Genomic DNA, 52800 nt, shown 5'->3' with positions numbered 1-52800 from the left:
TAACAGATGGGAATGCCGTATTTCACCGTGCCCATCAATCACGCAGAGAGCTCCTGCCTCATTTAACAGCTTACGCAGCTTTGCTCCAGTCCAGCCTTCAGTTCGAGACAGAATCTGGGAGATATCATCCTCAGACACACTCTCCGAAATTTTATATTCTTCTCGAAGTGATTCGAAAATCTGTCTTCGTTGCTCAGAGTCAGGTTCTGGAAAATGAACCTCCCAATCAAACCGGCCTGAGCGGCGCAAAGCTGCGTCTATTTCGTTAATCTGGTTCGTGGCGGCGATGACGAACACATTTTTGCGCGCTCTGTCAAATCCATCGATAATTGATAACAATTGAGCAACAATCCTCTGGCTGAAGTCTCTCGTTTCACTGCCTCCACGATCCCCAGCAATACTATCAATTTCGTCAAAGAAAATAATAGAGGGACTCTCATCTACTGCATCGTCGAAAATATCACGTATCAGCTTCTCTGTGTCTCCAACACCTTTACTCACAATTTCAGGTCCCCGAATTCGGTAGAACTGCGCTTCGAGGGAGTCAGAGAGAATTTGAGCGAAGTGGGTCTTTCCTGTTCCAGGCGGGCCATAGAATAGAGCACCCATCCGAGGTTCTGTACCTACTTCACGAAGCGCTTCGGCGTCCTCTAAGAATAGCTCGACTCGTTCACGGAACTGATTTTGCTGTATCGTCATACCGCCAAAATCACTGAATGAGAGAATATCGTCGTCGTCTTTATCTTCGGGTTTATCTTCTCTGAATGATTTAATCAGAGAATCATTATCTCTCTCAAATAAGGAGAGGGAAGGATCTACATCCGGAAATACGTCTGATACTATTCCTGTGTCACTAATCTCAACAGTAACTCCTCTCTCCACCGAGATATTATTTGGATTCCAAATACTTTGAGTGGTACCATTAATTTCAACAAGTACAGAGTCTTCCAAGTCCTTTTTCACAGTCGCAAATTCGTTTCGTGTTGATGGGACCGAGTTAGCCATCCCCTCAAAATGCAAACTTTCAGAGTCTATTTTCACTGAATCGCCTTCAGTTAACGCAGTGCTTGACGATATTTGAAAAATACTCCCGTTAGGTACCTTCACACTGTATTGCCCATCTCCTAAATTCTCCCAGACAGTGGCGTGGACAAGAGCACTCATTGAATATTTATATTGACTCACACTTCTGGCACATCAATATTGTCATCCAGACACAGAGCCAGCTTGAGAAGCGTGCTCAAGAAGCCTGTGAGGAAGGTCACGACGAAGCCTGTGACGAACTCCGAGATCTTGGCTGGTCCAACGAGGAGATCCAGCAGCTGGAGCGCTACTCGAGGGACGCCGAAGACTTCGCCCGATCGATGAACGACGAACGCAAATCTGTGGATAAGTCCTGCCACGGGCGACTCACCGAGGTTAGCGATCGCGGATATCCAAACCAAGATGGTCAATCAATCAGCGCGTCAAGTTGACTAATCAGTTAGAACATTGGAGCCGAGGACGCGTGGCAAGGTCCGGTCGATAGCAACGTTCGTGGATTAGGTCGAGTACGCTTTAACAATGTTGTTGAGCTTATATTATAATTCCTCGCGGTTCCCCACCGCCATCTTTATTTTGTAATCATAGCAAAATATAGTATAGTGAGTAGCACGTTCAATTCCGATTTCACTCCTAAACAACGAGATATCATCCACGCTGCTACCGCTGATGAAAGCCGGTCAAGCCAACGTATTGCAGAGATTGTGGGGTGTTCTGCGAGTTACGCTCGTCGAATCCTCAATGATTACGCCGAAATCATAGATCGGGTAGGTGCAATCTCGGATATGTCGTATCTACCATGTTTCTCACGGCCGTATTCGATCGTTTTCGGCGCCGATGAGCTTGAGGAGTTTGCATTGTCGCCGACAGATGTGATTGAGCTGACCGGCGAGTTTGAGGGAAATACCGGAACCACGTACGCTACTGTGGAACAATTTGAGCAATCGCTCTGGAAAGACGAGCTTCGAGCGCGTACCCACGGAGCCTACCACACAGCTGGCCAGTTACGCTCAGAGTACGGGTTCCTTCCCGATGAGTTTCGAGTACTTGACGACGGTCGCGCTAACCCATCGTCTGATGCCCAGTTTCACGAGTTCGTTCAACAGATCCAGCAGTCGCTTGACAAGCCCGAAGAGCCGCAAGCATTGATTGGTGTTGGCGTTCTAGAGATCATTAACGGACAGCGAGAACCGAATAATTTGGTCTCTATCGGAGAGTTCAATCTCGAACCAGAGTATTTCTGTAAGTATCTCTGTGATGAGACACCGAACTGGACAACGATCAGTCGTATCAATGAATCGATTCGATCTCCTGAGGAAGCCTTCTTTACCTACTACAATGAGGACCTGTCGGAAGAACAGATCAGCCGATTTCGCGAACAGATTCTTTCACAGCGTTATTTCAAATCAACGTGGAACTACGCGCTTCCGGGCGCCCCCTCACTTGTAGGACCGACAAGTACCGACAACAAAAATGACGACCTGATTCAAATTGAATCGGATGCACTAGAGCTAATCCCTGGTGTCCAAGTTCCTGTTCGCTTCGTTTCTGACGGGGAGATCGTATCTGAAGGACTGGACACGACAACGATTCATACTGCAATTCAAGAGGCCAACCCGCAGTTCAACTTCGAATCGACACGTGGCGGTGTGGACACTGACCTCCCGCTTAGAGTGGACGATGAGAACGTCTTCTTCCTTTTCGATCAAGTTACACTCGTGCTTCATCCGAGGGAGGACCGAATCGTCTGGAGTCGCCCCGAGGGCATTGAGGCCTTAGATACTCTTGTCTCAGCGGTCAATGAGATGATTGCAGCACAGCTTGATTTCGATGATGTGGTTACTGGTGAGACCCAGTTCCCACAACAGGAACGGATCGAGCAGCGTGACTGGGTTCTCGATACTAATTCCTTATATCACGATCATACTGCGGATCAACCAACGACCATCCTCCACACGGTCCTCTCACACGCATTCTTCCGGGACTCCACTATTCACATTCCATGGGCAGTTTTGTTTGAGTTTAACAAGCACGCAGATAGGGGAGAAGGAACCAATCCGAAGAACAGGCAGGGGTTCGAGAATGTAAAAATGCTCAAGCGTCTCCAGTGGTTAGATTTTCTTTCCGTCGAAATTCAAACTATTCCCCCGGAATTACCTCCAGACCTGTCGATCGGTGATATCGCTGATCTCTATGTGTTGAGTCACGCAGAGTCGCAGGGAGCGTTTTTAATCACGGGCGATCACACCCTCGGGGATCTTGGCGAACTAGTCGACGTCCCAGTAGTGAACATTGAGCAACTCAAGACACTCACCGGCCCAACCGGGGGTACCGAGCCTGAAGAAGGGGTCCTCCCGGAGATCGGTTTGACCCTTCACGAGCAAGATGAAATCGTCGATGCTATCGGCGAGTTAATTGACCCGGATGCCACAGTTCCGATTCCCGACAGTAGTCGGACAGCAAGCGACGATCCTGAGTCTATTCTCAGCGGATGGGTCAGTAGCGGTGATGTTGTCGCGTATACTCATGAAGAAACAGAAACCACTCGTTATGCAAAGCGACGTGAGCTCTCGGTCGTCGGCACCATCCCTGCGCTAAGAAGACTCTCTGAATATATCGAAGATAACAGACTCACCGACGCGGGTCGGGAGAAACTGATGGAGAACGAGTCATGCCCAATCAATGATGGTGAATTCCCCCAAATTCAAGTAACGGTTCCACAGGAATATGTTACCCATCATGCGACGAACGAGAGGGAACCAAGAGAGTTCAGCAGGACCTTGCTCACACTCAAGCAGTGCTACAACATTGACTACCGAACTATGTCCGCGTTGGCTGCAGACACGAATCTAGGGCCGGATATTCCGTCGCTGCCATTTAACCAAGAGGAAGAATCGGATGAACAGTTAATATCCCGCTGGGACTACTTTGCTGTCACGCTCGTATCGGCTTTTGAAGAGGGGTATCTACTTACTGAGGGCGCCGAGGGGGAATTGTGGAAATTCAACCAGCTATTGGGTATCGATGCTATGCGGCTGTAGAATCGCTTCACTCGTCGAACTCAACGACCACAGTGTTACCGTCGCCGTCTTCGTAGGTGAGAACAGCACCGCTTAGCTGGCCCAAGTTGAGCGAATCCGAGTCCGTGGTGCTGTTGGTTGCACTCATCTCAATCTAGCGTTGGACCGGCACGGATAAAAAGTATTGCCCATTTACTATCTTGACTCACTGTTGGGAGCTACTAGATGGGGCAATATAATAGCCATTCTAGAAACTCGTGTAACGAACCATTTATCCTTAGCACATTGAGACCGCACGTCGGCCTGAATGGCCTGTGGATAAACGGCGTATCTATCGTGGAGCTCGGCGAAATTGGACGACTCTCGTCCTAAGAACAACGCCCCTCTTTTCAACGAGGTGAGACCGGAGTACCAGACGCAAAACTCACAACAACGACCGACAAGAGAAACGGTCAATAGTCGCCGAGCAGTGGGAGGGGATCTGTCACCCCAGAATTCGATTGGTGGGATTAGCACGAGGTTGATGTACTGACTCGATGAACAGGCCGTAACGATGTCGGAGAATCTGTTTCCAGTCAAGCCAGATACAAACGAATACCAGGCACTTAGTTTCCTCATCGTGCGTCGGAAGCAAAGATTCACCCCTAGAATGATTGCAGAGCACACCGATATTTGTGAGTCGAATGTGTCGGAAACCGTGGAGAGACTCTTCGAAAACGATCTCGTCGAGCGGTCAGAAGGAGCCTACTACGTTGATCCGAGGGCCGATAAGCTCAAGCAACGACTCGAATCGCTTGACGCGGTTGTCCAGCTATTTGATTCCGTGCCGACAGACGACGCCTACGGTGAGGAAGGGTGGGAAGATGAAGTTCCAAGTATCGAGACAAACGATTGAGGATTGGTAGGATCACTCCAAACTAGGGGTGGTGTGGCTACTCAATCGTTACCAGTTCTGGAGTCGACACGCTCCTACGAAGGTAGATTTCGGTCGCCGGGTCGCACTCTGGAGTCAGAGCTACCGGATCAGTTGGTAATTCGCTGGGATCAGTTTCAGCGATTTCGATTGAGAATATCTCGTCATATACTGTTACCAATTTCAGTCGCTGGATCTCTGAGAGATCTGCCTCGAACTCGTCAGCCACGAGGGGGCGGTCATCACCGAGATGATTGTATTGGCCCTTCCGGAGCCGTTCAAGTGCATCCGTGTCCGGTTCATCGGTCCTGTCGGTCATATGGTCCGACAGAAGACCACCGAGCAATTCTTGGTTCATAAAGTGCCGTATGAGTCCGATAGAATCGCTATATAAAGCGATCTGGTGACTGAATCACCTACCAAAGAATCGGCTCATCTATTCCGTTGGTAGATCGATCAGTCCATACTGTCCACCTCTATTACAAACGGGCCAGTCGAGATTCTTGGCTCGCGCGCGCACGTCACTGGGGGACACCCACCCTCTCCCCCTGCAAATACGAAGCTGCATATCATCGACGAGGGCCTAAAGATCCGGTCGGACGACAATGATCCTTATCAGCGGGCTGTCCTACAGCTACTCGGCGTATTCGCGGAGCTTGAGGCCAATATGGCCCAGCAGCGGACCCGAGAGGGGATCGCAGCCCGACAGGCCAACGACGAGTATCACCACGGGCCCGCGCCGCTCGGATTTAGCAAGGACGACGGCCGGCTCGTAGAGGGGAATAACTACGATCGTGTTTGTACGGTACTCGAGATGGTGGGCAAGGGCGAAATGCCTAAGCGTCAAGCAGCAGGAAAGTTAGACACAAGCCGGAGAATCATCGGAAGAGCGCTCGAACGCGGGGAATTATACGGATTATGAGCCTATTTGACTCTGCTATCCTGTTACATCTGCTCTATCTCGTCGGCGTGATGACAGAGCTATATCGCCTATATTGACCGTTACTCTTCCTTGATCCAGAAACGACCGGAACCGGTCTCCTCGAGATCGTCCGCGAACTCTTGCAGTGACTTCACCGCGTCATCTAGCGGCGCGTCCGGATTTAGTTCGGCTTTCAGACGCTCTTTGTCTCCATCCATTCCCTTTACTACGACTTCTTCCTCTTCGTCGATATCGATAATCAGTCCGTCCAAGCTAGTAGTTGTCTCAACTGGCATACGTGGTTAGACGTGGACCCAGTTTACTTATTGTCGTCATCGACGGTACTACGACCAGCCTGATCTTGACGCCGAACTTCGGCGACGAATCACCGACTTCGACGGCACCGATATCTGCGAACACGAGGACCCGACCGACATCGACAGCGAGGTTGAAGACGAATGACCTATGCAAACGAACAGGTGGGAACCCTACGGCCCCACTACCTCAATCCCTCATTTATAACCCACAGACAGCGTAGGGCTCCGTATCAAGAACACCTACACCCCCGTCTGGGAGGAATCGTACGACGTGGGAACGGCAGGCGACGTTTCGACCGACACGATTGAGCAGTATATCGAGCGCACGGAACACGTTTAGCGGAGCGTACGGCCTTCACCCTCGGGGTCAATCCCCAAGGCACTCGGCCTGCTCAGCCTGTAGAGATGCTAATTCATCGACCGACTCAACCGAAATCCGAGGTATCCGGTCAGCGCGAGTAATATTACTCCGGGGAGGGTCGTTGCGAAGTTGCCGTACCCCGTGAACCCGGTAATGAAGAGGAATCCACCGATACCACCGAGTATGAACAGGGCATCTTGAAACTGTTGAGTGTGGAGGGTACTGCTCAACGGGCTTCCCATAGCAGAAGCGGCGATTGGTGAAACGATAAATCTGTTGCCAGGCCTGTTGTTTCCGACGACTGAATTCAGGACGCGTTTTTGAGCTCCGCGAGCGCGAACACGATGGCAATCGCCCCGAATAGCACGCCAATCGAACCCAAAGTCTGGTTTCGTGGAACGACGGTCGTCTGTGAAACGACAAGCAACGCCATCAATATCACGTGGAGGGCGAGTAAACGGTCGGTCCGGTCGGACATACGATGACTCTACAGCCATCCAACATGAACTATTCGATAGGACAATTCTCTGTACCTACCAACGCTATTCGCCAGTCGACGGTACCGTAAGCGACGGCGTGTGATGTCCAGACGCCCGGATACTAACTGCCAAGACGGCAGCTGTCAAGCGCGGTCGGTGCGGCGAGCGAACTCGTCTAAATCGTAGGCGTTGTCGTCTTTCGGAAACACGGCAACGGCAGTCTTGACCTCCTCCCGCGCCTGAAGACGCGGGAATCCCACCACGGGATTTCAGGCCGGGCGTGGCCCTACGGTTTCAAGACGCATACTCCCCAAGCGTCTCTTGCGTGGTAGCATCGGCTTGGGTGTCTTGTGGGGCGGTCAAACGCCCCCCATCCGCAGCCGAGTCATCGCCATCCGTGTGTTCTCGTGGGTGGCTCTCTCCACTGCGGTAGCGATCTGCAATATTTATCGCGCCGTTCACGTCGGCTTGGTACTCGCCCATCCAGCAAGCGTCGTTCGTACACTTGAACGTCGCCTGTCGCGGGCGGTATCCTACCTCACCGCAAGCGTGGCACTCCTTCGATGTGTTGCGCGGGTTCACCGTCTCGACGGGGATACCCTTCTCGACGGCCTTGTAGCGTATTTGGGCGTGGAGTTTGGCGAACCCCCAGCCGTGGAGACGCCGGTTCATGAAGTCGCCGTAGTCCATCGACTCCCGTATGTACGTCAGGTCTTCCAGAACAAGAACGGGGTTCTCGACGGACTCGGCGTACTCCACGACTTCGCAGGTGACGCGGTGGAACACGTCGTCTATCTGGGCCCACACGTCATCCCCGATGGACTCTGCGATACGCTCGCTACCGCGCGTCTGGAGTCGGCTCTTGGCGGTGAAGTAGGTCTTGCGGAGCCGACGAACGGTCTTGCCCTCGTTAGCCCACAGTTCGGGCGCGGTCGGAGACCCGTGGTCGTCACGGTGACACACCGTGACGAGACTGGCTTCCCCGATGTCCACACCAATCGGCGTCCGTTCCTCGGCGGACGCCTCAGATTGTTCCTCCACGTTGCGGGTAGCGGTGACGTGCAGATACCACGTTCCGTCCCGCTCGAACAGCCGACTCTCACCCATCTCGGCGTCGCCCGCGTTCAGTGCTTCCAGCCAGTCCCGTTGGTCGGGATTCGGTTGCGCTGGCATCCAGAGATGGTAATCCTCGTGGTGCGGGATTTTGACGTACCACTCGATAGCGTTCTCGGGCTTGTGGTCGAGGCGGAGTCCCTCGTTGGTGAACTTCACCGGGTGGTCGTCGTGAAGTTCGCCCGCGTTGTACGTCGTCGTGAGTTGAGGGACGTACTGCTTGAGCGCATTCTTCGCGTACCCGCTCAGGTCGTAGTTGACCACCACGTCGTTTGCTTCGGTCTGCGTGGTACATCGGGCGTCGAAGGCGTCTTGGAGAGCGTGCTGGTACGCTTCTCGCGTCTCTCGGAGTTTCCTCCGCTTGTGGGCGTTCGGCTCGACCAGTTTGAGTTCCAGCGTTTTCGTGAGTTCGGTCACGAATCGTCCTCCTTGTGTTGCTGGATGTAGTTCTGGACAGTCTCACTCGAAACGTGCCCGGCGGTCCCTGCGTAGTATCCTCGCGCCCATCCGATTTTCTCGTCGTCGTGGTCGGCGTATCGGTGGTTGTACTTGCGCGAGGAGATACCCTTGAACCAGTTGGCGAGTAGCGCCGGTTCGTTCTTGGGCGGGCTACTAACGAATAGGTGAACGTGGTCGAGCTGTACGGTGAGGTCGAGAATTTCGACGCCTTTGTCGTCGGCTATTTCGTGGAGGATGGACCGGACACGGCTGGCGACCTCGCCTTCAAGTACCGATTGACGGTACTTCGGCACCCACACTATGTGGTAGTTGAGGTCGTAGGTCGCGTGCCGTGTGGTCTTCATCCGTGTTGCACACTATGGTTCACCGGCGTCTTAATATGACCGATAGAACGGTTGGAAATCCAGCCGTGGCGTCGTCGATGGGCGTGTAGGCTATTGTCCGCTTGACCTCCGCCTAAAGACGGGGGTATGCGCTCGTATCTTTATCAGCCCATCACTGATTTCATACACGACTCGATAGCCGCTGTTTCCAACACGCTCCCGGTAAAAGTTGTACTCAGCAGAGCCAGTGAGATACGTAAGATGCTCTTGGGGCACTCGCCCCCACTGGATCTTGTCTTCCCAGTCGTTGATTTTCTGGAGAATCCGCTCTGCGTGGTCAGGGTTGTGAGCTTGTATGGAAGCGAGGTCGTCCTCGATGACGGCGGGGAGAATGCGAAGTGCGTCTGGAGCCTCCGGCACGCCTTTTAGTCCAGGTCGATGCCAAGACGGTCGGCGGCTTCCTCAGTCGTGAGTAGATCGTCCTCATCAGTCTCGTCGAGGCGTTCGCCTCGCTCAGGGAGCACTGCCGCTTCATCCGGAAGCATATCACCCTCATCGGGCTCGTGAACGCTACCTTCGTCGTTGGTAGCCATTACATCGTGGTATGCCGGCCGGCACAATAAGCCCTTGGTCGCCGGGGTGACCTCCTCGTCGCGGTAAACGGCGAGGCTTCCCACGGTACCGCACCGCTGAGTTGGGATATTTGCTGGTTTGCGACCTATCGACAAGACAGGCCGATGGCAGGGCCACACCGCCGTTACTCCTATCCACGAGGGACTCGGAGTTATCTTCTGACCGAGACACCACAGCCCTTCGAGAGGGTGTCTCAAACGTTTTGGCCTCGGAGTCCCGATATTGTGCATTTGAGTGGGCGGTGTGACCGCCTCGGTGTATGTCACTCTATGATACGATTCTACGTAGATATCCGTAATGCTGCTGAACAAGGTTTGTGTCGGCGTTGGTGGATTCACGCCCGCCGTAAACGACGGGGATTCTCTCCTTGTAGAAGATAGGGCAAAGAACCAGCGTAGATCCCTCACAGCGGTAGCAGCACGGAAGCCCACCCCTTCTAGGGGTGGGAGGAAGCGCGTCCGCCACACGACACAGTCCACAGCCACAAAATCATCAAGCCTGAGAGTGCTCGATTCGAGTGATGTTCGTTCCGCTACTCAGCCGGTCGTGACGACCGTTGCGGATTCGACTAAGACAGTCTCTCCGTCGTTTATCAATCGAATCGTGAGCTCGTGCATTCCACTCGAAACTGTGAGATCTGTCGAGAGATGCTCGGATGTCGAATCATCGCGTGCTAATCCATGTTCATACACGAGAAAGTCAGTTCGGGTTGTCCCGTCGATGGTAATTTCGGCTGAGTCGTAGCCGATCGGGATGTAGCCAGTGTTCTGCACGTCGAAGTTCACGGCACTCATCTGTGCAGTATCGTCGTCGTAGCTCGAAGCAAACGTCGCTGAAATCGAGGTGATTCGTCCATCAAACACCGTTGCGGCTGTCGTGGAGTCTGACGTGCCGCCGCCGGTGAGCGTCAGTTTCACGTCCTTGGTACCGCGGGTTGTTGGCGTGAAGAGCGCGTCTGTGGTGTCCTCACCACCGATAGTGTACTGTTTCGTCGAAGACGCGGGCAGCGAGAACGACGACGTCGTCACGGAAGTCCCAGTAAGCGATACGTGCGCCTCCGCGTCGATTGCGACGTGCTCCGCATTCGTCGCGTTAAATTCAACGGCCGCCAGCTGGCCTTTTTCCCACACTGGCGTCATCGACTCGATCGAAATCTCTGCGGGAGGAATATCCCGTGTAACGTCTCGGGTTATCCGGTGCGTCGAGGCGTTGGCAGCGACGACAAAGGAGGTTGTTTCACCGAAATTAGCAGCGTAGATTGGACTAGCTGTCGTGGTTTCAAACGATTTCGTCCATCCGGCAGGGATCTGCTTAGTACCCACAGGCGCCAGTTGTTCTCCGGCACGCTGAATGGTCACGTTGGCGGTCGTTGGGAGGTCGCCGTCGTTCTGGACGGAGACTGTAACCTGCTCTAACCGACTCCCATTCCACGTCTCATTCACCGCCGTAAACGTGAGATTCGCCCCCTGGAACGTTCTCTGGAACGCACCTGTAAGCGGCCCGTGAGTAGTCTGTACCTCAACAGAGCCGTTTACAGTCCCAGCGTCCGTTATTGTCAGCGGCTCACTATCGATCGTTGAGACGTTGAATTGCCGTGACTCGTTCGCTGGAACCGGCTGTGAGAACGACTGTGTAACTGCCGTTCCACGAACCGAAACTGTTGCATTCCGAATATACGTTGGTAAGTCACCGTTGTTCTGGACGGTCACGACGACGGATTCCAGGGTATTCCCGGACCAATTTGGGCTGACAGCCGTGACCTTCGGGTCAGCACCCGCAAAGGACGTGGTCCGTGACGCGATCGTTTTGTCCCCCTGGCGGAGAACGAGCTCATACTCGCCAGGCTGTAGCCCCCCAAGAGACAGCGTACTGCGTTCGCTATCCGGTGAGAGACGCTGCTCCATGAGAACGGTTCCATTCGAGGCTTCAAACACGGCAGTTGTGTTAGCAGTCACCGAGTAGTTGAACGCCACAGCCACACCATCGCCCTCGGCAGATGCAACCTGTACGTCCGATACTGACTGACTACTCCCCCCGCCAAACCCGAGACAGCCCGCCAGCGCCACGGTCACGACAACCGCGATAACCGCGACTACAGCGACCTGCCAGTCCTCGCAACGAACTCGCTGCACGAACCCACTCCACGAACCCATAACACCACCTTACTCCCGGGATGTATTATGATTGCGGGGGGTGCGACTGTCGGAGGCCCGAGACTCAGCGTTCATCGACGTGAGCGCGCCACCGCACCCACCACAGCGATACTCGCCAGGGTTTTTCACGAGCTTCGACTTCCGATAACGCGCCATCTCGCTCCCACAGGACTCACACACAACCCACCAATTCGGATCGGCAAACCGTTCACAAGTCACCGACGTTTGGAGTTCGGTCGCTAGCTCGCGGAACGCGTCCCCGTGGCTGGCGTCGCCAGCTTCGTTCAATAGATGGACGTGAATCAGTTCGTGGCGAATGACGTCCGCAGTGGCACCCCAGCCGTGTTCCTGGAAGTACTCCCAGGTCAGTGAGACGGTTTCGGGATGCTCGCCGTAGTATTTGACAGCGCCGGCGCGGCGCTTCGCGCGCTTGCTGACCTCCCACTCCAGCGCGCTCACGGTCACCGCAAGGTCGTAGGCGTCGACGACGTCCCGGGCATACACTTTCGCGACCGCGAGAAACTCCGGGACGGAGACATCTCGGTCGACCGCGTAGAAGTCCGTCTCCAGCGTCGGCGTCCCGGACGTCATCGTGGTTGGGCGTGAGTTACGGCCCTGGCATAGTAGCGTTATGGGTCGACGGCCACCGTCAAAAGCCACATCCTCGAACCGCGCCAGTGTTCACCGCTGGCTGGTCGACGAGAACACTATCGCTGGAACATCGAATTCGAACGGGCGAATTCGGGAACAGAACGGTATACTCTGAAACTCAGTCGGCTTCGATTTCCTCGACGTCGAATAGCTCGTTGCAACTGTTGCACTCGTACACGTTGGTCGTGCCGCGGGAGTCGCTGTTGTCGGCCGAGACGACGAGTTCGCCGCCGCAGTCGGGACACTCTGGCATACGTGGCCGTTTGGAGGGGTGGATGTCGAGGCTTGTGGCCGAACGACAGCTAATCGGTCAGAAGGCGGTCTTGGACTTCGCCGACGCCGACGACGGCCGTGCACGCGACAAATGCAGTCGTGCCAAGTTTGCCGCCAGCGCCGCCGAACACGGGCGACGTAAGCAGGAAGACGACGGCCGCGAGTGCGCCCGCGAGGGCGACGACGCGATTGCTGTGGAGGCGTCGCGGCGCCGACATACCGACGAACGACGCGCAGAACGCAACCGTGGCGAGCGGCGCGTTGGTCACGAGCGAGAGTGCGGGACGGAGCATGACCGCAAACACGCCGACGAGCGCGGACGCGACGACCGTGCTGTGGCCGCGTTTGGCGTGGAGGTGGAACGCCACGACGGCTGCCATGGCGGCGACAGGCGCGGCTACGAGAAGCGTGCTGGTGGGGAGTGTGGTCCCTGAGGGGAAGGAGGCGGGCATCGTGGCGGCGGCAGCGAGACAGCCCGCGAACGCGAGCGTGCCGAGTTTCCCACCGACGCCGTCGAAGACGCCGTCGGCGGCGACGAGGCCGACGCCCGCAGCGAATCCGGCCGTCGCGACGCCGACGGACGTGGGGAAGAGCGCGGGCGACGCCATGCCGACGAACGACCCGCAGTAGACGGCGACGGCGACGGATGGCGCGGCGAGCCCAGCAACGAGTCCGACGCCTGCGGAGGCGAGCACGGGGCCAAGGTCGGCGTGCACGCTGAGCGCGTACGTCGCGACGCTACCGAGCCCAGTAGCGGCGACGGTGACGCCGGCATCGCGGATGTGGATCGGGTCGGCGCCTAGTACGGCGTTGAGGGCGTTGCGTTCTGCGAGGATGGCAGTACCGGCGGCGAGCACGATGGCTGTTTGTGCTGCTGTCGCGCCACCGGTGATGGTCCGTGTCGTGGCTGCTTCCGCGAGGAGGATGGCGGGTGCGAGCGCCAGTGCGGTGAATCCGGTACGGCGGAGGGTTCCGGGCACACCGCTGTGTATCCACAGTTGGTGGTTGGGGGTTTCGATTCGGAAATTGTCGGTAGGTGCTGTCGCCACCCCGCTGTCATTTTTGGAACGCAATCCACAACCGATATACCTCCGTGGGGCCGAGTGTCGGTAACCGTGACGAACACGCAGGTTACTCTCGTCCAACTCGACAACTACGGCCCGTGGACCGTAACGCCGTCGCCGCGACGCGAAGTCGACCTCCAGACGATGCAGTCCCGCCTCTACGCCGACCTCTCGCAGGCGTTCGGGATGCGGGACGGCTACATCTTCTTCACGCGCTTCGACAACATGATCGCGGTGAGCAACGGGCTCGACCTCGAAGACCACGCCCGGATTCAGGAGTCCATCCGGAACCGCTACCCGGTCACCGTCAGCCTCTCCATCGGCACCGGCGCGTCACCCGCCGACGCACTCGTCGAGGCGACCGCCGCCCTCCAAGAACAGGGCAGCGCGCAGGACGCCGACCGCCGCGAAGCACTCCTCGGCCAGCCCATCGACGAAGAGACGCGCACCGACGACGACATCCAGATCGCGCACTTCGATGTCGTCGACGCCACCGGCACATACACTGACGAACTCGACGCATACTCGTCGTTCGTCCACATCGAGCAGGGGTACGCCGCGCTCATGCAGCACATGCACGACGCCCACGACTCCCTCTCGTTCTTCGTCGGGGGCGACAACATCATCGCGGTCTGCCCGGACCTTACGCCCGCGGACTACGAGGAGGCCATCGAGCACGTCCACGACACCGCCGGCGTCGACGTCCGCGTCGGCGTCGGTCACGGCGTCTCCCCGCACGACGCCGGCATGGGCGCCAAGCACGCGCTCGAAGACGCCCGCGAACACGAGACCGACGTCGAAGTCGTCCCCGAGCCCTGACCGGACCGGCCGTTTTTTGCTCGTCGCGCCCAAATCACGCGTGATGGTCGACGGCGAGCGACTCCCCGGTGCGCCAGCACGCGAGGAGCGCATCGTCTTGCACGTCGACATGGATTGTTTCTACGCGAGTTGCGAGCGCCGCCGCGAACCCGAGTTGCGTGGCGAACCTGTCGTCGTCGGCATGGGCTACGAGCCAGGTGAGACCGTCGGCGCTGTCGCGACCGCGAGCTACGAGGCCCGCGAGTACGGCGTCGAGAGCGCGCAAGCCATCGGTGCCGCCCTCGACAACCTCCCGCGGAAGGCCGACGAGCCCGACAATCCGGACGCGGGCTACTACCGGCCCGTAGACCTCGACTTCTATCAGGACGTCGGCAGTTCGGTCAAGGAAATCCTCTACGAACTCGGCGATACGGTCCGCGAGGTGAGTATCGACGAGGCGTACCTCGACGTCACCGACCGGACCGCGTGGGACGTCGCCGACGGGTTCGCGCGCCACGTCAAACAGCGCATCCACCGCGAGGTCGGCGTCCCCGCGAGCGTCGGCGTCGCGCCCGACATGAGCACCGCGAAACTCGCCAGCGACTACGACAAGCCCGACGGCCTCGTGGTCGTCGAACCCGACGAGGTTCGGGAGTTCCTCGCGCCCATCGACGTCGCGGACGTCCACGGCATCGGCCCGGTTCGCGCGCGGGAACTCCGTGAGATGGGCATCGAGACTGCGGGCGACCTCGCGAGCGCGGACCCCTACGAACTCACCGACCGGTTCGGCGACCGCGGCCGGGACCTCTATCGGCGCGCCCGTGGCGAGGACAACCGGCCCGTCGAGCCGCGCGGGAAGCCCAAGAGCCTCTCTCGGGAGTCCGCGTTCGACGGTGCGACCGACGACTTCGAGCGCGTGCGCGAACAGGTGGCGACGCTCGCGGAGGCGGTCGCGGACCGCGCCACCCGGAAGGACGCCTTCTACCGCACCATCGGTGTGAAGGTGGTGACGCCGCCGTTCGACGTCCACACGCGCGCCGAGTCCCTCCCCGGGCCCGTAGACGACGCCGGCCTCGTGGACGACGTCACGCAGGACCTCCTCGGCGAGTTCGCGGGCGAGTCCGTGCGGAAGGTGGGCGTCCGCGTCTCGAATCTGGATTTCTCCGAGCGCGAGCAAGCCAGCCTCGACGGCTTCGAGAGCGACGGCGACGCGGACGACGGTCGCACCGAGCGCGGGCGTGGCGACTCGACGGGAGGACGCGAGCGCGGCGGCACTCAGCGAGACGGCCAGATTTCACTGGACGACTTCGAGTGAGCACGAAGCGACGTTTCCTCCGTCCTTTACGGGATTCTACAACGAGATAATCATTACTTGAAATCTCAATAAAAACTTTTTTGGGTCGCTGGAATTGCGTGATAAACCGTAACAGATGGCAATCGAATTCGCACACAGTCCACTGCTCACGTTCGCGGTTGGCCTGGCCGTGGTCGTGATGCTACTAGTCGTACTGGACCTCCCGGCGTTCGTCGGGCTCACCATCGCGGCGTTCACCGTCGGCCTCGTCAACGCCGTCTTCGTCCCCGACTTCGCAATGGCGGACGCAGCATCCAGAACCGCGACGGCCTTCGGTAACGGCATGGCAGGAATCGGTATCCCCATCCTGATGGCCGCAATCATCGGGAAATCAATGCTAGAGAGCGGGGCTGCCCAGCGCATCGTCCGCGGGTTCCAATCCCTCGTCGGCGAAGGGAACTCCGACATCGCGCTGTGGGGCAGCAGTTCCGTCCTCGCAATCCCGGTGTTCTTCGACAGCGTGTTCTACCTGATGGCGCCGCTGGCCCGGTCGATGCGCGCCCGCGTCGGGAAGAACTACGCGCTGTACATCGTCGTGGTCGGTGCCGGTGCGGCGACGACGCACGTGTTCGTCCCGCCGACGCCCGGCCCGCTCGCAGTCGCCAGCGAAATCGGCGTCGACCTCGGCATCACGATTGCCGTCGGCGTCGCCACCGCGATTCCCGCGGCCATCGTCGGCGGTCTCGTCTACGGCCGCTGGATCAACGCCCGCCTCGACATCCCGCTGCGGGACGCGATGGGCACCACCACCGAGGAGCTGGAGGAGCGCGCCCAGCGCGAGACCTCGAACCTCCCCGGCGTCCTCGAAGCACTCCTGCCCATCTTCCTCGCGGTCGCACTCGTCGCCTCCGCGACCGGCGTCGACACCTTCCAGGAGTGGTACCCGGCGCTGGAATCCATCCAGCCGCTCGTCGCGTTCATCGGCGACAAGAACGTCGCGCTCACCATCGCCGCGATGGCAGCCGCCGTCACCTACCTCCGCTGGACCGGCCTCTCGCGGTCGGTCTGGGAGGACGAACTCACGGAAGCGCTGAAGAGCGGTGGCAACATCGCCGCTATCACCGCGATGGGTGGCGCGTTCGGCGCGCTGCTCGCCGCCTCCGGCATCGGCCCGTACATCGCCGACGTCCTCCAGAACTTCGGCATCGGCCTGCTCGTCACCGCGTGGCTCATCGCCGCCGTCGTCCGCATCGCACAGGGCTCTGCGACGTCCGCGATGCTGACTGCCGCCGGCATCATGGCGCCGCTGGTCGGCCAGCTCGACGTTAGCGCGGCGTACCTCGTGATGGTCATCGGCGCGGGCGGGAACATCTGCTCGTGGTACAACGACTCGGGCTTCTGGCTCGTGAAGGAAATCGGCGGCCTCACGCAAGCGGAGACGCTGAAGACGTGGACCGCGCTGACGACGGTCATCTCCGTCACCGGGCTGGTGACGGTGCTCATCATGTCGTCGGTGCTGCCGCTCGCGTAAGCGAACGGCCGCACTCGTCGCATCGCCCCGAAAACAAATCACAACCCACAACGAGAACACACTCATGGACCGCGCACTCGCAGTCATCGACCCGACCGACGCAGCGAAAGACCTCCTGCACGAGGCAGGCACGCTCGCGGCGGGCGTCGACGCCGACCTCGTGGTGATTCACGTCACCACCGAGGACGAGTACGGCGGGCGCCGCGAAGCGATGGAAGCGATTCCGAACGGCTCAGCGAGCTACTCGCCCGGCGAAGCCGAAGAAGGGGCCGCGCAGTTCGCGCAGGACCTCGCCGACGAGATTCTCGCGGACCTCGACGTCGAGTACGAGACCACCGGCTACCTCGGCAAGAAAGCGAGCAAGACCCTCGATGCCGCCGCAGAGTACGGCTGCGACCACATCTTCCTCGCGGGCCGCAAGCGCTCGCCGACGGGGAAGGCCATCTTCGGGGACGCGACGCAGAAAGTCATCCTCGACTACGACGACCCCGTCACCGTCCTCACCGCGTAACCCGATACCTCGCTTTTTTCGACGCCTTAGTCGCTGCTGGACACTAGTGTGCCGAGGAGCGCGAGTGCGAGTCCGAGAAAAATACCGAAGTAGAACAGTACGGTGAGCTCGGTGCCACGGTTGTATCGAAGGACGTCGTGGATGAGGACGAATCCACTGGCGAGGATCACGGCGATGCCGAACAACAGGAGGTCGCGGGCAGCCATACCGGGCAGTCGGCTGTCGCCGCCTTCAGCGTTATGTTGGCGTCACTCGAGTGGTTCGACGAGGTCTTCGAGGGCGGCACGCGGGTCGTCGGCCTTGGCGACGCCGCTGGCGAGCAGCACGCCGCTGGCACCCAACTCACGGGCGGCTTCAAGGTCGTCGCCCGTGCTGATACCGGCACCACAGTAGACGTCGACGCTCGGGTCGACGGCTTCCGCGGCCGCGACCGCGTCCTCAACAATATCCGGGTCGGCCTGCGAGACGGGCGTTCCGGTGCCGATGAGTTCGGGCGGTTCGACGGCGACGGCGTCGGGGCCGAGCGCGGCGGCGGCCGCGACCTGCTCGGGGTTGTTCGCGCAGACGACGGTGTCGAGATCGACGCGCTCGGCGGCGTCGAGGCTGCCGTCGATGTCCGCGAGCTTGCGGCGGTGCTCGGAGTGATTGAGGAGCGTGCCGACAGCGCCGTTGTCAGCGACGGATTCGGCGAGCACGCTGCCCGTGTGGCTGCCGTGCTCGACGGGGCTGACGTGCTGGGCGTACGTCGTCGCGCCCGTCTCCGCGACCCGCGCGAGGTCCGCGGGCTGCGGGGCGACGGCGATGGTCGTGTCTGTCGATTCGGCGACGTCGGCGGCGGCCTCCGCGACCGCGACCGGGTCGCAAGGGTACGCCTTCAGGTTGACGAGTACGAACACGTCAGCATCGGCGTTCTCCCGCGCGAAAAAACTGTAGGTTTAGCTGTCGTCGCTCTTCCGGCGAACCTTGTCGCCGAGCGTCAGCCCCGCGCTGTCGCTGTCCGAGGACCAGTCCTCGTCGGTGTCGCCGCCGGATTCGGTCAGCGAGATGCCGAGCTTGTTCTCGAGCTTCTCGCGGACGTCGTCGCTGGGGAGGCTGTCGCCGCGTTCGAGCTTCCGGATGACGCTGGCCTTCTCGTTGAGGTCGTCGGCCAGTTCCTCCTGGCTGAGCCCCTCGGTCTCGCGGGCCTTCCGGATGCGTTCGTCATAGTCGCTGACGAGCTCCTCCATCTCGTCGAACATGTCGCGGCGGCGGCGACCGCCCGAGGACCCGCCGCTGGACGAGGACGTAGAGCCGCCGGAGGACTGACTAGATGAAGACGTCGAATACTTGGTGCTGGTGGTGCTGGAGGACTCCGTTTCGACTGTCGTCCCGAAGTCCGAACAGTCGTCGCAGACGTCGATTTCCGCCCCCTCGATTTTGACGGTCTTCGGGGACGAGACCTCCTTGCCACACATCTCGCACTGAGCCATACTAACAGGTAGCCGCGGACGACGCTTAAATGGCACGCCGCGGGGACCTCAAGAGAGTTGGCGCCACGCGGAGACGAACCGCTGAATCGCGGTGAGGTGGCCGACGACGGCGAACAGCGCGAGCAGCCACGCAACCAGCGAAAACCCGCCGGCAGCGGGAATGAACACGGAGAGCCCACCGGTGATGCCGACGAGCGCGAGGCGGTCCGCGCGCCCGAGCAAGCCGCCGTAGACGCGGTCGAGGCCGACGGCCTGCGCTTGCGTCCCGAGGTACGACGTGAGCAACACACCTGTGACGGCGGCGAGACCGAGGTCGTAGCGGCCAATACCGGCGGCGAGGCCGGCGACGATGACCACATCGGCGTACCGGTCGAGCACGTGGTCGAGGAGGTCGCCAGCCACGGAGTCGGTGCCGAGTTCTCGGGCGAGCGCGCCGTCAAGCAGGTCGAGCCAGCCGTTCACGACGACGCAGAGCGCGCCGACCGCGTACATCAACGGCGACGCGACGTAGAACGCGGCGGCGGCCGCAACCGCGAACAGGAACGCAACGACGCTGACCGCGTTCGGGGTCGCGCCGACCTTGACCGCAGCGCGTACCCACGGCCGCATCAGTCGCGTCGCGAGGTCGCGGTACGTGTCGAGGGTCATAGGTACTCGGTAAAGTCCACCTCGCCCGCGGAGGGGTCGCGTTCGCCCGCGAGCACGGCCTCGATGTCGTCGGCGACCGCCTCCGGGTCGCGGCCGGTGGTGTCGATTTCGTAGACGTTGGGCTTCCCGTGGTCGCGGACGGCCTCCGAGAGGATGACGTCCAGCGCCTCGCTCTCGGCGTTCTCCTGGGCCTTCTCGGCGGGTTCGCCGCGCTCGATGAGGCGGCGCTCCAGTTCGCCGGGCGCGCACCGCAGCACGACTACGCGGTCGGCGTCCAATAGGTGCGATAGGTGCGACTCCACGAGTACGTCCTCGCGCCCCTCCAGCCAGTCGCGGACGGCGTCGAGGTCCGCGACCTTGCTGTCCCGCGCCTCGTCGACCTCCGTGTAGAGCCCCTCCTCCTGGATGACGTCGTTGAGGTGGACGATGTCGAGGTCGGTGTCGAGGTGCTCAGTGGCGGTCGTCTTCCCGGTGCCCGGCGTTCCGGTGACGGCGACTCTCATTCGGCGAGCACCTCGTTGAGCACGGCGACCGCGCGCTCGGTCTCCTCCCGGGTGCCGCAGGTGATGCGGACGTGCTCGGGGAGCCCGAAACTCGAACAGTCCCGAATCAGGACGCCCTCGCGCTTCGCGGCGTCCGCGACCGCGGTGGCGTCGCCGACGTTCGCGAGCACGAAGTTCCCGTGGCTCTCGTAGGTCCGCGCGTCGAGTTCGTCGTAGATGTACTGGCGGGACCACTCGACGCTGTCGAGGGTCTGTTCGACGTGCTCGTCGTCGGCCAGCGCGGCGGTGCCAGCACGACAGGCGATGGCGCTCGCCGCGAACGGCGTCTGCACACGGGCGTACGCGTCCGCCCATTCCGGCGGGGTGAGCGCGTAGCCGAGCCGGAGGCCTGCCAGCCCGAACGCCTTCGAGAACGTCCGTAGTACGGCGACGTCGTCGCGCTCGTCGAGCAGCGAGACGGCGGAGGGTGCGTCCGTGAATTCACCGTACGCCTCGTCCACGACGACGAGCGTGTCCTCGTCGGTCTTATCCGCGACCTCTTCGACCGCGTCCAGCGTGAACCGATGGCCCGTGGGGTTGTGCGGGCTCGTCAGGTAGACGACGCGCTCGCCGTCGTACGCGTCAAGCACGCTCTCGGGGGTGAGCGCGAACCCGTCCTCGGTGCGGACGTCGTACTCGGCGACCTCGCCGTGGTGGAAGCGCGCGCTCATCCCGTAGTACGTGAACCCGGGCGTCGGCACGAGCACGCGGTCGCCGGGCGCGAGCGTCGCCCGCGCGAGGTAGTCGAGCGCGCCGTCGCCGCCGTTCGCCAGCCACACCTGTTCGTCGGCGACGTCCCACCGGTCGGCGAGCGCGGCCGTGAGGTCGGCGTGGACGGCCTTCGGGTAGCGGTGGACCTCCGAAGCGGTCTCGCGGATTTCGGCTTCGGCCTTCGGACTCGGGCCGTGGGGGTTCTCGTTCGAGGAGAGCTTCACGAACTCCGCGGGGTCGCGTCCCAACTCTCGTGCGACCTCCTCGATACCCCGACCGGCCCGGTACTCCACGTGGTCGGAGAGGTCCCGTAGTTCCATGCCCGAATCGAGTGGCGGGCGCGTCTTAAACGTGCCTTCACGGAGTTGTCCGCCGCAACCCCGGCGTTTTACGACGCCACACCCACAACTGGCGGCCATGACAGTCATCGAGACAGTCGTGTACGCGTTGCACCTGTTGTTCGCCGGCCTCTGGACCGGGAGCGTGCTGTTCGCGACGGCGACGCTGCCCGGCATCGCCGGCAGCCTCCCCGCGAGCGCCCGCGACTCGTTCGTCGGCACGCTCCGGAACGTCTCCCGCGCCAGCGCCGCCGTCCTCTTCCTCTCGGGCGGCTACATGCTCACGCTCGCCGGCTACACGGAGAGCGGCGTGCTCACGGGTACCGGCCAGGGCCACCTCGTGTTGACGATGCTCGTGCTGTGGTTCGCGCTCGCCGGCCTCACCGAAGTCGCCGCCGGCAAAATCGAAGACGGCGAAGACGCCACCTCCATCCTCTACGGCGCGTCCACGGTCGCCATCCTCCTGCTGCTCGACGCCGGCGCGCTTGCTACTGGCGGGTTCTAATCGCTCGAAAACGTTCGCAACCGAATCAGGCGCCGAACCACGGCGCGTCGGGTTTGGACGCAGCCGGCTCTTTCTCGCGGGCTTCCTCAGTCAGTGCGACGGCTTCGTCGAGGTTCGCCAGCGCCTCCTCGCGGGTCGCACCCTGGCTCGCCACGCCCGTGTTCTCGTCGATGGCTGACCACCAGTCGTCGTCCTCCTCGACGAGGCGAATCTCGCGTCCCGTGCTCACACCTGCTCGTACGTCGGTATCGCGGATAAACGTCCGACCGGATGCGGTTCAGTTGAATCCTCGCTCGCCGCCGCGACCGTGAGAACTAACGGGGTCGCAGCCGCCTGTCCCGCTATGACGAGTCGCTATCGCGTGACGAGCGTCGCAGACGTCCACGAGGAGGGCGGCTGGGTGTTCACGGTGCGGGACGAACACGGCGGCGACGAGGAAGTGCTGTTGGTGCCCTGTGAGGATGGCGTGGAGGCGTGGGTGAACCGCTGCACGCACGAAGCGCAGCGACTCTATCGTGAGGGCGTGGGGGCGGTCGTGCGGAACGGCGAGGTCGTCTGCCCGAAACACGGGTCGATGTTCGACACGTGCAGCGGCCACTGCGACAACGGCGAAGCCGCGGACACGACGCTCGTCGACGTCGACATCACCGTCGAAGACGGCCAGGTGTACCTCACGGACGACGACGTGCGCTACCTCCACGACGGGCTGAAACAGGACGACGAGGACGACGGCGGCCCGAGTTCGACCTCGCACATCCAGTTCTGACGGCGAGACACCCGGCTTTTAGCCCATTCGCGGACACGACCACCACATGAGCGGGAAGGAGTGGCTGCAGCGCCGCCAGATCGGCGTCTACGCAGTCGCCGTCGCGCTCGCTGTCGCGGTCGCCGCGAGCCGCCCGGCCGCCGCGCGGTCCGTCGAGCGCGTCATCGACCCCGTGCTGGCCGTGCTGCTGTACGTCACCTTCCTCGAAATCCCGTTCGTACGGCTGCGTCGCGCGTTCACGAACACGCGCTTCGTGGGCGCGGCGCTCGCGATGAACTTCCTCTTCGTCCCCGTCGTCGTCTGGGTGCTCACGCGCGTGTTCCCGCAGGACCCCGTCGTTCTCGTCGGCGCGCTCATGGTACTGCTGACGCCGTGCATCGACTACGTCGTCCCGTTCACACGGCTCGCGGGTGGGGACGCGGAGCAACTGACCGCGACGACGCCGGCGCTGATGCTCGTGCAACTCCTGTTGCTCCCGGTGTACCTCTGGCTGTTCGTGGGGCCGCGCGTCGCAGAAGTCGTCGAAGCAGGCCCCTTTGTCGAGGCGTTCTTCTTCCTCATCGCGTTGCCGTTGACGCTGGCATGGCTCACCGAAGCGTGGGCCGAACGCTCCGAAGCGGGCCGCCAGTGGCAAGCCGCGATGGGCTGGCTGCCCGTGCCGATGATGGCCGCGACGCTGTTCGTCGTCGTCGCCTCGCAGTTCCCGCGTGTTCGCAGTTCCATCGACCAGGTCGCGGCCGTCGTCCCCGTCTACGTCGCGTTCCTCGTCATCGTGCCGCTGCTGGCGCGGGTGGTCGTGAGCCTGCTCGACATGGACGTCGGGGAGGGACGCGCGCTCGTGTTCACGTCCGTGACGCGCAACTCGCTGGTCGTGCTCCCGCTGGCGCTTGCGCTCCCCGCCGGCTACGAGTTGGCGCCCGCCGTCGTCGTAACGCAGACGCTCGTCGAACTCGCGGGGATGGTCGCGCTCACGCGGGTCGTCCCGGCGTGGCTGCTCCCAGAGAACGATTAATAGCGTTAGTTCTCGCTCCGGTACGCTTCTCGGAGGAAGACAAGCACGCCGCCGAGCATGGCGAGGTTCCCGAAGAACGCGAGGCGCTCGCCGCTCGCGTCGTCCTCGTCGGCGTTCCAGAAGTCGTGCATCGTCGCCGTGACGACGGTGAGAAACGTCGCGGCCGCACCGGTCGCGAGTCGTGGGAGGCGCCAGAGCGCGATGCCGAGGCCGGCGGCGACCATCGTGCCCGACGCGAGCGGCGCCATCAGGTCGGGCATCGGGACGCCCGCGGATTCGGCGTACTCGACGGTGTCGTCCATGTCGCGGAAGTCCTCGCTCGCCTGCAGCGCGAGGCCGAGGCCGAGCGCGACGCGGCCGAGGCTGGACAGCGAGCGGGATTCGTTCTCGGTCGATTCCGTCATCGTGTCATCGTTTACGCGACGGCGACAAAAGCCTACCTGCAGGATGGTTGTGTCGGAAGCGTAGACGGTATGACCCCCAGTCCCCTCTGTAGGGGTAAGATGAAACACGTCAGCGTCATCGGCTGCGGAAACATGGGTGGGGCCTTCGTCCGAGGGCTCGCGAAGGCAGGTGGCTACGAAGTGACGGCAATCGATCTCGACCCCGACGCGCTCGAGCGCGTCGCGGACGCCGCGGACACGACCACGACGGACAGCGCGGCGGCGCGGGACGCGGACATCGTGGTGCTCGCAGTGAAGCCCAGCATCGCCGCGGCGGTCCTCGACGACCTCGACCTGCGCGCGGACCAGACCCTGATTACGCTCGCCGCGGGCGTCCCCCGCGACTTCGTCGCCGCGCAGACGGACGCTAACGTCGTGCGAATCATGCCGAACGTCGCCGCGGAGACACGGGACATGGCCGCCGCGGCCACGCAGGAAGGCATCACCGACGACGTGCGCGCGCTCCTCGACGACCTCGGGGAGTTCGTCGTCGTCGACGAGGAGCAGATGGACATCGCGACCGCGGTCAACGGCAGCGGCCCGGCGTTCGCGTTCTACCTCATCGAGGCGATGAAGGAAGCCGGCGTCGAGGCCGGGCTGGACGCCGAGCAGGCCGAGACGCTCGCCGCGCAGACGTTCAAGGGCGCCGCCGAGACGGTGCTTCAAGACGAGCGCAGCGTCGACGAACTCATCGACGCGGTCTGCTCGCCGAAAGGGACGACCATCGAGGGCATGGAAGTGCTGTGGGACAGCGACGCCGACGAGGCCGTGCGCGCGGCCGTCGAGGCGGCAGAGCGGCGCTCCCGGGAGCTCGCGGAGGAGTTCGAGGATGAGTGAGCAGGTGCAGACGAGAGCCGCAGATACGGACGCCGTCGAGCACGCGCGCCAGCGTGCGGCGGACGCCCAGCGCGTCGTCGTGAAGGCGGGGACAAACTCGCTGACCGACGACCAGTCGCGCCTCGACCGCGAGAAGCTCGACAAGCTCGTCGACGACATCATGGACCTCCGCGAGCGCGGGAAGGACGTCCTACTCGTCTCCTCCGGTGCGGTCGGCGCCGGGAAGGGGCGCGTTGACCACGACGTCGAGACCGTCGAGGAGAGCCAGGCCCTGGCGACGGTCGGGCAGAGCCACCTGATGCGCCACTACACGGAGAGCTTCGACCGCTACGACCAGAAGATCGCTCAGTTGTTGCTGACCGAGCACGACCTCTCGAACCCCGAACGGTTCACGAACACCCGCAACACCATCGAGACGCTGCTCGACTGGGGCATCGTCCCCATCATCAACGAGAACGACGCGGTCGCCACCGAGGAGATTCGCATCGGCGACAACGACATGCTGTCGTCGTCGGTCGCCATCGGCGTGGACGTCGACCTGCTGGTGACGCTGACCGACGTCGGCGGCGTCTACACCGCGAACCCGAAACACGACGAGACCGCCCAGCGCATCGAGTCCGTCGGCGAGAACTACGGCGAGGTCCAGCAGCTGGTCAGCGAGAGCACTCCCGAGCAGTTCGGCGGCATCCAGACGAAAGTCGAGCGGGCGCGCGCGGCCGCCGAACACGACATCCCCGCCATCATCGCACAGTCCACGGAGCCCGACGTGCTCGAGAAAATCGCTACTGCCAAGCCCGTCGGCACGCTATTCGTTCCCACGAATGGTGAGTACGATGAGTGAACGCGACACCGACGCCCAGGTGACCGAGGCGCAGCGCGCGGCGCTCGACCTCGCGAACGTCGACGAGGCGGCGCGCAACGACGCGCTGCAGTCGATGGCGGATGCGATTCGCGCCCACGAGGACGAAATTCTCGCTGCGAACGAGGACGACGTCGAAGCCGCCGAGGAGATGCTCGAACGTGGCGAGTACACGCAGGCGCTCGTCGACCGCCTCAAACTCGACGACGCGAAGTTGGAGAACATCGCGGAGATGGTCGAGTCCGTCGCGGGCCAGGACGACCCGCTCGGCGAGACCCTCGAAGCGCGCAAACTGGACGACGACCTCGAACTGTACAAGGTCGCGGTCCCCATCGGCGTCGTCGCGACCGTCTTCGAGTCACGGCCCGACGCACTCGTCCAGATTGCGGCGCTCGCGCTGAAGTCCGGGAACGCGGTCATTCTGAAGGGCGGCAGCGAGGCCAGCGAGTCCAACCGCGTGCTCTACGACATCATCCGGGACGCTACCGAGGACCTGCCGACCGGGTGGGCGCAACTCATCGAGGCCCGCGAGGACGTCGACCGGCTGCTGGAGATGGACGACAAGGTCGACCTCGTGATGCCGCGGGGGTCCTCCGAATTCGTCAGTTACATTCAGGACAACACTCAGATTCCCGTGCTCGGCCACACGGAGGGCGTCTGCCACGTCTACGTGGACGACGACGCCGACCTCGAGATGGCCGAGGACGTCGCCTTCGACGCGAAAGTCCAGTACCCCGCGGTGTGCAACGCCGTGGAGACGCTGCTCGTGAATCAAGACGTCGCCGAGGAGTTCCTCCCGGGGATGGTCGAGCGCTACGAGGACGCTGGAGTGGAACTGCGCGGCGACGAAGCCACCCGCGACATCGTAGACATCGACCCCGCGACCGAGGACGACTGGGACACCGAGTACGGCGACCTCGAACTCGCTATCAAGGTCGTCGCGGACGTCTACGACGCCGTTGATCACGTCAACGCGCACGGCTCCAAGCACACGGAGTCCATCCTCACGGAGGACGAGGACGCCGCCGCGGTGTTCATGCGCGGCATCGACGCCGCGAGCGTCTTCCACAACGCCTCCACGCGGTTCGCGGACGGCTACCGCTACGGGCTCGGCGCGGAGGTCGGCATCTCGACGGGGAAGATTCACGCGCGCGGTCCGGTCGGCCTCGAAGGTCTGACGACGTACAAGTACTACCTGGAGGGCGACGGCCAGCTCGTGGCGACGTACAGCGGCGAGGACGCCGTGCCGTTCGCGCACGAGGACTTCGACGCGGAATGGCAGCCGGGCCGCCTCCACGACGAATAGTTCTAGCCGTCGGTCTCTTCTGCGTGGAGCGCCAGCGGGTCCCAGCGGACGCCACGGTAGGCCGCGATGCCGCGCTGGACGCCGAGGACGGCGACCGTGGTCGCGGCGACCGTGGCCGTGGTTCGGGGGGCGGCTGCCACGGCGACCGTGGCGAACGTGACGGCGACGACCAGTGCCGCGGCCGCGACAGTCGTTCGGAGGCTGTGCGCGTCGGCCGGGGCGTGTGAGGTATCTGGTCTCATCACAGGTGGACGAACGACCCAGAATCCCATAAGGATAATCTGAACGACATTTCTGTAAGCGAGCTTGCTGAAATTCGTTTCTGTGTCGGCCCCTCCCGAAGCCGGGAAAAGCACTTATAGGTGGACCCGACCGAAACCAGTTGATGGACGCCACGCGCTCGCGGGCGCTCGGGGCCGCGCTCGTGTTCCTCGGACTCCTCGTCGTGCTGGCAGGCGGCCGCGAAGCCGCCGCCACAGCGAGCGCCAAAAACGGACAGTTCGCGTGGTGGGTCGACGCGATTCCGCCGCTCATTGTCGCCGGCTCTGTCGGCGGTAGCGCCGTCGTCGCGGGCGCACTCGGCTACCGCGGCTACCGGCCACGATACGCTACGAGCGCGTTCACCGGCACCGCGACGGCCGCGACCGCGCTCGTCCTCGACCTTACTCTTGAGTTCCCCGCCGTCGGCGTCAGCGAACTCGACACGCTCGTTGCCACTGGCGTTCTTTCCGGGGGAGCGGCGTGGTACGTACTCGGCTACTACTGGCGATGAAGTACCCCGCGCACGGTGGCGCGGGGCTTCGCCGTTTGGCCTCTCCCCAAGACGGGGAGCGTAGCGGCAGCAGGCGAATTTAATTCCCTCCGCACTCCCCGAAGGGTCGTGTGGGAGCAGATGACACCCGAACACGCCATGTCTCCTACCGCACTAGAGGTCGTCTAGTGCCGCCGTAGGTGGCTGTCCGTGGAGGTCGGCGGCTTCACCACCGCCCGACACAGCCCGGCGCAACCTCTCGGTGTTTTGCGAGGCGGATAACGTGGCTCCCGTACCTGCTATATGGTTGCCTGTCAACTTGAACGTACGGAATGTGCAGCGGAGCGTACGCGCTTTACGCCCGCCCACGGTGGGCGGGGAACTCGCGCTGCTTTTCGTTTAGAGGCGCTCGGCGACGTGGTCGGCGGCCTTCAACGCGAGCGCGGCGATGGTGAGCGTCGGGTTCATCGCGCCACCCGTCGGGAAGACGCTCGACGACGGAATCGTGAGGTTCGCGAGGTCGTGCGTGCGTAGTTGGGCGTCGACGACGCTCGTCTCGGGGTCGTCGCCCATCCGCGTCGTGCCCATGTGGTGGAACGCCGGTCCCGTCGCGTCGGGGCCGACCGTCCACTGAACGTCCGCGCCGAGTTCCTCCAGAATCTCGCGCTGAATCTCGTTCGCGCGCTCGAGAGTCCGGCGCGTCTGGTCGTCGAGCGACCACACCACGTCCGGCACGGGGTTGCCGTGGTCGTCGGTGCGCTCGGGATGGAGGCGAATCTGGTTCTCCTTCTTCGGGGGCTGCTCGACGAGCGCACCCACTGCAACGTGCGTGCCGTAGCCATCTTGAATCCGGTCGAGCATCGCGTCGCCCCAGTCGTCGCCCGACAGCGCCATCTCCACCGGTGAGGGGCCGGCGTAGTTGAGGAACTCGAGTTTGATGGCGCCCCGCGAGTCGCCCTCTTGGTCGTAGAACTGGTGGCTCTCCGTGGTGTTGAAGCCGACGTGGTTCTGCCGGGTGGGTTCGTCGAGGGTGCCGCCGACGCCCGCGAACAGGTGGTCCATGAAGTACCGGCCGACGAGCCCCGAGGAGTTCGCGAGGCCGTCAGGGTACTGCTCGGATTCGGAGAGCAAGAGCAAGCGTGGATTCTCGACGCCACCTGCGGCGAGCACGAACTCGCGGGCCTCCTGGCGGTGTTCGGTGCCGTCGGGCGTGGCGTAGACGGCCGCCGTCACGCGCTCGCCCGCGTCGTCGTGTTCGAGGCGCTGGACTGGTGCGCGGTCCACGACGCGTGCGCCGTGTTCCTCCGCTCGCGTCACGTGAATCGTCGCGTCGTACTTCGCGCCGGACGGACAGACGGGCTGGCAGGTGCCGTAGCCCACGCACGCGCTCCGGTCGTTCCGGGATTCGGAGAGTCGGGCGTTCGGCACCGAGTGTGTCGTCACGCCAACCTCCTCGCAGGCTTCGGCGAACAGCGAGTCGGAGTAGCTCGGCGGGAACGCGGGTAGCGGGTGGGGCTGCTCGCGGGGCGGCGCGAACGGGTTGTCGCTGGCGCCCGCGACGCCGAGTTCCTCCTCCGCATCGGCGTAGTACGGCCGCAGGTCCTCGTAACTAATCGGCCAGTCCGCGCCGACGCCGGTCTCGCTCTCGAGTGCGAAGTCCTGCTCGTGCAGGCGCATCACCATCCCCTGCCAGTGGAGCGTCGACCCGCCGACGCCCTTCACGCGCGCCGCGTTCAGCGGGTAGTGGCGGTCGCCCGTCGCCGCGTAGGCATCGCGCTCTCCGCCCATCTCCCAGACCGAGTGCGGGCCGTGCGCGGGCCGAATCGAGCGCTCCATCCGCTGCTCGCGCTCGTCGTCGTCGAATCGCGGGCCGGCTTCGAGGACGACCACGTCATAGCCCTCGCTAGCAAGTTTGTCCGCGACGATGCCACCGGCGGGGCCAGCACCCACGACGCAGACGTCCGCGCGGTCAGAGGGTTCGCGGTTCGGCTGCATCACTGTGGCCCTCGCTGGTAGCTCGTCGTGCCGCCGGGGTGGCCCTGCGGGTTCTCGATGCCCGCGAGTTCGCCGCCGGTTGGCGTCGAGAACAGCGCGTACAGCAGTTCGTTCACGAGGTAGTAGCGCACACGCTCGCGCTCGGCGCCCTCGGGCACGGGGTCAGCGATGTCGACTTCCATCCCGGAGAGCGTCTCTTCGCGCGCGTCGGCGTCGAGGCCGACGAAGGCCGTGTCGTGCCAGGTCCGCGTGTACTCGTCGAGCGCGGCGACGGCGTCTGCGACGCCCGCCGCGTACTCGGGCCGGTCCGCAAAGCGGGCGACGCTGTACTCGTGGACGAACGTCTCGATTCCTTCGACGTCGCTGGGGTAGACGACGCCCGCGACCGCGACGAGCGTCGCTATCTCGTGGTCGCCGACAGGATTCTCGGTGTCGTCACGCTGGGAGAGCGTGAGCGCGCCAGCGCCGACTGCGCCTGCGGCACTCACGGCGCCGAGCGCGGCGAGCACGTCGCGTCGCGTCAGCTCCATTCGGCCGAGTCTTAGGCCGGCCTAATCTTCAGCGTTGTCCTTCGTCCTCAGCGGCGTTCGACGTCGTGGGAGAGCGTGCCGACGCCCTCGACCTCGACCTCGACGCTGTCGCCGTCCTCCAGTTCGTTCACACCTTCGGGCGTTCCCGTGATGATGACGTCGCCGGGTTCGAGCGTCATGTACTCCGTAATCTCGGCGATGAGCTCGGGGACGGTGAAAATGAAGTGCTCGATCGAGGAGGACTGGCGCGTCTCGCCGTTCACGCGCAGTTCGACGCTCGCGTCGTGGGGGACTTCGTCGGGCGTCGCGAGCACCGGGCCGAGCGGGCACGCGCCGTCGAAGGCCTTCCCGCGCACCCAGTTCTTCTCCTGGGACTGGTCCGTGCGGTTCGAGACGTCGTCGGCGGCCGTGTAGCCCGCGACCACGTCGAGGGCGTCCTCGACGGCGACGTTCCGACACTGCTCGCCGATGACGACCGCGACCTCCGCCTCGTGCTCGATGTAGTTGTCGCCGGGCAGCGTGACCGTGTCGCCGTTGCTGGCCACGGCGTTCGGCGGCTTCAAGAAGAGTAGCGGGCGGTCGGGGACTTCCTCGCCGCGTTCCTCGGCGTGCGCGGCGTAGTTCCGGCCGACACAGACGACTTTCGACGGTTCCGCCGGCGGCAGTACTTCGACGTCGTCAACGTCGTACGTGCGCCCGCCAAAGGAGACGGTGCCGTCCTCGTACTCGCCGCGTCGTACTGCCCCTGCCGGGTCGCGGAATCGCATCCAGTGCATGCTCGCGGTTTTCCGGGGTGGCCGCGTAAGCGTTCCGGGTACGGCAAACGAAATCTAGCTCTATTTGGCCTGATGATCTAGTCGGGCGTGACGATGCTGTACATGACAAAGAGGTAGCCCGCCGTCGTGAGCACGTAGTTCGCCGTCAGCAGCGTCCGCGTGTGCTCGAAGTCAGTGACGAAGGCCACAACGGTCGTGCCGATGGCGGCGGTGACGACCAGCGCGAAGCCGGCCGAGAGGTGCATCATCGAGTGTCGGCCGGTGTCGAGGTACGCGCGAACTGCGAACGCCACCATGCTGAGGCCGGCGGTGGCGAGGGTCGCGCTGAAGACGAGGTAGATTGCTTCGATGGGGCGCATGGTCGCGTGGCTCGTACCCACGTCCCACAGACTCCGTATAAAGATGACCCTGCGATTATTATTCTATAGAATTACGCACGTACGACGCCCACTACGGGCGGCCTGCGAGCCTACTGCTCGGAGCGGAGGTCGCTCCAGACGTCCACGAGGGCGTTCTTCGCCTCGGTGCGTTCGGTCGTTTCGACGTCGGTCTCGTCGACGCCGAATTTCACGGTGATTTCGTCGACCTGCCGACGGTACACCTTCGTGCGGCGGCCCTCGTCGGAGAGTTCCTTCCCTTCGAGTTTGAGGAGGTCGTGTTCGTTGAGCTCCTCGATGCGTCGGTAGCTCGTCGCAATTGGAATGTCGAGCTCTTCGCTGAGCTCCTGGGCTGACTTCGGGGCGTGCGTGGCTTCGAGAATCTCGGCGTTGTACTTGTTGCCGAGTACCCGCAACACGTCCACCGGGTCCATCGAACTGATGATGAATACGGAGGGAAAAAAGAGTGTCGGGGTCGGCGTGCCGATTCGGCGGCGAATTCGCCGACATCACGATGGAGTAATCTACAAGACGACACTTTAGATAGCATAGACCCAACCCTTAATTCAGTCGGCGACAGACTCGCCGCCATGACATCGGAGACGGACGTGCTGGAGTTCTCTCTGGGCGACGACCGCTACTGCATCGACATCGCGCACGTCGACGAAATCGTGGACGCGACCGAGGACGTCACCGCGATTCCGAACGCGGACGCCAACGTCGTGGGCGTCGTCGACCTCCGCGGTGAGACGACGACCGTGGTCGACCCGCGCGTCCGGCTCGGCGTCGAGGGGTCGCCGGACGGCAGCCGCATCGTCGTCCTCTCCGAGCACGAGAGCACGGGCCTGTTAGTGGACGACGTTCACGAGGTGGAGTCCGTCGACCCCGCCGACGTCGACGACTCGGCGGCCTCCGAGACGACCCGCGGCGTCGTCCGCCGCGACGACCGCTTCGTCGTCTGGGTCGAGCCGAACGCCCTCGTCTAGTCGAGTAGCGCGTCGACGTCCGCGTGGTCGTAGAGCAGTTCCTGCATCCTATCGACCGTGCGCTCGTCGCGGACGCGCCCGCCCCGCACCAGTTCTTCGGCTCGTTCGACGGTCGTCAGCGTGTCCGACTGCACCGAGAGGACGGGCACGCTCTTCTCCGCTGCCTTCCCGAGCACGGCACCAGACGGGCGGTGCCCGCCCGTGAGCACGAGACACGTCACGCCAGGCGCGTCGAGCGCGGCGGTCTGGACGTCCGCACGGTCGCCGCCCGTGATGACCGCGGCGTCTTTCGTGCGCCGGAAGTGACTCAGCGCAGCTTCGCCGCTCATCGCGCCGACGAGGAACCGTTCGACGCGCTCGTCAGTCCCCGCGCCGTCCTCGGTGAGCACCTCGGCGCCGAGTTCCGTCGCGAGGTCTTCGACCGTCACACCCGCGAGGTCCGCGTCCCGGGGGAGCACGCCGAGCACGGGCACGTCGCGGCCGTCGAGGAACGGCGCGACGTCCGTCTCCACGTCGTCGTAGACGGCGTCCTGGACGGCGTTGAAAACGACGCCAGCACACCGGTCGCCGAGGTCGTCGGCGGCCGCGAGCACGTCGTCGACGTCCCCGGGCTCGCTGTACGGCGAGAGCACGACGACCTCGGCGTCCAGCAGTTCCGCGACCTCGGGGTCGGTGAGGTCGACGATGCCGCCCGTCGCGAGGTCGTCGGCCCCCTCCACGACCATCAAGTCCTTCCCCTCAGCGAGCCCGTCGAAGGCTTCCTGCACGCGCGACCGGAGTTCCGCGGGATCCTCGCGGCCGCGAATCGCGCCCTCGACGAACGTCGGCGAGTAGACGACGGGTTCGAGTTCGTGCATCTCGGCGTCGAGCCCGAGCAGTTCCCGGGCGAGCATCGGGTCGGCGTCGAGGGTCTTCCCGACGTTGCTCTCCAGCCGGGTGCCCTTGGGCTTCATGTAGCCGACGTCGTCGCCGCGTTCGGTCGCGAGCCGCGCCAGCGCGAGCGCGACCGCGGTCTTGCCGGTGCCTGCTTCCGTGGATGTGACCAGTAGCGTGTTCATAGTTCGTCGGGGTCGATGGTGAGTCGGACGTCCAGCGCCTGCACGCCGTCGGCGGTCGCCAGCAGCGGGTTCACGTCGAGTTCCAGTATCGCGGGGAAGTCGGTGACCAGTTGGCTGAGCCGCTGGACGGCGTCCGTGACTGCTTGCTCGTCGGCTGGCTCGCGGCCGCGCGCCCCGCGCAGCAGCGGCGCGGAGTCGAGGTCATCTATCATCTCGTCGGCCTCGCGCTCGGAGACGGGCGCGACGCGGACGCTCGTGTCCTCCAAAACTTCGACGAAGATGCCGCCCAGCCCGAACAGCACGAGCGGCCCGAACTGGGGGTCGCGGTTCGTCCCGAGAATCGTCTCCGTCCCGGCCTCGGTGTCCACCAGCTCCTGCACTTGGACGCCGAGGACGGTGGCGTCGGGCTGGTAGTTCTTCGCGCGCGTCACGAGGTCCTCGTAGGCGTCCCGCACCTCCTCGTCGGGGACGCCGACTTTCACGCCGCCGATGTCCGACTTATGGAGAATATCCGGACTGACGATTTTCATCACGACGTCGCCCGCGATGTCGTGAGCAACCTGCTCGGCTTCCGCCGGGTCGTCGACGACGTCGCCCTCGGGCGTCGGGATGCCGTAGGCGGCCAGCAGGTCCATCGCTTCGACGCCGAGTCGACGGGAGTCCCGCTCGGCGGCGGCTTCGAGAATCTCGCGGGCGCGCTCGCGGTCCACGTCGAACTCGATGGGTTCCTCGTACTCGCGGGCCTCGACGGCGCGCTGGACGGCGAGCGCGTCGAGGCTGCTCACGGCCCGCGCGGGGTCGAAGTAGTTCGGGATGCCCGCCTCCGAGAGCGTGTCGGCCGCGGCCTCAGTGCGCTCGCCACCCATCAGGCACGCGACCACGGGCTTGCCGTGTTCGGCCTGTCGCTCTGCGAGCACCTCCGCGAGGTCGCCGAAGTCCATGACGGCCGTGGGTGCGGCGACGACGACCCCGCAGCCGACGTCCTCGGAGCCGAGCACGGTGTCGAGGGCGTCCGCGAATCGGTCGACGCCGGCGTCGCCGAGCACGTCCACGGGGTTGTAGACGTTCGCCGCATCCGGCAGCGACTCGGAGAGCGCGTCGAGCGTGTCGTCGCCGAACGTGGCCATCGACAGTCGGGCGTCGCCGACCGCGTCGGTTGCCATCACGCCCGGGCCGCCCGCGTTCGTGACGACCGCGACCTCCTCGGAGTCAGGGAGCGGGAGGCCGTCGAGGGCGCGCGCGAAGTCGAACAGTTCCTGGACGTTCTCCGCGCGGACGACGCCCGCCTGCTCGAAGCCCGCCTCGTAGGCGGCCTCGCTGCCCGCGATGGTCCCCGTGTGCGAGGACGCGGCCTGCGCGCCGGCCTCCGTGCGGCCGGACTTCACGACGACCGCGGGCGTGTCCTGCGTAACTTCGCGGGCGGTGTCGATGAAATCGCGGCCGTCCTCGATGCCCTCGAGATAGCCGAGCACGACGTTCGTCTCGGGGTTGTCGTGCCACTGCCGGAGGAAGTCCGTCTCGTCCATGACGGCCTTGTTCCCGAGGCTGACGACGTCCTTGAAGCCGATTCCCTGGTCGTTCGCCCAGTCCAGTACGGCCGTGATGAACGCGCCCGACTGACTCATGAACGACAGGGAGCCGGGGAGCGCGTTCGACGGGCCGAACGTCGCGTTCAGTCCCGACGGCGTGGAGAGCACGCCGAGGCTGTTCGGGCCGACGAGATTGAGGTCGTAGTCGTCGGCGACGGTCGCGAGGTCGTGCTCGCGGGCCGCGCCCTCGCTGCCGGTCTCACTGAACCCCGCGGTGATGACCACCACGTTCCGGACGCCCGCCTCGCCCGCGTCGCGGACGGCGTCGACAACCACCGACGGTGGGACGACGACGACCGCGAGGTCGGCGTCGGGTGCGGATTGGAGGTCCGGATAGCAGTCGTAGCCGAGCACTGCGTCGCGGCCCGGGTTGACGGCGACGACGTCGCCGTCGAAGTCAGCGAGATTCGTCACGATGGCGCGACCGATAGACCCCTCTCGGTCGGTCGCACCGACGACGGCGACTCTGTCGGGCGCGAACAGCCCGCTTGCGTCGTCTTCCATCTTCACGTGGACCGACGCCCAGCAGGGGCATAAAACCGTCCGCGGCTCCCGCGAGCCGAGAACCCTACTCGCCGGAGCCGGCCGTCCCGGAGTCGGCGAGCCGGTCCTCGTACTTCGCGAGCGCCTCGCCGAGCGCGGCACTCGCGTCGTAGTCGAGTTCGTCGGCGAGCGCGAGCAGGCAGAACAAGGCGTCCCCGAGTTCGTCGCGGTCGACGTCCGCGCCCGAATTTGCCCCGTAGTCGGTGGACTCGTTGACGTTCTTCGCGAGTTCGCCGACCTCGCTGGCGAGGTCGAGCACGCGGTTTGCTGGCGGCGCATGAAGGTCCTCCTCGTCGAGGAACGCGGCGACGCGAGTTTGTTCGTCCATGTGCCGAGGGTGATACTGAATCCTCTTCACTCGGCTGGTTTTAGGTTTCCCAAACTTTTCTTTCTAGGAAGGGAAAGACTATTCCACGAGCGTTCGTACCACCGCACATGGAACTGACGGGTGCGCTCGCGTTCGTCTTCTTCGCCGGGCTGCTGACGGATCTCGCCACCGGCCTCGGCGCGCTCCCGTTCTTCTTCGTCGACGACGTCGACGACCGCTGGCGCGTCGCACTCTGGGGACTTGCCTCCGGCATCATGCTCTCCGCCTCCGGGTTCGGACTGTTCCGCGAGGGGCTCAACTACGGCACGCCGCTGGACGTCGCCGCGGGCGCGCTCGTCGGCGTCGCGCTCGTCGTCGTCGCCCGTCGCGTCATCGACGACTACGAGTTCGAACCCCGGGAAATCGCCCAGGCCGACTTCGAGAAGCTCGTGCTCGTCGCGGGCGTGCTCACAGTCCACTCGTTCCCGGAGGGCGTCGCCGTCGGCGTCTCCTTCGCCGACATGGGGCTGGAGGGCGGCTACCCAGTCTTGGGCTTCTCCGTGCCGCTGCTCGCGGTGTTCATGACTATCGCCATCTCCATCCACAACATCCCGGAGGGGCTGGCGGTGTCGATTCCGCTCCACGAGCACGGCGCGCGTCGCTGGAAGCTCGTCGGCGTCGCCGTCTTCACGAGCATCCCCCAGCCAATCGGCGCGGTGCTGGCGTTCGCGTTCGTCCAGTTCGCGCGCACGCTGCTCCCCGCCGGCTACGGGTTCGCGGGCGGCGCGATGGTCTACCTCGTGCTCACCGAGTTCATCCCCGAAGCGCGCGCGGTCGGCCGTCGCCTCCCGAACGGCGGCCACCGGGAACTGCTCGTCGGGCTGGTCGTCGGCGTCGCCGCGATGCTCCCGCTGCTAGTCGCGTAAGCGATTTGTCCCCGCCCCGCGAGGGTTCGGGCGTGTTCGACACCGGGGACCGCTGGCTGGTCGCGTGGAGTCTCGGCTACGCCGCCGTCGGCGCTTCGTCCGTGCTCGTGCCGCTGTACGCCATCGCGCTCGGCGCGGACGCGTTCGTCGTCGCCGTCGTCGCCGCGACCGCTGCGTTCGCCGGCATTCCCGGCGCGCTCGCGTGGGGGAACCTCGCCACCCGCACCGGCCGCTACCGGCCGTTCCTCCTCGTCAGCCTCGGCCTCTCGGCCGTCTCGTTCGTCGCGCTCCCGCTCGCTGAGTCATTGCCCGCGGTCGTCGCCGCGAACGCCGCACTCCAGTTCGCCGTCGCCGCGGCCGCGCCCGTGCTCGCGCTGCTGGTCGTCTCCGGCCACCCCGACGCGGAGTGGGACCGCCGCATCGGCGTGCTGAACGCGTGGCAGGGCTACGGCTGGCTCGCCGGCCTGCTCGCGGGCGCCGCGTGGACCGCCGTCGCCGGCCAGTACACGGCCGCTATCACCGCTCAGCGCTGGTTCTTCTACGCCTCGGCCGCAGCCTGCGCGCTCGCCACCGTGCTCGCGTGGCGCTGGCTACCCGGCCGGCCGGACGTCTCTGCGGCCCGCTTCGGCCGCGCCACCGTCTCCATCGAGAGCCTCCAGCGCGGTGCGGGTCGAGCCGCCCGGCTCGCACCGTTCTCCGGCGTCCGGTCGTTCTGGGCGCTGCGCCGGCTTGACCCGCGCGTGCTCGCCAACCGACTGACGCCCGGGCTCTCTGGCTACCTCGCGGCCGCGACGCTGTTCTTCACCGGGTTCGCGGTGTTCTTCGGTCCGCTCCCGTCGTACCTCGCTACGGACCTCGGGCTCGCGTCGGGTAGCGTGTTCGCGCTGTTCCTCGTCTCCAGCGCGGCCTCCGCGGTCGCCTACGAGCGCGTCGGCTCGCTCGCCGCAGCCCGCAGCCCGGAAGTCGTCCAGACCGTCGCGCTCGCTGCGCGCGTCGTCCTGTTCCCGGCAGTCGCGTTCACGGCCGTGCTCGGCGCGCTCGCGCTCCCGGGGCTGGTCGTGCTGTTCGTCGCAGTCGGCCTGACGTGGGCGGTCGTCGCCGTCACCGGCACGACAATCGTCGCACGACTCGCGCCGCCAGCAGTCCGCGGGGACGCGCTCGGCGCGTACACGGCGCTGGGCGGACTCGGCACGGCAGTGGGAAGCGTCGTCGGCGGCCTGCTCGCCACAGAACTCAGTTACGTCGGCGCGTTCGCCGTCGCTGGCGGACTCGTACTCGCGGGAGCGGTAGTCGCGACGGTAACCCGCCGGACTATAGAATAATCGACTTCTTGCGGACGAACTCGTGGATGGTTGAGTCCAGTCCCTCGCGGCCGATGCCGGAGTCCTCGTTCCCGCCGAATGGGATGTCGCCGAGGCCGTGGGAGGGCGCGCCGTTGATGCGGACCGCGCCCGCGTCGATGTACTCGGCCATCCGCATCGCGCGGTCGTAGTCGCTCGTGAACACGCAGGCGTCCAGCGCGAGGTCCGAGCGATTCGCCACTTCGAGGGCTTCCTCGTCGTCCTCGAACGTCGTCACCGCGCAGACGGGGCCGAACTGCTCCTCGTCGACGATGCGCGCGTCCTGCGGGACGTCTGCCAGCAGCGTCGGCTCGAAGACGTGGACGCCCTCTTCTTGCTCGTATCGGCCGCCGCCGCGTACGACGGTCGCGCCGCGCTTGACGGCGTCCTCGACCAGTTCCTCGACCCAGTCCGCCTGCTCGGCGCTGATGAGCGGGCCGAGGTCGGTGTCCTCGTCGAAGAGGTCGCCCTGCACCCAGTCGTCCATCCCGGCGTCGATGCGCTCGACGAGGTCGTCGTGGACGGACTCGTGAGCGAGCACGCGCGAGATGGCCGAACAGCGCTGGCCGGCGTACTTCAGCGACCCCTTCGCGGCCGCGCCAGCGGCCTCGTCGAGGTCCGCGTCGTCGAAGACGACGGCGGGCGCGTTCCCGCCGAGTTCCATGTGGAGGTTCACCATCCCGGACTCGTAGGCGACGTGCTTGCCAGCGCCCGAGGAGCCGGTCATCGCGATGGCGTTCACGCGGTCGTCGCCGGCGAGTTCGTCGCCGATGACGCTGGCCTTCCCCGGCACGAAGTTGAACGCGCCGTCCGGGAGCCCGACTTCGTCGATGATTTCCGTGAGGATGGCGGCGCTCACGGGCGTCTTGCTCGCGGGCTTCAGGACGACCGCGTTCCCGGCGGCGAGCGCGGGCGCGACCTGCAGCGCCGTCGTCGCGAGCGGGTAGTTGTACGGCGTGATGCACAACACTGCGCCGACCGGCTCGTGTTTCACGATGGCCTCCCAACCCTCGTGGCCGCTCGTGGTGCCCTCACGGTACTCGCCCTTGAGGTGGCGAATCTCCTCGATGGCGCGCTCGAAGCGCTCGGCCGCGCTGTCGACCTCACCACGTGCGGACGAGATTGGTTTGCCGGCCTCGCGGACGATGACTTCCGCGAGTTCGGTCTTGCGGTCGCGCAGGCCGTCGGCGATGGCCTGCAGCCACTCGCAGCGCTGCGGAATCGTGGTGTCTCGGAGCGTCACCTTCGCGTCCTCGGCGGCGGCGAGCGCGTCGTCGGCAGCGTCCTCGTCGGCCGCCGCGACTTCGGCGAACGTGCCGCCGTCGGCGAGGTCGGTGACGGGGAAGGTGTCCGGCCCCGTGACCCACTCGCCGCCCACGTACAGCCGCTCTCGGCGACGGATGGCCTCTCGTTCCATACCCCGAGATTGGGACGCCCCAGGTAAAGACTTTACTCAAATTCGTATTAAAGCCGTTCGCCGGCTTTTTGCCGGCTGCGCGCCGACTCCGCGGCGTGCCGACACCGACCGTCGCCGCCTGTCAGACCGACCTCGCGGACCTCGACCCACCCGCCAACCTCGCCACCGTCGGCGAACGCCTCGCCGGCCTCGACGACCGCGTGGACGTCGCGCTGTTCCCCGAGTACGCGCTCACGGGCTTTGTCGCCGACGAGCGCGTCCACGACGCGGCGCTCGCCCGCGACGGCAACGCGCTCGACCGCCTCGCCGCTTCCGCTGCGGACTACGACGTGAGCGTGCTCGCGGGCTTCGTCGAGGACGCCGGCGACGACTACTACAACACCGTCGGCTACGTCACGCCCGACGGCGACCGCACGTTCTACCGAAAACGGAACCTCTGGGGCGGCGAAGCAGACGTGCTCACCGCCGGCGACGACGCCGTCACGGTGGAGACATCCGCCGGGAAGACCGGCATCGTCACCTGCTACGACCTCAACTTCGTGGACGTCAGCGCCGAATTCGCCCACGAGCGCGTCGACGCCCTCTTCGTCGTCGGCGCGTGGCCGGGTACGCACAGCGAGAACTGGCGACTCCTCCTGCGCGCCCGCGCCCTCGACGGCGTGCGCTGGGTCGTCGGCTGCGGTCGTACCGGCCGCCGCGACCTCCCGGACGCCCGCGTCGTCGACTACGCCGGCAAGTCCGCCGTCGTGCGGCCGGACGGCGCCGTCAGTTCCGCCCTCAACCGCGACGAGCGCACGCTCGTCGCCGACCTCGACACCGACATTCTGACCGAGCAGCGCGACTTCGTCGGCGTCTTCGCAGAGGAGTCTTGACGCCGGCCCGCGTCGCCGACCGCATGGACGCTGCCCGCTGCGCGACGAACTGCGGGCTGGCGATTTGCTGTTCTTCCCCGGCCACGTCGCCATCTCGACCGGTGGCGAGAGGTTCGTGCACGCCTACGGGCCGGCGAACGAAGTCACCGAGAACAGCCTCGATAGTAGCGACGACAGTTACGTCGCCAACCTCGACGAATCCTTCGAGTGCGCGCGACGGTTCTGACTACAGCGACTCGAGGTCGCTGGCGCGGTCGTGGATGTCTGTCGAAGCGCAGCCTGCGGGCGTCTTCAGCGCCTTCATGCCGATTGGCGCGCCCGCGCGCTCCCCGGCGACGCGGAGCGCGGCGGCGGCCCACGCGGCCGGCTCGTCGTCTATGGGGTGGATTTCGGCCGCCGACGCGAGCAGGTCGCGCGCCGTGTCAGCGACGTAGTCCGAGGCGGGCAGGTACTCGCGGTACCAGTCGATGGCGGCCGCCGCGGTCGCTGGCGGCGGGTTCCGCTCGCGCAGCACCTCGCGTTGCTCCTTGTAGCGGTTCCGGATGGTGACGTGCGTGACGTCCGCCAGTTCGGTGAGCGTGTCCTGCCGCACGTTCATGTCGGCCTCCACAGAGGCGTTGTAGATGGCGGCTGCCGCCCACCCGCTTGGGGACTTGCCGCCCGCGATACCGGCGTCCTCACAGTGGTCGACGATTTCGCGCGCGCGGTCCGCGACGTCCTCGGGGAGCGCGAGTTCGTCGGCGTACCGGTCGACGTACTGGGAAGCGTCCGCGAACCCCGAGAGGTCGATGCCGAGTTCGCTGGTCACCGCCTTCGCGCGCCGCAGGAGCTGCGTGCGGTCGACGCCCGTCGCGTCGACGAATTCGTCGACCGTGCGCGGGACGCGCTCGACCTTGCACGCGACGTACAGGCACGCCGCCGCGGTCGTCGCGACGTTGTGCGCGTGGGCCGCACGCTGGTCGCGGTGGCGGCGGAACACCGCTATCGCGGTCTCCGTCGTCTCCGCGGGAACCCCGAGTGCGGTCGCGGCGGACTGGATTCGGTCGAGCGCGTCGCCGACCACCTGCGGCTCGACGCTCGTCTCTTCGGTCGTCATCTAATCGTGTCGGAGTGTGTCATGCGGGGACAAATAACTCGGGGTTGAGGCGGATACCACGCGCCCGCCGCGCGGCGAGTCAGGCCGAGAGCGCCGCGACGAGGTCGTGGAAGTCGGAAACCGTGAGGTCGGGGTCGCCCGCGAACGGCTCCCACGGCGTCGACTTCCGGTCGACCCACGCGCTCTGCATGCCCGCGTGGCTCGCGCCGAGCACGTCGAACCAGCCCGCCGTGACGTGGACGATTTCGTCGATTGGCGTCCCCGTCCGGGCGGCGGCGTGGCGGTAGAGTTCGGCGGCTGGCTTGAACGTCTCCACCTCGTCGGCGCTCACCGTGTCTTCGAGGAGGCCGCCGATGTCGGCGTGGTCGACCATCGACGCCAGCATCTCGGGGTTGCCGTTCGAGACGACGTAGCAGTCGTAGCCCGCGTCGGTGAGCGCTTTGAGGCCGCTGCGGACGTCGTCGAAGACGTCGAGTTCGTGGTAGACCGCGAGAATCTCGTCGCGCTCCGCAGTGGTAACGTCCGCGCCGTGGACGTCCAGCGCGTACTGGAGGGCGTCGCGGTTCATCTCGTAGAACGGCTGATAGGCGTCGATTTGGTTGGCGACGAACGTGTACGCCAGCGACCGCGACCGCCACAGCCGGGAGACTGGTTCGGGGTTGGCGACGCGGTCGGCGAGCGCGCGCTCGGCGGCGTCCACGTCCACGAGCGTGCTGTACGAGTCGAAGGACACCGTCGTGACGCGCTCCGAGTCGAAGCTCATCTACGCTCGCCTTCTCCCCCAGCCCGGATAACTCTCGGGCCAACCGGCGGGGTTCGCGGCGGCAAGCGGTTTCTTGACGCCGGCACGCGTGGGCGGCGTATGGACGAAGTCGACTTTCTCGTCATCGGCTCGGGGTCCGGGCTGGACGTCGCGAACGTCGCCGCCAATCAGGGCCAGTCGGTCGCCGTCGTGGAGAAGGGGCCGTTGGGCGGGACGTGTCTGAACCGCGGCTGTATCCCCTCGAAGCTCCTGTTGTACCACGCCGACGTGCTCGAAACAATCGAGCGCGCCGACGAGTTCGACATCGACGCCGAAGTCAATGACGTGGACTTCGAACACATCGTCCGCAAGGTCAACGAGGAGGTGCAGGCGGACGCGGACTCGATTCGGCGCGGCCTGCGCTCGTCGGACCGGCACACGCTCTACGAGGGCGAAGCCCGATTCGTGGACGACCACGAGGTCGAGGTTTCGGGCGGCGAAGACGACGGCGCACGCATCCGCGCCGGGACCGTACTAATCGCGGCCGGCACGCGCCCCGCGATTCCACCTATCGACGGCATCGAGGACACCGACTACCTCACGAGCCAGGAGGCGCTCCAGTTGGAGACGCCGCCCGACCACCTCGTCGTCGTGGGCGGCGGCTACATCGCGGCGGAACTCGGGCACTTCTTCGAGACGTTCGGCAGCGACGTCACCGTCGTCGGCCGGCGTCCGAACCTGCTGCCGAACGCCGACAGCGAGGTCGCGGCGGCGTTCACCGACCAGTTCGCCGAGCGCGCCGACGTCTACGCGGGCTACGAGGCGACGAGCGTCTCCCAAGCCGACGGCGAAGTGACCTTAGAAGCACGCGAGTACGAGTACGGCGAGGGCGCCGGCGTCGTCGAGAGCGGCGAGTCGGTGTCCGTCAGCGGCGAAGCGCTGCTCGTGGCGGCCGGTCGCACGCCGAACACGGACACGCTGAACCTCGACGCGACGGGTGTCGAGACTGACGACCGCGGGTTCGTGGCGACTGACGACTACCTCGAAACCGACGTCGAGGACGTGTGGGCGCTCGGCGACGTCGTCGGCGAGTACCTCCTCAAGCACAGCGCGAACCATGAGGCGCAGGCAGTCGCGCGCAACATCTTCGGGAGCGAACCCGAGCCGGTCGACTACTCGGCGATGCCGTTCGCCGTGTTCGGGTCGCCGGAGGTCGCGGGCGTCGGCGCGACCGAAGCCGAACTCCGCGACGCGGACCGCGAGTACGCGACGAACACGTACGACTTCGCGGACACCGCACGCGGCGACGCGATGCACGCCGACGGATTCGTGAAGGTGCTCGTCAACCTCGACGGCGAGATTCTGGGCTGCCACATCGTCGGCCCGGACGCCTCGACGCTGATTCAGGAGGTCGTCGTCGCAATGAAAGCCGGCTCCGGCACCGTGCGAGACATCCGCGAGTCGATTCACGTCCACCCTGCGCTCCCGGAGGTCGTCCAGCGCGCGTTCTCCGGGCAGTTCAGCCGCGGCCACGAACACCACCACTAGCCGTCCCGGGATTACTGTCCCGTAACCTCGTTACTGAGACGTTCGCGCGACCTTTTCTGACCGGCGCTCGTGGGTCGGAGTGTAATGACGAATGCCGCAATCGTAATTCTGGCAGGCACCGAATCCCACAGCGACCTCGGCCGGCTCGTCAACGGCCTCGAAGCCGCCCGCGAGTTCGCCGAGAACCCCGAGGACGACCTCGAACTCATCTTCGACGGCGCGGGCACGCAGTGGATTCCCGAACTCGAAGACCCCGACCACGACTACCACCACCTCTACGCCACGGTCAAGGACGACAGCTCCGCATGTGACCACTGCTCGGGCGCGTTCGGGGTCGACGAAGCCATCGAGGACGCGGGCGTCGTCACCGTCGACGAACACGACGGCCACCCAAGCATCCGCTCGCTCGTCGACGACGACTACGAGATTATCACGTTCTAACGCGCCTCGCCCGCCCTACTCCTCGGCCAGCAGCTGCGATTCGAGGTAGGCGTCGACTTCGTCGCGGACCGCTTCCGTGCGCGTCTCCTCGGCAGTGACTCGCTGAAACATCGCGCCATTCACGAGCGTCAACAGGAACGACGCGACATCGTCGGGGTCGAGGTCGCGGAATTCGCCCGACTCGACGCCTTCGCGGACGATGCCCGCGATTTCGTCGTGCAGCGAGTCGTCGCTACGCGTGAAATGGTCGCGATAGCGCTCATCGTGGGCGGCCTGCGCGCGGAGTTCGACCATCGCCCTCGTGAACTCCCGCCGGTCGTCGGGGAGTTTCACCGCGAGCACGTGGTCGAGAATCGCGTCGAGACGCTCGCGCGGCGGCAGGTCGTCATCAGGTGCAGCCTGCTCGAATTCCGCGAGCATGTACGCCAGAAACTCCAAGAGGAGTTCGTCCTTGCTGTCGTAGTGGTGGTAGAGCAGCGACTTGCTTTTCTCAAAGTGATCGCCAATTCGCTGAATCGTCAACCCCGCGTAGCCATGCTCGCGGAGCGCGCGGAACGTCGCCTGCATGATCGCTTCCCGCGTGGTCGCCGGCTCGCCGGAGAACGGGTGAGCGTCCACCATCGGCGAACGGGTAGTCAAGCGAACGGGATAGTGATGTCGGTGGTCGAGGTGGCGTGCCTTCGCCGTCTGCGACGTGTGAGACAGTTTGGACGTGTTGCGCGCTCACGCACTCCAATCGGCGGGACGCGCTGGGACCGCCAGCCCCCTCCGTACGGGTAACGTATCGTAAGCCGATGTCAGAAGCCAGCCAGCAGTCGCGAACCGACGCCGCCATCGAGGCGCTACGAAGCCGCCGCTCCGGGCACAATTTCGACCCCAGTGAGGACGTCGACGACGAGACCCTGGAAGCAATCGTCGAGGACGCGACGCTCGCGCCCTCCTCGTTCAACCTCCAGCCGTGGGACTTCGTCGCGATTCAGGACGACGACCGCCTCGACGAACTCGTCGAGATTGCGAACGGCCAAGAGCACATCGCAGAGGCCGGCACGGCGATTCTCGTCGCCGGCCACACCGAGCCGAAGACCGCCGACCGCGTCTTCGACGAGTGGGTCGAAGCCGGCCGCGTCGACGCCGAGACCGGCGAGGCGATGAAAGAACAGACCGTCGCCGGCTACGAGTCCGACCGCGCGGGCCGCGACTACGCGATTCGCAACGCCTCCCTCGCCGCGGAGAACATCCTGCTGTCCGTGCACGCCCGCGGCCTCACCGCCACGCCGATGACTGGCTTCGATTTTGAGGCTGCTGCAGACTTCGTCGACCTCCCCAAGGACACGATTCCGGTCGTCCTGATTGCGGTCGGCCCGAGCGGCGGCGACGAGCCCGAGCGCCTGCCGCGCCGCGACGTCGACGACGTCCTCCACCGCGAAACCTTCTAAGGGCTCCGCTCTCCTGCAGTCTTTTCACAGCCGACAGCGCCGCGGCCGGCCACACCGTTTACCAGTCGTCGTGGTGTGGACTCAGGTATGCCTGACACGTACGTCGACACCGAGGTCGAAGTGGAAGTCGACTCGACCGAACTCGAAGTCGAAGCCGGCGACGAGGAGGAGTTCGAAGCGGAATTGGACGCGCCGGGCGTCTCCATCGAGGTGGAAGCCGAAATCGAGGTCGCCGGCGAGAAAGAAGGCGAAGAGCGCGAGGAAGCCGAGGAGGGCGAAGACGAGTACTACGCGCCGGAAGCCGAGGGAATGGAACTCGAAGAGTCTGAAGAGGAGGAGTTGTCGGAGCTGGAGGAAGAAGACTAGAGTTCCAACCAGCGCGTGGATAGCGACTCGTCGGGGAGGTGCCAGCGCTGCCGCGGGTCGTCGTCGCCGCCGACTTCGACGACCGCGTCGAACTGCCCCAGTAGTCCTTCGACCGCGATGCCGGGGACGTGTTGGCCGACGTGGAAGTGCGCGATGCCGTCGCGTTCACGGACGGCCGTTCCGAGCGTCTTCGTGAATTCGAGGACGCTGAGGAGGCCGTCGTCTTCGAGGAGCGTGCCGAGCGCGTCCACGCAGACGCGGAGCTGGCCGGACTCGTAGCCGCCCAGCGGCGCGAGCGATTCGACTTCGTCCTCGACGGCGTCGCCGAGCGCGTTCACGTCCGAGGCGACCGTGGTCGCCGGCAGCGACGGTGACGGCGGGGCTGCGGCGGCCGCATCGCGGGCTGTGGACCGGTAGACGACGGTGCGCTCGTCGGGGTCGTCGGTCGGCGTGGAACTGGTCGTGTGCGTGTCGGTCTCGCTGCGAACGAGCAGGCGCTTGCGCTCCTCGTCGCTGCTGCCGAGGAGCCGCCGGCAGCCGGCACCGCCGGCGTCGCTGCCGCCGGCTTCGAGGACGAGGAGGAGACACCCCGTGGACTTGAGGTCGTCGAGGGCGGCCGTGAAGGTGGCCGGGTCGTCGACCCACCCACGCGCCGTTGAACCGTCTGACATCGTACGTGTACGCACGCCAACCAAATCGATAAATATTGTGGGTTTTCTTCGCGTGAGAAAATCCGCCGCCGGACGCGAAGCCGGCAAGCAGCCCCTCGGCCACCGTCGATAAACCCCCGGCAGCGCTACGGGCACGCGATGACAGACGACGTGTTCTCGCCGCTGGAGTTGCGAGACGTGACCGCCCGGAATCGGTTCGTCGTGTCCCCGATGTGCCAGTACTCCGTCGACGCCCGCGACGGCCTCGCCACGGACTGGCACCGCGTCCACCTGGGCTCGCGCGCCACCGGCGGCGCTGGCATCGTGATGACCGAAGCCACCGCCGTCGAGTCCCGCGGCCGCATCACGCCCGAGGACCTCGGCATCTGGAGCGACGAGCACCGCGACGCCCTCGAACCCATCGTCGACTTCGTGAAGTCCCAGGGCGCGACGCCCGGCATCCAGCTCGCGCACGCCGGTCGGAAGGGCTCGAAGTCCCGCCCGTGGGAGGGCTCCGAACCAGTCCACCCCGAGGACGGCGGCTGGACTGTCGTCGGCCCCTCCGACGAGCCGTGGCCCTACGAGCAGGAGCCGCCCGCGACCGAAGCCCTCGATTCGGACGGAATCGACGAGGTCATCGAGTCGTTCCGCGAGGCCGCCCGCCGCTCCCGGGAAGCCGGCTTCGAAATCGCGGAAGTCCACGCCGCCCACGGCTACCTCCTCCACGAGTTCCTCTCCCCGGTGACCAACGACCGCGACGACGAGTACGGCGGGAGCTTCGAGAACCGCACCCGCATCGTCCGCGAGGTCACGGAAGCCGTCCGCGAGGAGATGGGCGAGGACAAAGCCGTCTTCGTGCGCATCTCCGCGACTGACTGGCTCGACGACCGCGACTCCTGGGACGTCGAGCAGTCCTCCCGCCTCGCCGACGACCTCTACGAAGTCGGCGCGGACCTCGTCGACGTCTCCTCGGGCGGCATCCACCCCGACCAGAACATCGAGTGGACCGGCCCGAACTACCAGCTCCGCTTCGCCGAACACATCCGGAACGAGCGCGACACCGACGTGAAGGTCGGCACTGTCGGTGGCATCACGTCCGCCGAGCAGGCCGACGCCATCATCCGCAACGACCGCGCGGACCTCGCCATCGTCGGCCGCGAGTTCCTCCGCGACCCCTACTTCCCGCTGCACGCCGCGAAGGAACTCGACCGCGAGGAGGCGGTCGACGTCCCAGTCCAGTACCACCGCGCGTTCTAGACCGCGGGCTCGATGGGGACGACGTAGTCCCCGAGTAGATGCTGCTCCGAAACGGGCGTCAGAACTGCACGCGACGGAATCCATCGTCTACCCGCGCTAATTCGGCTGAAACCGAGCGAAATCCGGGCCCAGCGACTCGCCCACTCTTGTACGTCGCACTCTCAGACCCGAGCGTGATGATGGAACTCGTCGACACACTCGCGACCGTCGGCATCGACTTCACGAACGTCGCGGCGGCCGGCCCGCCTACCGACCTGCCCGAGCCCGTGCCGGACTTCGTCGGGGACATCCTCGGCTCCGTGCGGTCGTTCCTCGACGGCGGCGTCGAGAAGCTCGGTGCGGTCGTCAGCGACGCGACCCCCGAGTGGGTCTGAGCAGTTATGCCGGCTCGAACCGGTAGCCGTCCCACGCTTGGCTGTCGGGCTCGCGGATGCCCGCTTCGGGGTCGCGTAGCTCGTCCTCGTAGACCGGTTCGACGTCGTCGCCGATTTCGACGCCGTCGGCGGTCGTGAGTTGGCCGAGCGCGCGCACGCTCTCACCCTGCACCTCGAACTCGACGATTGCGAGGTGGTTGGGCTCGCGGACGCCCGGCGGCGTCGCCGTGGAGGTCGTCCACGTGACGACCGTGGCGGTGCGGTCGGCGAGGTCGACGGTCTCGGTCTGTTCTTCCCCGCACTCCGGGCAGCGCGTGTGTCCGGGGTACGTGACGTGGCCGTTCGGGCAGCGGTGTGCGTCGAAGCTCATGGCTGTTCGAGGATGGTGGTGGTCACGCAGTTGCCGAAGCCGCCAACGTTGCAAGCGAGGCCGACGTCGCCCTCGACCTGTCGGTCGCCCGCGTCGCCGAGCAACTGCACGTAGAGTTCGTACGCCTGTGCGACGCCGCTCGCGCCGAGCGGGTGGCCCTTCGATTTGAGTCCCCCAGAAGTGTTGATGGGGAGGTCGCCGTCGCGTTCGGTGACGCCCTCCTCAACCGCCTTCCAGCCCTCGCCCTTCTCGAAGAAGCCGAGGTCCTCGCTCTGGAGGAACTCCAGAATCGTGAACATGTCGTGGAGCTCCGCGAAGTCGACGTCCTCGGGGCCGCGGTCGGCCATCTCGTAGGCGATTTCGGAGGATTCCACGACGCCCTGCATCGTCGTCGGGTCCTCGCGCTCGTGGACGACGTGAGTGTCCGTCGCGCCGCCGATGCCGGAGACGACGACGTAGTCGTCTGCGTACTCCTCGGCGACGGACTCCGGACAGAACAGGAGCGCGGAACTGCCGTCCGTGATGGGGCAGAAGTCGTACAGCCGGAGCGGGTCCGCGACGATGGGCGAGTCCAGGACCGTCTCCAGGTCGACTTCCTTGCGGAACTGCGCGTGGGGGTTGTCCACGCCGTTGCGGTGGTTCTTCACGGCGACCTTCCCGAGGCTCTCGCGGGGCGCGTCGTACTCGTCGAGGTACTTGCGCGCGGTGAGGCCCGCGAAACTCGGGAGCGTGACGCCGTGTTTGTACTCCACGGGGTGCGTGAGGCTGGCGATGACGTCGGTCGCCTCGCCGGTGGTCTTGTGGGTCATCTTCTCGCCGCCGACGAGCAGCGTCATGTCGCTCGCGCCGGAGGCGACGGACTGCCACGCGGCGTAGATGCCCGCGCCGCCGGAGGCGCTCGTCTGGTCGACGCGTTGCGTGTACGCGCCGAGCGCGCCGAGGTCGTGGGCGAGCGCGTTCGGGACGCCGGTCTGTCCCTCGAACTCGCCGCTGGCCATGTTCGAGACGTAGAGGTGGTCGAGGTCGTCGCCGTCCACGCCCGCGTCCCGCAGGGCGGCGTCGCCGGCCTCCGCCAGCAACTCCCGCACCCACGCGTCGCGGTCGCCGAACGTCGTCATCGACGCACCGATGATTGCTACGCGGTCCATACCCCCACCGTCTCGGAGCGGGGTCTTTACGCTTTCACGTTCGCGCCGACACGCGGCCGGACGTGAAATGTCGCCGCTGCACGGTGGTATGCTCGGGTTCGCGGCCTCGAATACGTCTCAACCCACTCTCTTCCTTGGTCAAGGCTCCGGCGCGGCGCGGAGTTCGAGCGTGACGTCGCTCCCGCCGCTCGCACGCTCTTCGTAGGTGACGGCGCCGTCGTAGGCCGTCGCAATCCACCGGACCAGCCACAGCCCGAGCCCGTTTCCGTGGTCGAGCGGCGTCAGGTCGACGTCGCCCGTGAGGAGCCGCCGCTCCTTGTCTGGGAGGCCGGGCCCGTCGTCGCTCACTGTCAGCGCGACCGCGCCGTCGATCCGACGTGCGGTAATTTGGACGCGCGGCGTCTCGTCGTCGGTGTAGCGAATCGCGTTGTCGACGAGCGCGGCGACCGCGCGGTCGAGGTGGCCGCCGGACATGACTTGCGGCGCGTCCTCGACGTCGACGGTCACGTCCGCGTAGTCGACCAGCGGCACGTCGTCAAGCGCCGCCCACACCACGTCGCCGAGGTCGGTCGGCTCCAGGTCGGGGTCGGCGTCCAGCACGCGCTCGACGTCCCTCGCTTCCTCGCTGGTGCGGTCGAGCGCGAGCGCGCGCTCCTGGATTTCCCGCGCGGTGTCGGCCAGTTTGGGGTTCTCGACGTTCTCGGCGAGGGCCTCGGCGTGGTCGAGCAAGGCGTCGACTTCCTCGGAGAGGTTGTACCGGAGCACGCGGTTGAGCACCGCCAATTCGCGCTCCTGGCGAATCTCGTCGGTGAGGTCGGTGTAGAGCGCGAACCCGCTGTCGCCGCCGTCGAAGGGGATGCCGCGGTAGAGCAGTGTCTTGAGGCCGTCCTCGGTGCGCCGGTCGACGATGGCGTAGTTCGACTTGCCCGCGGCGGTACGCTGGTCGAAGCGGTTGCTCTCAGTTACCCGCTCGCTCGGAACGATGAGGTCGTTCAGCGGCGCGCCCACGACCGCCTCGCGGTCCACGCCGAACATCTCGCAGAACGAGTCGTTGACCGTCGCGACGATGGGCTCCTCGCCGTCCAATTCGAACTCCACGACGGCGTCCTGCACGTGCTCGAAGAGGTACTGGAACCGACCGGCGTCCTCGCGGGGTTCGAGGGGGCTCGAATCGTTACCTTCCATCGTCTCCCCGTTCCACGTCCGCACATATGTTTCTTACCGCTCGAAAACTAAATCTCGTTATTACAATATATACGTTTGAACTACGCTCGAAATACTGTCTTTCTATCCTGATATTATAGGAAAATCTGGACGAACAAAATCCGTATAACATCTCAGAACCGTGGCGACGACGGCGATAATTTATCACTCCGTCGGCCGAACGCCCCATCCATGAGCATCAACTCCGGCGACCGACCGTGGCCGCAGGTCCTCGACCACGAGGGCGTCGACTGGCCGGCCGACGAGCAGCGCATCCTTGTGCCGTTCTGCGAAGCCGCGAACCGGACGGAGACGAGCCTCCTCGGTGCAAGCATCACGTTCGGGAGTGACGGCGAACTGTACATCCTGCACGCGACTGAAGCGGGCGGGCTGGCGGACGCGAACGAGTTGCGCGACGAGGCGGAACTGAAGCTGGCGGTCCGCGAAGAGTTCGACATCCCCGTCGCGCAGTTCGAGGACGACTTCTCGAACCGAGTCCTCGACACGTTCGTCGATTCGCACTCGATAACGGCGACGGTCGTCGACCGCGAAGAACGGGGCTTCTTCTCGCGGGGCCGCGACGAGCAGACGGTCGCGTCGGGGTGTCACAACGTCGTTGGGACGCGCATGGACACCTTCGAATCGCCGTCCAGCATCCTCGTGCCGGTGGCGAAGGGGCCACACTCGGGGCTGGCGACGCGCATCGCGGAGGCGATTGCGCGCGCCTCCGGCTGCTGGATAGAGCTGTTCCACGTCGTCGACGAGGACGCCAGCGAGGCCGAGCGAGGGGACGCCGACGCGCTGCTGGATGCCTACGAGCACCGGCTGGGCGACGACGTCGAAGTCGACCACCACGTCGTCGAGGCCGCCGAGCCCGCCGACGAAATTATCGAGCACGCCGGCTACCACGACGTGACGGTGCTGGGCGCGCCCGAGAAGGGGCGACTCAGGCGGTTCCTCTTCGGGTCGACGACCGACGAAGTCGAACAGGACGGCGAATCCGGCCCAGTCCTGACCGTCCACCGCGACACGGACGAGTCCGTGTTCTCCCGCTGGCTATGACATCCTCCCGGCGTGAACGCCGGGGTTTCCTCGCGCTGGGGGTATCGCTTACCGACCCACGGAGGCAACTTGCGGGTTCGTATGCTCCCCGGGCGAGAGGAACCGGGACAGCAAAACCACCGGGGGAAGCCGAAGGTTCAATGCGGGTGCCGGCGAAGTTGGCTCGATAGCAACGCGCATGGAACGCCACACAGACGGCTCGGTCGACGAGGAGCGCGTCGCCGCGCTCAGGCAGTCCGTGGACGCCGACGGCGTCGAGGAACTCGCCGAGCGCCTCCACAGCGACGACCCCGACGAGCGCGCGGGTGCCGCGTGGCGGCTCGTGGAGGCCGTCACCACCGAGCCGAC

At 64.8% G+C, this 52800-nt stretch carries 65 protein-coding genes and 1 pseudogene (2 of these 66 cut by a window edge); 29 read left to right on the top strand and 37 right to left on the bottom strand.

All coding sequences use genetic code 11. From position 1 onward, the window contains the following. Positions 1-1107: the 5' portion of an ATP-binding protein gene (locus LPA46_RS18980; RefSeq protein ID WP_230891619.1), read on the bottom strand. 51 nt of this gene lie to the left of the window's left edge; the window shows 1107 of its 1158 coding nt (coding positions 1-1107); the start codon lies at positions 1105-1107; its stop codon lies beyond the left edge, outside the window. A 74-nt stretch (positions 1108-1181) separates the two neighbouring features. After that, on the bottom strand, positions 1182-1403 hold the full coding sequence (locus LPA46_RS04800; protein ID WP_230891618.1) for a hypothetical protein: 222 nt from the start codon (positions 1401-1403) through the stop codon (positions 1182-1184). Between the two features lie 240 nt (positions 1404-1643). Here LPA46_RS04800 and LPA46_RS04795 point away from each other — a divergent pair, with 240 nt between their 5' ends. Then, positions 1644-4082, top strand: coding sequence for a hypothetical protein (locus tag LPA46_RS04795; RefSeq protein WP_230891617.1), 2439 nt, complete (start codon positions 1644-1646; stop codon positions 4080-4082). Positions 4083-4614: 532 nt separating this feature from the next. After that, entirely contained in the window at positions 4615-4956 is a 342-nt protein-coding gene (locus LPA46_RS04790; protein ID WP_230891616.1) for a helix-turn-helix domain-containing protein, read from the top strand. 37 nt (positions 4957-4993) lie between these two features. Here the strand turns inward: LPA46_RS04790 and LPA46_RS04785 are convergent, their stop codons facing one another. Beyond that, positions 4994-5293: a hypothetical protein gene (locus LPA46_RS04785; protein ID WP_230891615.1), complete on the bottom strand. Its 300-nt coding sequence runs from the start codon at positions 5291-5293 to the stop codon at positions 4994-4996. Positions 5294-5425: 132 nt separating this feature from the next. Here LPA46_RS04785 and LPA46_RS04780 point away from each other — a divergent pair, with 132 nt between their 5' ends. After that, positions 5426-5896 (top strand): recombinase family protein, encoded by a 471-nt coding sequence (locus tag LPA46_RS04780; protein ID WP_330166322.1) that lies wholly within the window; start codon positions 5426-5428, stop codon positions 5894-5896. 80 nt (positions 5897-5976) lie between these two features. On the opposite strand, the gene LPA46_RS04775 is transcribed toward LPA46_RS04780, so the two are convergent. Next, entirely contained in the window at positions 5977-6192 is a 216-nt protein-coding gene (locus tag LPA46_RS04775) for a hypothetical protein (protein ID WP_230891614.1), read from the bottom strand. 274 nt (positions 6193-6466) lie between these two features. Between LPA46_RS04775 and LPA46_RS04770 the strand changes: the two are divergent. Then, positions 6467-6553: pseudogene (locus tag LPA46_RS04770) on the top strand (IS200/IS605 family transposase); the annotation flags it as partial. Between the two features lie 328 nt (positions 6554-6881). On the opposite strand, the gene LPA46_RS04765 reads toward LPA46_RS04770, so the two are convergent. The 3 genes from LPA46_RS04765 to tnpA form a co-directional block, all read right to left on the bottom strand. Continuing rightward, positions 6882-7052 (bottom strand): hypothetical protein, encoded by a 171-nt coding sequence (locus tag LPA46_RS04765; RefSeq protein ID WP_230888644.1) that lies wholly within the window; start codon positions 7050-7052, stop codon positions 6882-6884. Between the two features lie 295 nt (positions 7053-7347). Next, complete coding sequence (locus tag LPA46_RS04760; protein ID WP_230891613.1) at positions 7348-8583, bottom strand: RNA-guided endonuclease InsQ/TnpB family protein; 1236 nt, start codon at positions 8581-8583, stop codon at positions 7348-7350. Continuing rightward, the gene (tnpA, locus tag LPA46_RS04755; protein ID WP_230891612.1) at positions 8580-8969 is read right to left on the bottom strand and encodes an IS200/IS605 family transposase; all 390 of its coding nucleotides are present in this window, start codon (positions 8967-8969) and stop codon (positions 8580-8582) included. The genes LPA46_RS04760 and tnpA overlap by 4 nt, the downstream gene beginning before the upstream one ends. A 126-nt stretch (positions 8970-9095) precedes the next feature. Between tnpA and LPA46_RS04750 the strand changes: the two genes are divergently transcribed. Further along, complete coding sequence (locus LPA46_RS04750; RefSeq protein WP_230891611.1) at positions 9096-9377, top strand: hypothetical protein; 282 nt, start codon at positions 9096-9098, stop codon at positions 9375-9377. Here the strand turns inward: LPA46_RS04750 and LPA46_RS04745 are convergent. The 5 genes from LPA46_RS04745 to LPA46_RS04730 form a co-directional block, all read right to left on the bottom strand. Then, positions 9374-9541 (bottom strand): hypothetical protein, encoded by a 168-nt coding sequence (locus LPA46_RS04745; protein WP_230888642.1) that lies wholly within the window; start codon positions 9539-9541, stop codon positions 9374-9376. The genes LPA46_RS04750 and LPA46_RS04745 overlap by 4 nt on opposite strands. Before the next feature lie 576 nt (positions 9542-10117). After that, positions 10118-11713 carry a hypothetical protein gene (locus tag LPA46_RS04740; RefSeq protein WP_230891610.1) on the bottom strand — a complete coding sequence of 532 codons (1596 nt, stop codon included), beginning with the start codon at positions 11711-11713 and terminating at the stop codon, positions 10118-10120. A 30-nt stretch (positions 11714-11743) separates the two neighbouring features. Beyond that, a complete protein-coding gene (locus LPA46_RS04735) occupies positions 11744-12325 on the bottom strand; it encodes a SprT-like domain-containing protein (protein ID WP_230888640.1) in 582 nt (193 codons plus the stop codon). 178 nt (positions 12326-12503) lie between these two features. Continuing rightward, on the bottom strand, positions 12504-12638 hold the full coding sequence (locus LPA46_RS18780) for a hypothetical protein (RefSeq protein ID WP_269073546.1): 135 nt from the start codon (positions 12636-12638) through the stop codon (positions 12504-12506). 49 nt (positions 12639-12687) lie between these two features. Continuing rightward, positions 12688-13638 (bottom strand): hypothetical protein, encoded by a 951-nt coding sequence (locus tag LPA46_RS04730; protein ID WP_230891609.1) that lies wholly within the window; start codon positions 13636-13638, stop codon positions 12688-12690. Between the two features lie 135 nt (positions 13639-13773). On the opposite strand from LPA46_RS04730, the gene LPA46_RS04725 reads away from it, so the two are divergent. The 4 genes from LPA46_RS04725 to LPA46_RS04710 all read left to right on the top strand — a co-directional run bounded on the left by LPA46_RS04725 (position 13774) and on the right by LPA46_RS04710 (position 17856). Continuing rightward, positions 13774-14541 (top strand): GTP cyclohydrolase III, encoded by a 768-nt coding sequence (locus LPA46_RS04725; protein WP_230891608.1) that lies wholly within the window; start codon positions 13774-13776, stop codon positions 14539-14541. Positions 14542-14584: 43 nt separating this feature from the next. Continuing rightward, the gene (gene dinB, locus LPA46_RS04720; protein WP_230891607.1) at positions 14585-15835 is read left to right on the top strand and encodes a DNA polymerase IV; all 1251 of its coding nucleotides are present in this window, start codon (positions 14585-14587) and stop codon (positions 15833-15835) included. A 115-nt stretch (positions 15836-15950) separates the two neighbouring features. Next, the gene (locus LPA46_RS04715) at positions 15951-17345 is read left to right on the top strand and encodes a GntP family permease (RefSeq protein ID WP_230891606.1); all 1395 of its coding nucleotides are present in this window, start codon (positions 15951-15953) and stop codon (positions 17343-17345) included. Between the two features lie 64 nt (positions 17346-17409). Beyond that, on the top strand, positions 17410-17856 hold the full coding sequence (locus tag LPA46_RS04710) for a universal stress protein (RefSeq protein ID WP_230891605.1): 447 nt from the start codon (positions 17410-17412) through the stop codon (positions 17854-17856). Positions 17857-17882: 26 nt separating this feature from the next. Here the strand turns inward: LPA46_RS04710 and LPA46_RS04705 are convergent, their stop codons facing one another. The 6 genes from LPA46_RS04705 to hisC are packed head-to-tail and all read right to left on the bottom strand — an operon-like array spanning position 17883 to position 21546. Further along, positions 17883-18062, bottom strand: coding sequence for a hypothetical protein (locus tag LPA46_RS04705; RefSeq protein ID WP_230888634.1), 180 nt, complete (start codon positions 18060-18062; stop codon positions 17883-17885). Between the two features lie 42 nt (positions 18063-18104). Then, positions 18105-18752: a triose-phosphate isomerase gene (gene tpiA, locus LPA46_RS04700; protein ID WP_230891604.1), complete on the bottom strand. Its 648-nt coding sequence runs from the start codon at positions 18750-18752 to the stop codon at positions 18105-18107. Positions 18753-18791: 39 nt separating this feature from the next. After that, the gene (locus LPA46_RS04695; protein WP_230891603.1) at positions 18792-19325 is read right to left on the bottom strand and encodes a multiprotein bridging factor aMBF1; all 534 of its coding nucleotides are present in this window, start codon (positions 19323-19325) and stop codon (positions 18792-18794) included. A 48-nt stretch (positions 19326-19373) separates the two neighbouring features. Then, complete coding sequence (locus LPA46_RS04690; protein WP_230888631.1) at positions 19374-19973, bottom strand: CDP-alcohol phosphatidyltransferase family protein; 600 nt, start codon at positions 19971-19973, stop codon at positions 19374-19376. Further along, positions 19970-20476, bottom strand: a complete 507-nt coding sequence (locus tag LPA46_RS04685; protein WP_230891602.1) for an adenylate kinase family protein — start codon at positions 20474-20476, stop codon at positions 19970-19972. Before LPA46_RS04685 ends, LPA46_RS04690 begins: the two co-directional genes overlap by 4 nt. Then, positions 20473-21546 (bottom strand): histidinol-phosphate transaminase, encoded by a 1074-nt coding sequence (gene hisC / locus LPA46_RS04680; RefSeq protein ID WP_230891601.1) that lies wholly within the window; start codon positions 21544-21546, stop codon positions 20473-20475. Before hisC ends, LPA46_RS04685 begins: the two co-directional genes overlap by 4 nt. Positions 21547-21643: 97 nt before the next feature. Here hisC and LPA46_RS04675 point away from each other — a divergent pair, with 97 nt between their 5' ends. Continuing rightward, positions 21644-22069 carry a hypothetical protein gene (locus tag LPA46_RS04675; RefSeq protein ID WP_230891600.1) on the top strand — a complete coding sequence of 142 codons (426 nt, stop codon included), beginning with the start codon at positions 21644-21646 and terminating at the stop codon, positions 22067-22069. Positions 22070-22094: 25 nt separating this feature from the next. Here LPA46_RS04675 and LPA46_RS04670 read toward each other — a convergent pair whose 3' ends face one another. Then, complete coding sequence (locus LPA46_RS04670) at positions 22095-22298, bottom strand: type II toxin-antitoxin system HicB family antitoxin (RefSeq protein ID WP_230891599.1); 204 nt, start codon at positions 22296-22298, stop codon at positions 22095-22097. Between the two features lie 114 nt (positions 22299-22412). On the opposite strand from LPA46_RS04670, the gene LPA46_RS04665 reads away from it, so the two are divergent. Both LPA46_RS04665 and LPA46_RS04660 read left to right on the top strand, forming a co-directional pair. Then, positions 22413-22835: a Rieske (2Fe-2S) protein gene (locus LPA46_RS04665; RefSeq protein ID WP_230891598.1), complete on the top strand. Its 423-nt coding sequence runs from the start codon at positions 22413-22415 to the stop codon at positions 22833-22835. Between the two features lie 46 nt (positions 22836-22881). Continuing rightward, entirely contained in the window at positions 22882-23847 is a 966-nt protein-coding gene (locus LPA46_RS04660) for an arsenic resistance protein (protein ID WP_230891597.1), read from the top strand. Positions 23848-23852: 5 nt separating this feature from the next. Here the strand turns inward: LPA46_RS04660 and LPA46_RS04655 are convergent, their stop codons facing one another. Beyond that, the gene (locus LPA46_RS04655) at positions 23853-24251 is read right to left on the bottom strand and encodes a DoxX family protein (RefSeq protein ID WP_230891596.1); all 399 of its coding nucleotides are present in this window, start codon (positions 24249-24251) and stop codon (positions 23853-23855) included. Between the two features lie 99 nt (positions 24252-24350). Between LPA46_RS04655 and proC the strand changes: the two genes are divergently transcribed. Genes proC through LPA46_RS04640 form a run of 3 tightly spaced genes read left to right on the top strand, consistent with a single transcriptional unit; the run spans position 24351 to position 27292 of the window. Further along, on the top strand, positions 24351-25127 hold the full coding sequence (gene proC / locus LPA46_RS04650; RefSeq protein WP_230888771.1) for a pyrroline-5-carboxylate reductase: 777 nt from the start codon (positions 24351-24353) through the stop codon (positions 25125-25127). Then, entirely contained in the window at positions 25120-25968 is an 849-nt protein-coding gene (proB, locus tag LPA46_RS04645; RefSeq protein ID WP_230891595.1) for a glutamate 5-kinase, read from the top strand. Before proC ends, proB begins: the two co-directional genes overlap by 8 nt. After that, on the top strand, positions 25961-27292 hold the full coding sequence (locus tag LPA46_RS04640; protein WP_230891594.1) for a glutamate-5-semialdehyde dehydrogenase: 1332 nt from the start codon (positions 25961-25963) through the stop codon (positions 27290-27292). Before proB ends, LPA46_RS04640 begins: the two co-directional genes overlap by 8 nt. 2 nt (positions 27293-27294) lie before the next feature. Here the strand turns inward: LPA46_RS04640 and LPA46_RS04635 are convergent, their stop codons facing one another. Then, positions 27295-27534, bottom strand: a complete 240-nt coding sequence (locus LPA46_RS04635; RefSeq protein WP_230891593.1) for a hypothetical protein — start codon at positions 27532-27534, stop codon at positions 27295-27297. A gap of 143 nt (positions 27535-27677) precedes the next feature. On the opposite strand from LPA46_RS04635, the gene LPA46_RS04630 reads away from it, so the two are divergent. Continuing rightward, positions 27678-28064: a hypothetical protein gene (locus tag LPA46_RS04630; RefSeq protein WP_230891592.1), complete on the top strand. Its 387-nt coding sequence runs from the start codon at positions 27678-27680 to the stop codon at positions 28062-28064. Between the two features lie 378 nt (positions 28065-28442). Here the strand turns inward: LPA46_RS04630 and LPA46_RS04625 are convergent, their stop codons facing one another. The 5 genes from LPA46_RS04625 to LPA46_RS04605 form a co-directional block, all read right to left on the bottom strand. Beyond that, positions 28443-30038: a GMC family oxidoreductase gene (locus LPA46_RS04625; protein ID WP_230891591.1), complete on the bottom strand. Its 1596-nt coding sequence runs from the start codon at positions 30036-30038 to the stop codon at positions 28443-28445. Next, on the bottom strand, positions 30038-30568 hold the full coding sequence (locus tag LPA46_RS04620; RefSeq protein ID WP_230891590.1) for a gluconate 2-dehydrogenase subunit 3 family protein: 531 nt from the start codon (positions 30566-30568) through the stop codon (positions 30038-30040). Before LPA46_RS04620 ends, LPA46_RS04625 begins: the two co-directional genes overlap by 1 nt. Positions 30569-30615: 47 nt before the next feature. Continuing rightward, complete coding sequence (locus LPA46_RS04615) at positions 30616-31344, bottom strand: fumarylacetoacetate hydrolase family protein (RefSeq protein ID WP_230891589.1); 729 nt, start codon at positions 31342-31344, stop codon at positions 30616-30618. Between the two features lie 77 nt (positions 31345-31421). Continuing rightward, on the bottom strand, positions 31422-31724 hold the full coding sequence (locus tag LPA46_RS04610) for a DUF7521 family protein (protein WP_442908201.1): 303 nt from the start codon (positions 31722-31724) through the stop codon (positions 31422-31424). An 89-nt stretch (positions 31725-31813) separates the two neighbouring features. Continuing rightward, entirely contained in the window at positions 31814-32155 is a 342-nt protein-coding gene (locus LPA46_RS04605; RefSeq protein ID WP_157499726.1) for an ArsR/SmtB family transcription factor, read from the bottom strand. 156 nt (positions 32156-32311) lie between these two features. On the opposite strand from LPA46_RS04605, the gene LPA46_RS04600 reads away from it, so the two are divergent. Further along, positions 32312-32707, top strand: coding sequence for a chemotaxis protein CheW (locus tag LPA46_RS04600; protein WP_230891588.1), 396 nt, complete (start codon positions 32312-32314; stop codon positions 32705-32707). Here the strand turns inward: LPA46_RS04600 and LPA46_RS04595 are convergent. From LPA46_RS04595 to LPA46_RS04585, 3 genes are all read right to left on the bottom strand, one after another. Continuing rightward, positions 32704-33765: a phosphotransacetylase family protein gene (locus LPA46_RS04595; RefSeq protein WP_230891587.1), complete on the bottom strand. Its 1062-nt coding sequence runs from the start codon at positions 33763-33765 to the stop codon at positions 32704-32706. The two genes, LPA46_RS04600 and LPA46_RS04595, sit on opposite strands and share 4 nt — an antisense overlap. After that, the gene (locus LPA46_RS04590; protein ID WP_230891586.1) at positions 33762-35858 is read right to left on the bottom strand and encodes an acetate--CoA ligase family protein; all 2097 of its coding nucleotides are present in this window, start codon (positions 35856-35858) and stop codon (positions 33762-33764) included. Before LPA46_RS04590 ends, LPA46_RS04595 begins: the two co-directional genes overlap by 4 nt. A gap of 64 nt (positions 35859-35922) precedes the next feature. Further along, positions 35923-36225 carry a MazG nucleotide pyrophosphohydrolase domain-containing protein gene (locus LPA46_RS04585; RefSeq protein WP_230891585.1) on the bottom strand — a complete coding sequence of 101 codons (303 nt, stop codon included), beginning with the start codon at positions 36223-36225 and terminating at the stop codon, positions 35923-35925. Positions 36226-36332: 107 nt separating this feature from the next. On the opposite strand from LPA46_RS04585, the gene LPA46_RS04580 reads away from it, so the two are divergent. Next, a complete protein-coding gene (locus LPA46_RS04580; RefSeq protein WP_230891584.1) occupies positions 36333-37130 on the top strand; it encodes a ZIP family metal transporter in 798 nt (265 codons plus the stop codon). A 32-nt stretch (positions 37131-37162) separates the two neighbouring features. Continuing rightward, positions 37163-38452 (top strand): MFS transporter, encoded by a 1290-nt coding sequence (locus LPA46_RS04575; RefSeq protein WP_230891583.1) that lies wholly within the window; start codon positions 37163-37165, stop codon positions 38450-38452. Here LPA46_RS04575 and LPA46_RS04570 read toward each other — a convergent pair. Next, positions 38442-39887: an aldehyde dehydrogenase family protein gene (locus tag LPA46_RS04570; RefSeq protein WP_230891582.1), complete on the bottom strand. Its 1446-nt coding sequence runs from the start codon at positions 39885-39887 to the stop codon at positions 38442-38444. The genes LPA46_RS04575 and LPA46_RS04570 overlap by 11 nt on opposite strands. A 95-nt stretch (positions 39888-39982) precedes the next feature. Between LPA46_RS04570 and LPA46_RS04565 the strand changes: the two genes are divergently transcribed. Further along, positions 39983-40759, top strand: coding sequence for a carbon-nitrogen hydrolase family protein (locus tag LPA46_RS04565; protein WP_230891581.1), 777 nt, complete (start codon positions 39983-39985; stop codon positions 40757-40759). Between the two features lie 37 nt (positions 40760-40796). After that, positions 40797-40985 (top strand): NlpC/P60 family protein, encoded by a 189-nt coding sequence (locus LPA46_RS04560; RefSeq protein ID WP_330166321.1) that lies wholly within the window; start codon positions 40797-40799, stop codon positions 40983-40985. Here the strand turns inward: LPA46_RS04560 and LPA46_RS04555 are convergent, their stop codons facing one another. Both LPA46_RS04555 and LPA46_RS04550 read right to left on the bottom strand, forming a co-directional pair. Further along, positions 40986-41855, bottom strand: coding sequence for a transcription initiation factor IIB family protein (locus tag LPA46_RS04555; protein WP_230891579.1), 870 nt, complete (start codon positions 41853-41855; stop codon positions 40986-40988). It abuts the gene before it with no gap. 79 nt (positions 41856-41934) lie between these two features. Then, on the bottom strand, positions 41935-42618 hold the full coding sequence (locus LPA46_RS04550) for a haloacid dehalogenase type II (RefSeq protein ID WP_230891578.1): 684 nt from the start codon (positions 42616-42618) through the stop codon (positions 41935-41937). A 99-nt stretch (positions 42619-42717) separates the two neighbouring features. On the opposite strand from LPA46_RS04550, the gene LPA46_RS04545 reads away from it, so the two are divergent. Together LPA46_RS04545 and LPA46_RS04540 are read left to right on the top strand one after the other, a co-directional pair. Next, on the top strand, positions 42718-44145 hold the full coding sequence (locus LPA46_RS04545; RefSeq protein ID WP_230891577.1) for a dihydrolipoyl dehydrogenase: 1428 nt from the start codon (positions 42718-42720) through the stop codon (positions 44143-44145). An 84-nt stretch (positions 44146-44229) separates the two neighbouring features. Then, a complete protein-coding gene (locus tag LPA46_RS04540) occupies positions 44230-44586 on the top strand; it encodes a hypothetical protein (RefSeq protein ID WP_230888604.1) in 357 nt (118 codons plus the stop codon). Positions 44587-44601: 15 nt separating this feature from the next. Here LPA46_RS04540 and LPA46_RS04535 read toward each other — a convergent pair whose 3' ends face one another. Next, positions 44602-45207 (bottom strand): TetR/AcrR family transcriptional regulator, encoded by a 606-nt coding sequence (locus tag LPA46_RS04535; protein WP_230888603.1) that lies wholly within the window; start codon positions 45205-45207, stop codon positions 44602-44604. A gap of 173 nt (positions 45208-45380) precedes the next feature. Between LPA46_RS04535 and LPA46_RS04530 the strand changes: the two genes are divergently transcribed. Continuing rightward, positions 45381-46022, top strand: a complete 642-nt coding sequence (locus tag LPA46_RS04530; RefSeq protein WP_230891576.1) for a nitroreductase family protein — start codon at positions 45381-45383, stop codon at positions 46020-46022. An 87-nt stretch (positions 46023-46109) separates the two neighbouring features. After that, positions 46110-46388: a hypothetical protein gene (locus tag LPA46_RS04525; RefSeq protein WP_230891575.1), complete on the top strand. Its 279-nt coding sequence runs from the start codon at positions 46110-46112 to the stop codon at positions 46386-46388. On the opposite strand, the gene LPA46_RS04520 is transcribed toward LPA46_RS04525, so the two are convergent. Next, on the bottom strand, positions 46385-47059 hold the full coding sequence (locus LPA46_RS04520; RefSeq protein WP_230891574.1) for a DUF7504 family protein: 675 nt from the start codon (positions 47057-47059) through the stop codon (positions 46385-46387). The genes LPA46_RS04525 and LPA46_RS04520 overlap by 4 nt on opposite strands. A 138-nt stretch (positions 47060-47197) precedes the next feature. Between LPA46_RS04520 and LPA46_RS04515 the strand changes: the two genes are divergently transcribed. Continuing rightward, positions 47198-48295 carry an NADH:flavin oxidoreductase/NADH oxidase gene (locus LPA46_RS04515; protein WP_230891573.1) on the top strand — a complete coding sequence of 366 codons (1098 nt, stop codon included), beginning with the start codon at positions 47198-47200 and terminating at the stop codon, positions 48293-48295. Positions 48296-48471: 176 nt separating this feature from the next. Further along, positions 48472-48669 (top strand): hypothetical protein, encoded by a 198-nt coding sequence (locus LPA46_RS04510; protein ID WP_230891572.1) that lies wholly within the window; start codon positions 48472-48474, stop codon positions 48667-48669. 4 nt (positions 48670-48673) lie between these two features. Here LPA46_RS04510 and LPA46_RS04505 read toward each other — a convergent pair whose 3' ends face one another. From LPA46_RS04505 to LPA46_RS04495, 3 genes are all read right to left on the bottom strand, one after another. Further along, positions 48674-49039: a Zn-ribbon domain-containing OB-fold protein gene (locus LPA46_RS04505; RefSeq protein ID WP_230891571.1), complete on the bottom strand. Its 366-nt coding sequence runs from the start codon at positions 49037-49039 to the stop codon at positions 48674-48676. Beyond that, a complete protein-coding gene (locus LPA46_RS04500; RefSeq protein WP_230891570.1) occupies positions 49036-50187 on the bottom strand; it encodes a thiolase C-terminal domain-containing protein in 1152 nt (383 codons plus the stop codon). Before LPA46_RS04500 ends, LPA46_RS04505 begins: the two co-directional genes overlap by 4 nt. Before the next feature lie 138 nt (positions 50188-50325). Then, on the bottom strand, positions 50326-51396 hold the full coding sequence (locus LPA46_RS04495; protein WP_230891569.1) for a PAS domain-containing sensor histidine kinase: 1071 nt from the start codon (positions 51394-51396) through the stop codon (positions 50326-50328). Positions 51397-51582: 186 nt separating this feature from the next. On the opposite strand from LPA46_RS04495, the gene LPA46_RS04490 reads away from it, so the two are divergent. Both LPA46_RS04490 and LPA46_RS04485 read left to right on the top strand, forming a co-directional pair. Then, a complete protein-coding gene (locus LPA46_RS04490) occupies positions 51583-52452 on the top strand; it encodes a universal stress protein (protein WP_230891568.1) in 870 nt (289 codons plus the stop codon). A 178-nt stretch (positions 52453-52630) separates the two neighbouring features. Further along, on the top strand, positions 52631-52800 hold the start of the coding sequence (locus LPA46_RS04485; protein WP_230891567.1) for a protein kinase. It continues 1339 nt past the right edge of the window; 170 of the gene's 1509 nt are visible here — the first part of the coding sequence; its start codon is at positions 52631-52633; its stop codon lies beyond the right edge, outside the window.

Origin of the sequence: Halobacterium sp. KA-6, from assembly GCF_021029015.1 — an archaeon.
GTDB lineage: Archaea > Halobacteriota > Halobacteria > Halobacteriales > Halobacteriaceae > Halobacterium.
The sequence above is the reverse complement of the archived record's forward strand: the minus strand, read 5'-3'. Positions and strand labels throughout refer to the sequence as shown.

Excerpts from the sequence above, each read along its gene's own strand:
- LPA46_RS04790 (WP_230891616.1), top strand. The coding sequence starts at position 4,615 with ATGTCGGAGAATCTGTTTCCAGTCAAGCCAGATACAAACGAATACCAG.
- LPA46_RS04785 (WP_230891615.1), bottom strand. The coding sequence starts at position 5,293 with ATGACCGACAGGACCGATGAACCGGACACGGATGCACTTGAACGGCTC.
- LPA46_RS04775 (WP_230891614.1), bottom strand. The coding sequence starts at position 6,192 with ATGCCAGTTGAGACAACTACTAGCTTGGACGGACTGATTATCGATATC.
- LPA46_RS04765 (WP_230888644.1), bottom strand. The coding sequence starts at position 7,052 with ATGTCCGACCGGACCGACCGTTTACTCGCCCTCCACGTGATATTGATG.
- tnpA (WP_230891612.1), bottom strand. The coding sequence starts at position 8,969 with ATGAAGACCACACGGCACGCGACCTACGACCTCAACTACCACATAGTG.
- LPA46_RS04750 (WP_230891611.1), top strand. The coding sequence starts at position 9,096 with ATGCGCTCGTATCTTTATCAGCCCATCACTGATTTCATACACGACTCG.
- LPA46_RS04745 (WP_230888642.1), bottom strand. The coding sequence starts at position 9,541 with ATGGCTACCAACGACGAAGGTAGCGTTCACGAGCCCGATGAGGGTGAT.
- LPA46_RS04735 (WP_230888640.1), bottom strand. The coding sequence starts at position 12,325 with ATGACGTCCGGGACGCCGACGCTGGAGACGGACTTCTACGCGGTCGAC.
- LPA46_RS18780 (WP_269073546.1), bottom strand. The coding sequence starts at position 12,638 with ATGCCAGAGTGTCCCGACTGCGGCGGCGAACTCGTCGTCTCGGCCGAC.
- dinB (WP_230891607.1), top strand. The coding sequence starts at position 14,585 with ATGGTCGACGGCGAGCGACTCCCCGGTGCGCCAGCACGCGAGGAGCGC.
- LPA46_RS04715 (WP_230891606.1), top strand. The coding sequence starts at position 15,951 with ATGGCAATCGAATTCGCACACAGTCCACTGCTCACGTTCGCGGTTGGC.
- LPA46_RS04710 (WP_230891605.1), top strand. The coding sequence starts at position 17,410 with ATGGACCGCGCACTCGCAGTCATCGACCCGACCGACGCAGCGAAAGAC.
- LPA46_RS04705 (WP_230888634.1), bottom strand. The coding sequence starts at position 18,062 with ATGGCTGCCCGCGACCTCCTGTTGTTCGGCATCGCCGTGATCCTCGCC.
- LPA46_RS04695 (WP_230891603.1), bottom strand. The coding sequence starts at position 19,325 with ATGGCTCAGTGCGAGATGTGTGGCAAGGAGGTCTCGTCCCCGAAGACC.
- LPA46_RS04690 (WP_230888631.1), bottom strand. The coding sequence starts at position 19,973 with ATGACCCTCGACACGTACCGCGACCTCGCGACGCGACTGATGCGGCCG.
- LPA46_RS04685 (WP_230891602.1), bottom strand. The coding sequence starts at position 20,476 with ATGAGAGTCGCCGTCACCGGAACGCCGGGCACCGGGAAGACGACCGCC.
- hisC (WP_230891601.1), bottom strand. The coding sequence starts at position 21,546 with ATGGAACTACGGGACCTCTCCGACCACGTGGAGTACCGGGCCGGTCGG.
- LPA46_RS04675 (WP_230891600.1), top strand. The coding sequence starts at position 21,644 with ATGACAGTCATCGAGACAGTCGTGTACGCGTTGCACCTGTTGTTCGCC.
- LPA46_RS04665 (WP_230891598.1), top strand. The coding sequence starts at position 22,413 with ATGACGAGTCGCTATCGCGTGACGAGCGTCGCAGACGTCCACGAGGAG.
- LPA46_RS04660 (WP_230891597.1), top strand. The coding sequence starts at position 22,882 with ATGAGCGGGAAGGAGTGGCTGCAGCGCCGCCAGATCGGCGTCTACGCA.
- LPA46_RS04655 (WP_230891596.1), bottom strand. The coding sequence starts at position 24,251 with ATGACGGAATCGACCGAGAACGAATCCCGCTCGCTGTCCAGCCTCGGC.
- proC (WP_230888771.1), top strand. The coding sequence starts at position 24,351 with ATGAAACACGTCAGCGTCATCGGCTGCGGAAACATGGGTGGGGCCTTC.
- proB (WP_230891595.1), top strand. The coding sequence starts at position 25,120 with ATGAGTGAGCAGGTGCAGACGAGAGCCGCAGATACGGACGCCGTCGAG.
- LPA46_RS04640 (WP_230891594.1), top strand. The coding sequence starts at position 25,961 with ATGAGTGAACGCGACACCGACGCCCAGGTGACCGAGGCGCAGCGCGCG.
- LPA46_RS04635 (WP_230891593.1), bottom strand. The coding sequence starts at position 27,534 with ATGAGACCAGATACCTCACACGCCCCGGCCGACGCGCACAGCCTCCGA.
- LPA46_RS04630 (WP_230891592.1), top strand. The coding sequence starts at position 27,678 with ATGGACGCCACGCGCTCGCGGGCGCTCGGGGCCGCGCTCGTGTTCCTC.
- LPA46_RS04625 (WP_230891591.1), bottom strand. The coding sequence starts at position 30,038 with ATGCAGCCGAACCGCGAACCCTCTGACCGCGCGGACGTCTGCGTCGTG.
- LPA46_RS04620 (WP_230891590.1), bottom strand. The coding sequence starts at position 30,568 with ATGGAGCTGACGCGACGCGACGTGCTCGCCGCGCTCGGCGCCGTGAGT.
- LPA46_RS04615 (WP_230891589.1), bottom strand. The coding sequence starts at position 31,344 with ATGCACTGGATGCGATTCCGCGACCCGGCAGGGGCAGTACGACGCGGC.
- LPA46_RS04605 (WP_157499726.1), bottom strand. The coding sequence starts at position 32,155 with ATGGACCCGGTGGACGTGTTGCGGGTACTCGGCAACAAGTACAACGCC.
- LPA46_RS04600 (WP_230891588.1), top strand. The coding sequence starts at position 32,312 with ATGACATCGGAGACGGACGTGCTGGAGTTCTCTCTGGGCGACGACCGC.
- LPA46_RS04595 (WP_230891587.1), bottom strand. The coding sequence starts at position 33,765 with ATGAACACGCTACTGGTCACATCCACGGAAGCAGGCACCGGCAAGACC.
- LPA46_RS04590 (WP_230891586.1), bottom strand. The coding sequence starts at position 35,858 with ATGGAAGACGACGCAAGCGGGCTGTTCGCGCCCGACAGAGTCGCCGTC.
- LPA46_RS04585 (WP_230891585.1), bottom strand. The coding sequence starts at position 36,225 with ATGGACGAACAAACTCGCGTCGCCGCGTTCCTCGACGAGGAGGACCTT.
- LPA46_RS04580 (WP_230891584.1), top strand. The coding sequence starts at position 36,333 with ATGGAACTGACGGGTGCGCTCGCGTTCGTCTTCTTCGCCGGGCTGCTG.
- LPA46_RS04570 (WP_230891582.1), bottom strand. The coding sequence starts at position 39,887 with ATGGAACGAGAGGCCATCCGTCGCCGAGAGCGGCTGTACGTGGGCGGC.
- LPA46_RS04555 (WP_230891579.1), bottom strand. The coding sequence starts at position 41,855 with ATGACGACCGAAGAGACGAGCGTCGAGCCGCAGGTGGTCGGCGACGCG.
- LPA46_RS04550 (WP_230891578.1), bottom strand. The coding sequence starts at position 42,618 with ATGAGCTTCGACTCGGAGCGCGTCACGACGGTGTCCTTCGACTCGTAC.
- LPA46_RS04545 (WP_230891577.1), top strand. The coding sequence starts at position 42,718 with ATGGACGAAGTCGACTTTCTCGTCATCGGCTCGGGGTCCGGGCTGGAC.
- LPA46_RS04540 (WP_230888604.1), top strand. The coding sequence starts at position 44,230 with ATGACGAATGCCGCAATCGTAATTCTGGCAGGCACCGAATCCCACAGC.
- LPA46_RS04535 (WP_230888603.1), bottom strand. The coding sequence starts at position 45,207 with ATGGTGGACGCTCACCCGTTCTCCGGCGAGCCGGCGACCACGCGGGAA.
- LPA46_RS04530 (WP_230891576.1), top strand. The coding sequence starts at position 45,381 with ATGTCAGAAGCCAGCCAGCAGTCGCGAACCGACGCCGCCATCGAGGCG.
- LPA46_RS04525 (WP_230891575.1), top strand. The coding sequence starts at position 46,110 with ATGCCTGACACGTACGTCGACACCGAGGTCGAAGTGGAAGTCGACTCG.
- LPA46_RS04520 (WP_230891574.1), bottom strand. The coding sequence starts at position 47,059 with ATGTCAGACGGTTCAACGGCGCGTGGGTGGGTCGACGACCCGGCCACC.
- LPA46_RS04515 (WP_230891573.1), top strand. The coding sequence starts at position 47,198 with ATGACAGACGACGTGTTCTCGCCGCTGGAGTTGCGAGACGTGACCGCC.
- LPA46_RS04510 (WP_230891572.1), top strand. The coding sequence starts at position 48,472 with ATGATGGAACTCGTCGACACACTCGCGACCGTCGGCATCGACTTCACG.
- LPA46_RS04505 (WP_230891571.1), bottom strand. The coding sequence starts at position 49,039 with ATGAGCTTCGACGCACACCGCTGCCCGAACGGCCACGTCACGTACCCC.
- LPA46_RS04500 (WP_230891570.1), bottom strand. The coding sequence starts at position 50,187 with ATGGACCGCGTAGCAATCATCGGTGCGTCGATGACGACGTTCGGCGAC.
- LPA46_RS04490 (WP_230891568.1), top strand. The coding sequence starts at position 51,583 with ATGAGCATCAACTCCGGCGACCGACCGTGGCCGCAGGTCCTCGACCAC.